The following is a 57,671-nucleotide window of genomic DNA, read 5'->3' as shown; positions in this document are numbered from 1 at the left end:
AGATACAGCAGTGGGGTGACAGGGCGTCCCGTATCTTGAGTGTTAGTAGTGGCAACGGCATTATTGGCTAACAACTGGCTCACTACTAACGCTATGGCTGCCGATGTCTGCGATCCTGTGCCAAAAAATGCTAGGTGCGAGTGCAGTTGGGGTTGCCAGTGTAAGGACTCGAGCGACTGGCTTTGGGGAACATCGATCACGCCCAACTTCACGGAACACTCGGTGGTGTTTGCGCCCTGTTCGGTGGGGTGGTCACCTGCAATGTGGTCAACTGCAGTGAGGTCTCCCGCAGTGAGGTCAACTACCGCTGGTAGCTCGGCAGCAACGATGGCAGGGGCCGCGAGCAACGTCACCTCTGATGCGCAGAGTTGCTGCCAAGCGCGAGTCAAAAGTGCACCAACGGCGCCTGCATCGCTTGACGGAGTTTCTGAACCAGGTGATGAGCTCGGAACAGCGCGGAGCCGGTCCTCGGAGCACTGCACCAGTGGTAGCGTGCAGGTTCCTGTGACCGGGAGATACAAAGTAGCGCTTTGAAACTCCTCAGGGGTTGACGCAGCCCGGCTGATGTAGGCCCGGCCGGGGGTATTGACGCTGATGCTGGCGGCTACGCCGCTGCCAAGAACGTCGGAGGAATCGAAGGTAGATTGCACTCGAAGGCAAATGGAGCTGGTGATGTTCGCTCGAATGTCGGCATTGATTGCACCTTGGGGCCGCTGTGTTGCCAAGACCAAATGAATTCCTAGCGACCTTCCCAAGGCGGCAATGCGCATCAGCTCGATCATGGCGTCGGGGAACTGATCGACCAGGACTCTGAACTCATCAACAACTATCACAAGATGGGTCATGGCATGATGACCCGGTTCACCCGCAAGAACAGGTGGAATATGGTGGCGCACCATGGACCGGTACTGATCACTCTCTGAAGCCTCGACAGCGGCCAGCGCGGCTTCACGGTGGCTCAGCTCGGCACCCAAAGATGCCAATGTTCGGTCCATTCCCTGACCGCTCAAGTCAGTAATAAGTGAACTTGTGTGCGGCAGTTTCGTCAAAACACCCAAACCAGCCCCGCCCTTGAAATCGATAAAGATAAATTGCAGATCAGCAGGGGAGTGGGCTGCTGCCAAGCTGCCCACTAAAGTCCTCAGGAATTCTGACTTTCCTGAGCCAGTGGTCCCGGCGACCAGTAGGTGTGGGCCGTCGTGTTGGAAGTCAAACAGGGTGGGGCCGGTTCTGGACTGGCCCACGGCAATGGGGCGCAGTGGTGCAGCTGCCGAGAGCTTCCACTGCTGCTGCAAAGCTGCAATTGTGCTGTCCTCTGGCAGAGGCAGGGAGTTTGTGGATAGAGATTTCCGCACTCGTGACTCGCTCACACTGCAGGGGGTACAGCGACAGCGTGCATAGCTGTCAAAGACGGCTTCAGGAACTCCGTCAGGCACAAAATTCCGGCCAGCAAATGTTCCTATCATGGACGTTCCCTCAACCCGAAGCTGCACCAATGTGGAGGGGGAACACAGACCTGGATCAAGCCCGGCAAAGTGCAGGATACACAGCCCGGGGATAGAGAAGGCCAGTGGGTCAATCGTTTCATTGACAATGATCAGGACACCCAACAGATACTCAGTGTCATGGCTGTCATGGATGTCATCGCGGTGGAGGTCATTTTGACCCAGATCATCCAGCGCTTTGACGGTGGACTGCGCTGAGGTTGTAAGCACGGTGTTGGGCAGGAACCGTGCGGCCAAGGGAAGAGTGTGGGCGGGACCAACAAGCACTACGGAAATGGCGGCCGCATCCAATTGCATCAACGCGAAGCGCAGAAGAGCCATCAAGGGGGAGGGCGGGCCGCAGACGGTCACTAGCTGGTCCCCCAGCAACACACTGAATGGCAGCCCGGGAATTAGCGGGGCTGAAAATAACGGGTCTGTGGGTGACAGGGCTACAGCCGCGGGTTCGTTCGCCGTGCCAACACGCAGCGCAGCTGCCATGCAAGGTGGCCTGGCTCGTGGATGGCCGGAACCTGCCTGCACAGCAATGGTTAAAGTGCCGGCATCAGGGAAGATCTGAGAACGCCTGTCGGCATCTTGTCGGGCCGCTTGGAGCACGGCATCTTGAAGGGCTTTTCGGTGTTTTGTCCCGCTAAAGAGCGGGACTAGAACAGTTATTGCACCCATGGCGGAAAACGCGAGAAACATCCATGAGCCAGTCAACAGAGCCAGCACAATACCGATCACCAACGGTAGGCACCCGGCAATCAGCAGCGGCATTCTTCCTCGGGAGGCTCCTGAAGGGTTCTGCACAAAAATAGTTTCCAATGCCGCGGGATTCAACGGCCACGTGGTGCCTGTTGCACTCTTGGTTCTTGTGCGGCTTTGGGCAGGGACTGAAGCGGAACCAAAAAGACCTCCGTCCCGGAATCTGAGTTCTAGGCAGCTGTTGCCACAGAGAATGGAGTGACCCACTTGCAGAATCATGGTGTCTTTGAGTGGCGTTCCCTCCGCTGTGGGGGAACCGGCAAGGCAACGAATCATAAATCCTGCTGACCCATGTGCCGTTGTCAGAGTGATGTTGTGGGCGCCAACAATCAAGGTGCCGTGATGCCGAGAAATGGCTGGATCTGCGATCCTGATCTGGCAGTGGCCACGGCCCAGGGTGTAGCTGCCACGGTGCAAGGCAAAGACAGCCCCTGCATTGGGCCCCGAACTCACCGCCAAGACAGCAGCCAGTCCCTGACCTGCAGTGAGCTTCTCTGGAGCGGCCGCGGAATCACCAGGCTTTTTTGCCTCAGCGTTGTCATTGGCGTCGCTGCAGCTGGAACCACCGGCGGTTACCACGCCGGGTGATTTAGTCCGAGAGGCTACGACAATGGCGCCGTTCACCAGCGGGGCAATTCCGGCCATTAAAGTACTTAGGAGTATGCCGTCGACGGTGAAGGAGTTGCCTGCCCAGCGTTTCGCCAAGGCCTGCTGCAGAGATAGCCCGGAACAGTCCCCCTCTTGTATGCCAGGAGGCCATGTGATGGTCAGCTCTGTAGGCGAAAAAAGTGCATTATCACTGAGGCGATCAGTTGTTTCAGCCGCGGGCACTCCGGCCACCAAGGTGAGCTCAAGCAACATGACATTTCCCTTCCCGCAGCGAACTAAAGCCGCGAACTCCTCCCGTAACCCATACGCAAGTGGGCCTTATTCACTTTGCTATTTTTGAGCCTAGGTGGGATGCCAGCGATGGCAAGATCCGGCGTCGTACAGTGTGAATAGGCAAGCTTCCGGCAGAGCCTGTGGAAGAATTAACGTGCTGGCATTCTTGGCTGAAGCTGTGAGTAAGACCACCTGAGCAGAAGCAATGGGTAACGTTCAGGTAACCTAGGGTGTTAGACCTTGGCATTGTTATGCCCATAATTTTCACCACGCTATACAGGAGAGTTTGTGAACGCTGACTTAGTCGTCGTTGGTTCGGGTTTCTTTGGCCTGACTATTGCAGAACGTGCCGCCACAGAGTTGGGACTGAAGGTGGTCGTTTTGGACCGCCGCCACCACATCGGCGGCAATGCCTACAGCGAGAACGAGGCCCAGACAGGCATTGAGGTGCACCGTTACGGTGCGCATCTGTTCCACACTTCCAATGAGCGTGTGTGGGAGTATGTGAACCGTTTTACCCAGTTCACCAACTACCAGCACAAGGTTTATACCTCCCATAAGGGTGAGGTTTACCAAATGCCCATTAACCTGGGCACGATTAACCAATTCTTCCGTTCCTCAATGGGCCCGGGTGAGGCGCGGGCGCTGATCCAGGAGCAGGCCGGGGAACTTGCCGGAACAGACCCGAGCAACTTGAATGACAAGGGCATCCAGCTGATCGGGCGCCCCTTGTATGAGGCGTTCATCAAGCATTACACCGGCAAGCAGTGGCAGACGGATCCCAAGGATCTGCCGGCGGAGATCATTTCCCGACTGCCTGTTCGTTACAACTATGACAACCGGTACTTCAGCGACACCCATGAGGGATTGCCGGTTGACGGCTACACCGCGTGGATTGAGCGGATGGCGGACCACCCGAACATTGAAGTTGTGCTGAATACTGACTTCTTTGACGACGGTCAGTACGGTCGTAAGGCTGTTACCGGCCAGGTCCCTGTCATTTACACGGGTGCAGTGGACCGTTACTTTGATTATGCCGAGGGTGATCTGTCTTGGCGGACCATTGATTTGGAGCAGGAAGTTCTCCCAATCGAGGACTTCCAGGGCTGTTCAGTCATGAATTACCCGGATGAGAACGTGCCTTACACGCGTATCCACGAGTTCCGTCACTTCCACCCAGAGCGTGCCTACACCAAGGACGCCACTGTCATCATGCGTGAGTTCTCGCGTTTCGCCGAGAAGGGCGACGAGCCTTATTACCCGGTCAACACAACAGATGACCGCAACAAACTGCTGGCCTACCGCGACCTTGCTCGCGGAGAGTCCAACGTGCTGTTTGGTGGCCGCCTCGGCACGTACAAGTACCTGGATATGCACATGGCCATCGGATCGGCCCTGAACATGTATGACAACAAGATCAAGCCACACTTCACCGGTGGTGCGAAGCTGCAAAGCGGAGGAGTTGACGCGTGAGCGTAACTGAAACGATGGAAGAAACGACGCCGACACCAGAGACTCAGCAGTGGCGCACACTTCAGCGCGTCATTCTGCCGGAGCAGAGCCAGATGGACACGGCTCCGTTGTATATGGACACAGGCACCGCAATGGGTGTGCAATTGCCCACTGTCGGCGACAACAACAACATGCGAGACGCAAAGAAGTCTCAAACTGTTAGCTCACCTGGCAAAGAAGTCCATGTAGAGGACTTCCTGTCTCGATATTCGACATCCGTTCGTTCTGGCGAACGCGTTTCTTTTGGAACGTATTTCAATGCCTTTCCTGCCAGCTACTGGCGACGTTGGACGACCGTGGAAAATGTACGCCTGACAGTGTCGACAAGAGGTGTTGGGGCGATCATTGTCTACAAATCGAATGCCCGTGGCGCGTTACAACGAGTGGATTCCGTCCGTGTGGAAAACAACGAGGTCACGAATTTCGATCTGACTTTGAAGCCCTTTGGTGATGGAGGCTGGTACTGGTTTGACCTCGTTGCCGGTTCTACGCCGCTTATCCTCAAGGAGGCTGAATGGAAGTCCGAAGGCGAAGCCAAGAAGCCAGGTAGCATCACGCTAGAAATCACGACCCTAAATAAGACTGAATTTTGCATCGACAACCTGCGCTTGCTTTCCGAAAACCCTCAGGCACTAGAACACGTCAAAGAACTGATCATTGTTGATCAAGGAACAGAGAAAGTGGCTCTGGCGGCGGGCTTCGCAGAAGTTGCAGAAGCACTGTCGGGAAAACTACGCATTATTGACCAAGACAACCTCGGCGGTTCAGGCGGTTTTGCTCGCGGCATGTATGAGGCTGTGGAGAATGACAGCGACTACGCGCTGCTCATGGACGATGACGTTGTGATTGAACCCGAAAGCATCATCCGCCTGCTAACGTTCGCGGATCTGTGTAAGACGCCAACCATTGTTGGTGGGCACATGTTTGACCTGTATAACCGCACTGTGCTTCACACCTTTGGTGAGGTCGTCAATCCGTATTCTTTCCAGCCTGACTTGCCCAGTGGTGACATGACACTGGGACATGATTTTGTAGGCTCGAACTTGCGCCACACAGGCTGGATGCACCGACGAGTCGACGTGGATTACAACGGTTGGTGGATGTGCCTGATACCCACTGCAGTTATCCGCGAAATTGGACTGTCGCTCCCGGTTTTCATCAAGTGGGACGATGTTGAATATGGATTGCGGGCCAAAGCCGCCGGCTTCCCGACAGTTTCAATGCCAGGATCCGCGGTATGGCATGTATCTTGGATCGATAAGGATGACTTGGTGGGCTGGCAGGCCTACTTCCACGCGCGCAACCGTTTTATCGCTGCTCTGATACATAGCCCCTATGAATTCGGTGGCAAGGTGGTTAGGCAGTCGTATGCTTTCGACGTCAAACATTTGGTGTCCATGCAATACGCAACGGCACAAGGACGTATTATGGCTCTGCGCGACCTCTTGGCCGGTCCAGACCAGTTGCACAGCATGTTGCCCGGGAAGTTGCCTGAAATCCGTGCCATGATGAGCGGACATTCGGACTCGCAGTTCTCATCGGATCCAGATTCATATCCTGCGCCGAAGATGGACAAGCCTCCCAAGCACGGTCACGGGGTCACTCCTCCCTCTTATGTGGGTCTTTTGCCATGGGCTGCTAAGACCGTTGTCCGGCAGCTCTCGTTGCCAGTTTCTGATTCCAGCAAAAACAGGCCCCAAGCAAATGTGGCACACCAGGACAATCGTTGGTGGCGCATGTCGCAGTTTGACTCGGCTGTTGTGTCCAATGCTGAAGGCACAGGAGCATCTTGGTACAAGCGTGATCCGAGGCAATTACGGAAGATGATGGCCGAGAGCGCCAAGCTCCACGCTGCTCTGCTTAGAGATTGGCAGAAACTCAGCGCTCGTTACAAGGCTGCACTGACCGAAGCCACCTCAATTGCAGCATGGGAAAAGACTTTTGCCGCGCACAGTAAAAAGAACGAGAACTAGTCACCTATGACGCAAACTAACGGTGAGCTGGTTCGCCCGGGTGTGAGTGGGGGACTGACAGACGTGGTGCGGGCCCGGTTCCTGCTAAAACTCTTGGTGCGCAAAGAACTGAAGGTTCGCTACCGTGGCTCTGCATTAGGCCTGCTGTGGTCCTACGTTAAGCCTGGTGTTCAGTTTGTGGTGTTCTACATCGCGCTTGGTGTTTTTCTGGGTTTGGAACAAAGTCCTACAAATAAGTCCGGACTTCCGAACTATGCGATCTATTTGTTTTCAGGCATTGTTCTGATTAACTTCTTCACTGAGGCCCTAGGCAATGCTTCAAGATCGATAGTTGGCAATGGTGGTCTGATCAAAAAAATCTACCTGCCACGCCAACTTTTTCCTGTGGCTTCAGTGTGGGTTTCAGCTGTCCACTTCTTTCCGCAAATAATTATCTTGATCACAGCGTGTCTGTTTAGCGGATGGCACCCGTCAGTCCTGCAACTTGCAGCAGCCGTGGCCGGGTTTATCATAGTGGCGTTGCTAGCTACTGGCTTGGGACTTCTATTTGGTGCGGCCAACGTGTATTTCAGGGACTCGGAAAACTTTGTCGATATGTTACTGATGATTGCCACGTGGGCATCGCCAGTCATGTACGCATGGACGATGGTGCAGGACAAAATAGGTCAAGCGTGGTTCTTCGTGTATCAGTTGAATCCCATCACCGTAGCAGTCGAGACTTTCCACTACGCTTTCTGGCTCCCGACCACGGACGAAAGTGCGGGTATTCCACCCAACCTGTTGTCTTTCTGGATCCCGGTGGCTTTACTGATCTCGGCAGCCGTCCTGGTCTGGGGTCAGCTGACTTTCCGTAGGCTTGAAGGCCGCTTCGCGCAGGAGCTTTAGAATGACTATCGCCATTGAAGTAAAAAACATTGACAAGCAGTTTGTGCTGCGTCGGTCACGATCAATCAAAGAAGTTTTTGTTTGGTTGATCAAAGGCCGCAAGAGTGAGCTCTCTGAGAAGTTTCATGCGCTGAAAGGCGTGGACCTGGAAGTGAAGCAGGGCGAGACTGTTGCCTTGCTTGGATTTAATGGATCCGGGAAGTCCACTTTACTCAAGCACATATCTGGGGTCATGATTCCGGATAGTGGCACCGTGCGCACCCGCGGACGGGTCGCTGGCCTGATCGAGGTGGGAGCTGGCTTCCACCACGATCTCTCTGGACGCGACAATGTCTACCTCAACGGCGCTATTTTGGGCATGACTGAGGAGCAAATCAATGAGCGGTTCCAATCGATTGTTGATTTTGCGGAGATCGGCCAGTTCATTGATACCGAAGTAAAGTTCTATTCTTCCGGCATGTACCTGCGGTTGGCATTTTCAGTTGCGGTGCATACCGACCCGGAGGTCTTCCTCGTGGATGAAATCCTTGCTGTGGGGGATGAGCCTTTCCAGAAGAAGTGCATCGCCAAGATTCAGGAGCTGGCGTCAGATGGCAAGACTCTTGTTGTGGTCAGCCATGACCTGGATCTTGTCTCGCGGATCTGTGACAGGGGGGTGCTTCTGGATCATGGTGAAGTACGTTTTGACGGCCCCATCCATGAAGCTGTTGCGAAAATGCGCGGGCAGTGAGCCGGCCGGCTCCATCCACGTCGCAAGAACTGCGCCTTGACCTACAGGGGCTACGCACACTTGCAGTGGGCCTTGTCATCATTTATCACCTTTTCCCCGGTAGGTTATCGGGAGGATTTGTTGGCGTCGACATATTCCTCGTCGTCTCTGGCTATCTTATTGTGGGCTCGCTTATCCGGAACCTGACGAAGACCGGGACCGTGGACCTCCCGACATTTTATGCCCGGCGGATTCGAAGGCTTCTCCCTGCCAGTACAGTTGTGCTGCTGACTGTCGTCCTAGCCACAGTGATAGTTCTGCCCCAAAGCAGATGGCAAGATGTGGCCCGTGATGTAGCCGCCTCTGCACTGCAGGTCCAAAACTGGAACCAGGCTTTCGGGTCCGCCAGTTATGAGTCTGCAGGGGCCCTGGTCTCGCCTGTTCAGCACTTTTGGTCGCTCGCTGTGGAGGAACAGTTCTATTTAGTAGTCCCGTTACTGCTGCTCTTGGCGGTATTGTGTGGACGAGGCCTGAAATTAGATGCTAAAAAAGCTTCCCTCGGGTTTCTGGTTGTCTTGGCGGCTGCCTCATTTGTGCACTCGGCCATCTTCTCGACGCAGAGCCACGACATCGCCTACTTTGCCACAAGCACTCGCATATGGGAATTAGCCTTGGGCGGCATCACCGCTTTGGTTATTGGCTCCATGCGTCTCACACCTCTGTCACAGCTGGCTGCAGGATGGTTGGGTTTGGCCACTGTTCTGGCCAGCGCCATGTACTTTCAGACATCAATGGCCTTTCCAGGCTTCGTTGCCCTAGCGCCCGTGGTGGGAACGATTTTGATCATCGTTGCAGGGGTGCCAGTAAAGGATGGTTCTGTTCTAAACCCGTTGGGCTTCTCGAATGTGCTGAGCCTGCGACCAATGACATATATCGGCGACATCTCCTACTCTCTGTATCTGTGGCATTGGCCCGTCATTGTTTTCTACATTCTAATCAAGGGGCATGTACCCGGTGTGCTCGGCGGGGCTGGCATCCTGGTGCTCAGCCTCCTTCTGGCATCGTTATCCTTCCATCAGGTGGAACAACGCTTCCGGTTTGGGAAACAAGCGGTCCAACGTGGGGGCCGCCGGTTCAGGCCGCGAGTATGCAATGGAACGGCCTATACCTTAGGCGTCAGCCTGGTGGTCATGAGCCTAATCGCCGCAGCAGGCCCTTGGGTAACTGTGCAAGTCAAAGCCCTGCAAGGCTTCGCACAATCACAGATGGCATTGCCTGCCTATCCTGGAGCTATGGCCTTTGACTCGACGAGGCCAGCTGCGGTACCGGCAGACATGCCGATCATCCCGGATCCAGCCATCGCAATCAAAGATGTTCCATTAACGAACAAGAACGGTTGCGCAGTCTATGACCCCACTAAGATTGCAGATTCCCAGTGTCGCTATGGAAACCCCTCAGGGTCCAAAAAGATTGTACTGATTGGGGACTCCCATGCATCCCAATACGCTGACCCGCTGGCAGCAGCGGCAGCCAAGAACGGCTGGCAGGTTCGTGCAATGGTGCGGAACGGATGCCCATTCTCCGCATCTCCTCCAGCAAGCGCCACAACTACGTACAGCAACTGCTCGAGTCAGAATAAAGTTTCACTGAAGAAGATCCTCAAGCTTAAGCCTGAGCGTGTGGTCGTCGCCGGGATGACCCCGTACGGTTATAAAAAGGCATTGCAATGGGGCTGGTCAAGTAATGAAAGCCTTACAGACGGATACATCCAGATGCTCTCACCGCTGATGGACGCAGGCATACAAGTAAGTGTCATTGCAGACACACCATATCCAGAAACTTCCATCCCCGATTGCGTCGATAAAAATGGGAGTGGCTCAGCAAAATGTTCCACCGCACTGAAACCCGTAAATGACCCCTTGGTCAGAGCAGCACAGAAAATTGAAGGGGTCCAGATTATCGATCTGAATACTTACATTTGTAGGAATGGCGTATGCCCCCCTGTCATCGGTAACGTATTGGTATTCAGAGACAACCACCTGACCGCCACTTTCGCGCGGACCTTGGAGTATCCACTGGCCAAGGCTCTCAACCTTCGTTGAGCCATGAAAGGTGCATTGTGCCCCTGTTGCCTCATAGCTATACCGCCGGGCAGCTGAGTCGTTGCCTTATTTAGAAACCTCCGCTAGGGAGTCGTATTACATTTGGTATTGACAGGTGATTTCGCTGGCGCAGGCTTCTTGGCTAGGACGAGTTTTTCTAGCTCGCCCGGTGAGGTGGAGGATGTCTCGTTGGAGTTGCGCTGGTTCGATACGTTTGAAGTCGGCGTTCGTGGAGATGATTGGCCGCTTGCGGACCGTCGTGTCTCTGATGACCCGCTGGTGTGGGGTGGCCGGGATGTCGTAGTGTTTGATGACTTTGCCCCCGTTACCTTTTTAGTAGCCCCTTAAAGAGTAAGAATTGGGGTTGTTGGCCTGTCGGTCCCGGTATGGTTTTTGCCCCCAGTCATTGATGATCCGGGGGGTGTTGTCACCGGGATTCGATAGGCGCCAGGGGATCGCTAATGGGGACCGGACCAGCACAAGGAATCAGCGTGTAGGTCAGCCGTAACGTGGATGCCGAGCCTTGCCGCCGCAGGACAAGCCAACACAAGTTCACAGGACTATTTCTGGGAGGTTTACGTTGATCAAGAACCATGACCAGGTCGATATCTTCATTGGTGTTGACGTTGGCAAGAGCAATCATCACGCGGTCGCCATCGACCGCAACGGCAAGAAAGTTCTCGACCGGGCCCTACCCCAAGACGAGGCTAAACTCCGTGCCATCATCCAGGCTGTGGCTGGCAAAGGCACCGTGCTGCTGGTCGTGGATCAGCCATCGACCATTGGTGCTCTGCCGGTTGCTGTGGCCCAGGCCGAGGGCGTCATGGTCGGCTATCTGCCCGGTCTGGCGATGCGCCGCATTGCCGATCTGCACCCGGGAGAGGCCAAGACCGACGCCAGAGACGCTGCGATCATTGCCGAAGCAGCACGGTCTCTGCCGCACACGCTGCGTTCGGTCGTCCTCGCCGATGAACAAGCCGCTGAACTCTCCATGCTGTGCGGTTTTGATGACGATCTGGCTAAGCAGGCCACCGCGACCTCGAACCGGATCCGGGGTCTACTCACTCAAGTTCACCCAGCCCTAGAACGCGTCATCGGCACGCACCTGAATCACCCTGCCATGGCCGAGTTACTGATCAAATACCCATCCCCGGACAAGCTTCGCAAGGCAGGGCAAATCCGCGTGGCAACACTGCTATCGAAGTACGCGCCACGTGCAGGGAAGGGGTGGGCTGCCGATGTGTTTGCCGCTCTGGGCGAGCAGACCGTCGTCGTCGCCGGAACCGGTGCCGCAGGCATTGTTCTGCCCCAACTCGCCGCAATGCTCAAGCAACTGCGCACCGCCCGCGATGAGCTCCTGACCCAAGTTGAAGCGCTCGTGGAGGCCCACCCTCAACACCAGCGTCCAGTCCTCCATGCCGGTAGTCGGGGTCAGGACGGAAGCACGCATCATCACCGAGGTTGCTGGCAAGGAATTCAAGACTGCCGGCCACCTCGCCTCCTACGCCGGACTGGCCCCGGTAACGTGGCGATCGGGCACCTCGATCCGCAGCGACCACCCCTCCAAGAAGGGCAACAAGTCCCTGAAGCGGGCGTTCTTCCTCTCCGCGTTCGCAGCCCTGAAAGACCCACTCTCCCGGGCCTACTACGAAGGGAAACGAGCCGAGGTCAAACGACACAACCAAGCCCTAATCGCCCTCGCCCGGCGCCGCTGCGACGTGCTCTTCGCGATGCTCCGCGACGGTGCCCTCTACGACGCCCCGACCACCAAAACTACATAACCACTCAAAGAAAGCAGCTGCCAGACACGCCCCTGCAGCCACTACTCCCTGCCCAAAAATAGTTCAACAATATTTTTGAAGAAAAACCATCAAACCCCTTGACGAAAAACATAGGGACACCCCCCGTAGCGCTGCTTCGAAACTAATTTTTTGCTGGGGTAGGAGGTAGCTCGTGAAGAGCCGGTCAAGTTCCCAAATTTCGTCGAGTTTGGCCAGCTCCGCCGGAGTGTCATAGCGAAGGTAGCGGACGAGTTAACCAACTCTAACCCAGTTCTTTTGCTCCACATGAGCCCCGTCATTTTTGTTGTAGGGCCGAGACCTGGTGAACGTGATCTTGTGGTCCTTGCAGTAGTTGAACAAGTGCTGATGGATGAACCCGCTTCCATTGTCCGAGTCAATTCCTTTGATCGGGAACGTAAATACGACCATCACGTATTGCAGGGCCTCGAAGACCCATTTGGCAGCCCTGTTCTGCACCGACCGATTGACTGTCCAGCCTGTGGAAACGTCAGTCACTGTCAGGGGAAAGCAGGACTCGCTGGACAAATTTCCGCCCTCGTGGGCGACCAAGTCGATCTCCATAAAACAAAGCACCGCATCGTGAGTATTTGGCGCATTGGGGACCACCCATTATTGCCATTGGGGACCATTGATATTGCCGTTGGGGGCCAGTGCCTGCCGGGGTGGGAGCCACCCCGTTACCTTTTTAGCAGCCCCTTAAAGAGTAAGAATTGGGTGTTAGCGGCCATGAAAAACTGCCCATAGGCGGCCACGTAACTGCCCACTGACTTGAATTCTAGGGGTCGTTGCAACACCCGCGGTTAGCGGGGTATTAGTAGATCGCGAAGTTGCTCGGCTGGAGTATTCCAGTTGAGTGTCTTTCGTGGGAGGGCGTTAAGTTCTTGTGCGACGTGTTCGAGGTCTTCGGGTCCGTAGGCGTTGAGGTCGCTTCCCTTGGGAAAGTGTTGGCGCAGGGCGGTGGAGGGTTTAATGCGTGTAGCAATGCCGCCCGTGCATAGTCCCGGTTCCGAACGGCAGCTCGACCAGTTCATCCAGAATCCGTGTCTTCACAGCCCTCGGCGACTTCTTGTAGGTCAGTGCCCGCTTCTTCACCACTGCCTGTCGTTGAATCATTGTCAGCTCCATAGAAACTGGCGTACCCGATACCGAAAACCCAGATTTGACACCACTCCGAAGCGGAGGAAATCAAATGAGGCAACGTATATGGCTACGCAGAGGTTTTCTATGAGTCAACGGCGCCTTGCCGCGAGTGCGGGAGCAGTCTAAACTCGCCTGACTGGCCGGCTACCAGGGGTATTGCGCGAGCCTCTTATTCATGTCCTGGGTTATGACGCCGTTACTGCCGAGCACCACGATCTTTTGGGGTTTGAGGCGTTTGAGTTCATTGATGGTCGCTGTTGGCAAGGCATTTGCCTTTGTCAGGAGTACGGGGCTGTTTTGTGTGCCTGCTGCGGCTGCGCCGGCGAGTGCATCCGGGAAGGTTGTGCCGTTGGCGATGTAGGCGACTTTGACCCCGGGTGCGTAAGTATCACGGGAAACGGCTGCTGTGGTTTCATAGCGGTCCAGTCCTGATAAGCGGATAACGCTCGGGGAGTAGGTTTTCAAGCTTGCTTCCACGGGGATGTTGATGACGCCGTTACTGCCGAGCACCACGATCTTTTGGGGTTTGAGGCGTTGGAGTTCATTGATGGTCGCTGTTGGCAAGGCATTTGCCTTTGTCAGGAGTACGGGGCTGTTTTGTGTGCCTGCTGCGGCTGCGCCGGCGAGTGCATCCGGGAAGGTTGTGCCGTTGGCGATGTAGGCGACTTTGACCCCGGGTGCGTAAGTATCACGGGAAACGGCTGCTGTGGTTTCATAGCGGTCCAGTCCTGATAAGCGGATAACGCTCGGGGAGTAGGTTTTCAAGCTTGCTTCCACGGGGATGTTGATGACGCCGTTACTGCCGAGCACCACGATCTTTTGGGGTTTGAGGCGTTTGAGTTCATTGATGGTCGCTGTTGGCAAGGCATTTGCCTTTGTCAGGAGTACGGGGCTGTTTTGTGTGCCTGCTGCGGCTGCGCCGGCGAGTGCATCGGGGAAGGTTGTGCCGTTGGCGATGTAGACGACTTTGACCCCGGGTGCGTAAGTATCACGGGAAACGGCTGCTGCGGTTTCATACCTGTCAGACCCTGACAGGCGTTCAACGGGATGGGTCGGAATTACTTCCTGACTCCAGCCAGAACTAGGGGAGGATCCAGCGGCGTTATGTGCAGTTGCCTGGAAAGTATAGGCCGTACCGTTTGTTAGACCACTAATAGTGCATGACCCAGACCCTGCGGCAACAGTGCATCGGCCATTCGAGGGTTTTGCGATAATTGTCAATGATGTAGCCGCATCGCCTGAGTTACTCTTGGGAACGGTTGCCATGGCTTTTCCACTACCACCAGTGATCTGTGGTACTGCTGGTTGAAGTGGAGGCCGGACAAGATTGATGTGTTCAGCGCCAGCAATAAGATATGAGTTCCAACCGCTTCCAATCACTTTACTCGCGCCGAATTTGCCCGTTTCTGCAACGTCAATGTAGTCGAGCACCCCGGTAGCCGAGCGTCTAATCAGGCCGCGGGCAGTTGAGCTTGTGAAGCCTTTTGCTGTCGAAAGGCTGGTGTATTTGCTCCATCCGGTAGCTACATTTTTTCGAGCCTCGTAGACGAAAGCTCCATTACCGTTCGACCGATAGACAATCATGCTCCCTGACGCATCCTGAGCCAGGAGGTCTTGTTTGCCGTCGCCATCAAAATCAATCATCTTAACGTCAAGTTTTCCCCAACCCTGACCGATCTGCTTCGGGGACCCCAAGAAATTCCCAGACGTGTTTGGCCATTGTTGCAACACACCTGTTTCAGACTTCGAGACTATCTGCGGATAGTTGCTGGAGTTCAGCCATAGGCCAATCGCGATTTGGTGACTGCCCCATCCCTCTCCAGCTAATGTATTCGGTGAGGCAAAGCCACCGGTGGGCAGCCCCTTATAGACTCTGAGGGTTCCTGAGAACCATTGCCCTACGATATCGAGCACGCCATCAGCGTTCCAGTCGATGACGTGGATTGAACGTAGCCCGATCCAGCCTGAACCGATTTTTTGCCGTAGGCCTAGGGATCCGGAATCTGTCGCCGGATAGTTCCAAAGAGTTCCTGAATCGTCCGCTGCTACGACATCTGCCGTGGACTGGATTGACGGTGTTTCGACTGATGAAGTTGAACTCTTCGCAAATAATTTCAGTTCGTTAAGGGTGCCATTAAAGACATTTGAGTCACCCGAAAAGGGGCCCGAATCGCTGAATTGCCAAAAGTCATAGTCTTTCCACCCGCCCGGTATCCACGGACTCGATGCTCCGTAAGCGGCTATGTGAAGGTTTTGGTTTGCGAACTCTTTGGAGTTCCCGGTGCACTCTTGCCACCAATAATAATTGGTGTAGATCATTGGAAGCCGCCCGGTAAGTGCCTTCACCCGGGACGAAAAGCTCTTGATCCACGAGACCATGGCAGATTGGGTCATGTTGTAGCAGCTATTCCCCAGCCATGAATATTGATTGTTCTCGATGTCGAGCAGTGGGGGCAGTGTCGATCCGTTTGAAGTCCACCCTCCACCATTCTGGACGAAGAAGTCGGCCTGTTGAATAGCAGAGGATTGGTTGGGGAGGGCAAAGTGGTAGCCGCCAGTCAGCATTCCAACGGCTTTTGCGCCTTTGAGATGCGAAGTCCTGGAGGCATCAACAAAGTAGTCACCTTCGGTGGCCTTGGTGTAGACAAAGCGGGCACCCATCTGCCAATGCTGGGCCCAGTTAACTTGACTGACTGAGTAAGTATCCGGATCTGCTTGCCACCCGCTGACGTCCATGCCTTGTGTTCCTGAGGGAATAGCGCTGGAAAAGGGCATAGCTGGGTGCACAGTATCTGGTGAGACAGATTCGAGTACTGAACGTTGGTCTGAAGCAAGTCCTTGGCCCATGCGAGCTCCTGGGTCTGCGCCAGGTTTAAAGCTCGGGGTAACTGACGTTGGCTTGGCCGATTCTTGTGAATTTATGATGGGTGGTGCCGTTACAGGATATGTGCCTGATTCCACGTCATTTCTGACCGGGTTTGACTCGCCATTATCAATTTTAACTTCCGGCGAACCCATGTTGTCTGGACTAGACCCATTTAGATTTTGTTGGTCTATTTGTGAGGTTTGAATTTCCCCCAAGGTTTCTGGTGATGCCTGAACGACGACGACACCAACGCTCGATAACATTGTCACGGCTAAGGCGCCCGAAAGTACCGTTCTTGACAGCTTCTGCAGAGGGTGACGCGTTGACTGAGCAGACCAAAAGGTCGGTCTTGAATACGTAATTAGAGACTCCGGGCGCTTGGTATGTGGATGATATGTATGACGCCGCCAGGGGCGTCAGTTGCTTACCTGTAACGCCAGACTACTAGTACGTGGTGGAAAATCTAGATCGCAGTTGCCGAGGTACCTCATAGGCTGTCGTGGTTGTGTCACGCTTTGGATCTAGCTGTACCGTGGTGCCCGACTCGCTCCGCTGGCAACGGTTTCAGGGGCCTTGACCTTCACCGAGTGCAGCGGTTCGCGTAGAACAAACGCTGATTTCGTAGAGTTTGGCGGTACCTTCGCGGTCGACGAGTGTGACATATGACAGGTTGCCTATATTGACGAATCCGGGGTACAGCAGCGAAGCCTGGTAGCTGCGCAGGTAGGTCGGCCCAAAGTCGAGAATGAAACGTATGTTCGTCTTCTCCGCTAAAACGCAAAGGTCCTTTATTGGCGCGCGGTTGGCAATGGCCTGGGACAGCAGGTCCACATCACCACGGGGCCCGCTTGAGAGGCTGTACTGCGAGACCTGGCGACCTGAAATCGCATAGGCCAATGCCCCACCATTAAAGGGGTTGACGGCGATAACCGCATCGGTTGGCACATACTGGCCCAAGCGGTGCATGAGTGTTTTCTGGTCAGGAGATACCCATGTATCACCATGCGGATTACCCCAACTCTGGGAAATGCGCGGGGTGATGAATGTATTTTGCGACCGGCTTAAGTCAGAGGTGGCAGGTACCAGCAATGCAGTCGCTAGTACCAAGGTAGTGGATATCGCGGGCACGCTGGTTTGGGCAAAGGCTGGCATCTCAAATACGTTGAGGTTCTTCAAGGAACTGCCAGCTGCTTGGACCCCAAACGCTACCAATTTTTGGAGCGCAATGACTCCAGCAGTGGCTAATGGGAGCATGACGATCGGCACTAGGGCCGCAAGCCGTGGGGAGTCTTCATACCAACTGCCCACGAGAGTGTGCCTGAGTGGTCCGCTTGGAAGTGCGGCCGCGGCTATGTAAAGGAAAGAAACAATGGCGAGGGCGCCAATCATCCACTGGCCGCGCCGCTGGACTATGATTGCGACGATCCCCGAGGCAACCAGAATTGAAGCGATCCAAGTGGGCGAGCCGCCCAGAAGCCCGCCTGAAACAATGTCTCCCGCCGCCTGTGGCAGGGTTCGAGAAGGCTGCCACTTCTGAAAGGGAATTAACAGTGCTGTCCAAGTCACAGCGAATACTGCTGCGCCCGCCAACCCGCCCAACCCTAACCACATGATCTTGGAGCGGCTTGACCGGGATCTCAGCAAATTCACCGTGAGTCCAGACCATCGGAACGCCAACATCGGGAAACTGATTGCCAACAAAGCGGTAAATCCATTCGGCTGAGCTGTAAATAGTGCTGCTATCGCGACCAGCAGGAAGCCGCTTAGTGCCAACTTGTCCACCGACCGTTCCTGCCACATGCCTAGCAGCCCCGCCACAATGACGATTGCTGCCGGGAGGATGGCGTAGGACAGCACATTGGGGAACAGTGGGCCACGTTGGACCAGCTGAAATGGAAAAGCCCAAAAACTCGCGGCGAGTACACCTGCTGCAATAACAGGCAGAGCCTGGCGGGCAACAAGGGTCCTGACCAAGACTATGCAAGACAAGGGCCAAACTAAGGCGCAAACCGTCACTGTCACCACGTTCTCAGCAACGAAAACGGATACGCCCGTCAGTTGAACCACCAACGCACAAAAAGAATGCCAGGCTGACGGATAGATTGCGATTGCCTTATCAGGGCTGATCATTTGTCCCAAGGTTAGCGTTGATGCATTGCCAGTCTGGACAATGTGTTGAATGGCGTTCAGATGGAAAACATTATCGTAGGCCTGGGAAAAGCTCTCAGGATTGCCGATGCTTTCAAGAAGCCACTTGGCAATCAGGAAACACGAGATCGCCATGGCTGCGACTACGGGCAGGGCACGTGGCCAAATGGGCCCCGAAATTTGTGCCACGGGGAGAAGCCTGCGTTTGAAAACTGAATGTAGTGTAGTTGCCATCAGGCTCGCGACACCCGTGACGACAAGGAGCAGTGGCAAACCCCACGCCACCTGCAGCACGCCGCCAGCAATGCCGCTGATTCCAACAAGGGCAGTGGAGCAGAGGGGTGCGAATGCAACCATGGGAAATCTGCGTGCTCCCATGGAAAATGAAAGCAGCATGCCCGGCAGCAGTAAGAGCGCAGCCGCGGTCATCAACGAAGGTGCAGTCGCCCACCAACTCATAAATTTGGTATCCAATTTCGCTCTAGTCGAAGGGGATAGTCTACCCGCTTTGAGTTTTCATGGAATCGGATGGCGCTGTGATCTTCGTCCCCCGGGATTGTTGTTTTGGCGGACTGAGCAGAGGAGCGACAACGGCCTACTTGCCTTGGCTTACTTGCCTTGCACCGTAGGACTCATGCAAGCAGGGTGAAACCCTGCGTGATACGTTGGTTTGACCTTTGCCGAAAGTGTTCTGGGTCGCTTTGCGCCAAGAATCCATTGAAATCCGGTATTCTACTAGCTGGGTATGGGCAAAATATGCAGCCCTCCTAGTTGAAGAATGCTCTCAAGATAAGGCTACAAAAGTGAAGATTGCTGTCATCGCACTCGGTAAAATCGGCCTCCCGTTGGCTGTTCAGTTTGCCTCCAAGGGCCACGAAGTCGTCGGCGTCGACGTCAACAAGACTGTTGTCGACCTGATCAATGCTGGAACCGAGCCCTTCCCCGGCGAAGCCCATCTGCAGGAAAAGCTAAGCGAGTTGGTTCCTGCCGGAAAGCTCCGTGCGACGACTAACTACGCCGACGCTGTTCCCGGTGCCGACGCTGTGGTGTTGGTCGTACCGTTGTTCGTTGACAAGGACGCCAACCCGGACTTTGGCTGGATGGACACGGCGACTGCCGAACTCGCCCGCCACCTCACGCCCAACACCTTGGTTGCCTACGAAACAACTCTGCCCGTTGGGACTACACGTAGCCGATGGAAGCCTGCATTGGAATCAGGATCAGGCTTGGTAGAGGGCAAGGACTTCCACCTCGTGTTCTCTCCCGAACGCGTCCTGACCGGTCGCGTGTTTGAGGATCTGCGCAAATATCCCAAACTAGTTGGTGGACTCTCCGAAGCGGGTGCAGCCAAGGCAGTGGAATTCTATGAGTCAGTTTTGGACTTTGATGACCGTCCTGATTTGAACCGGGCCAATGGCGTCTGGGACTTAGGCTCTGCCGAAGCGTCGGAACTGGCCAAGCTCGCCGAGACAACTTACCGAGATGTGAACATTGGCTTGGCCAATCAGTTTGCCCGCTTTGCGGCAAAGACCGGTATTGATATCTACCAGGTCATTGCAGCCTCGAACTCTCAGCCCTTCAGCCACATCCACCAGCCGGGCATAGCTGTAGGTGGGCATTGCATCCCTGTATACCCTCGCCTTTACCTGTGGAATGATCCGGAGGCTACTGTTGTCCGCGCAGCACGTGCCGCCAACGCCGACATGCCGGAGTACACTATCGGGCTGCTGGAAGGGGCCTACGGTGAACTTACAGGAGCGCGAGTTGTTGTTCTGGGTGCGGCGTATCGGGGAGGAGTGAAGGAGACTGCGTTCTCCGGTGTATTCGACGCCGTTGAAGCTATCAATCGACGTGGTGCAACCGCTCTAGTCCACGACCCCATGTACACCGACGAAGAGCTGACCAAGCTCGGGTTTATCCCCTACCACTTGGGCGAGCCAGTAGACGCAGCCGTTGTTCAAGCGGACCACGCAGAATACCGCGAGCTCGTCCCCGCGAGCCTGCCCGGCATCAAGACGTTTATCGACGGCCGCCGTGTGAGCTCCGCCGACAAGTGGGATGGCATAACGTACCGAGTCATTGGTATGGCATAAGAATTGACAAATTTGCGTAAAGTGGCTATCGTAGCTTGTCACAATGAAGTCGCGGCTATCGGCAAAGTGGTCGCGGAACTTCGTTCCGCAGTTCCGGATCTTGAGATTTACGTCTATGACAACGCCAGCACGGACGGCACTGATGAGGTGGCGCGCGCTGCCGGAGCGCATGTGAGGTATGAATCCCTCAAGGGCAAAGGCAATGTGGTGCGCCGTGCAATGGCTGATCTGGACACAGACGTATACCTCTTGATTGACGGCGATGACACCTATGATGCGGCTTTGGCTCCTGTCATGATTCAGGCGCTCATGGATGGGCCATATGACCAGGTGACTGGTGTTCGCACCCAACAAACCGAGTCTGCTTACAGGCCCGGCCACGAACTTGGCAATCGAGCGTTTAACGAGGTAGTGAGCAGGATATTCGGCTACCCGGTCAGTGACATGCTTAGTGGGTACAGGGTATTCACCCGCAGGTTCGTCAAATCTTTTCCTGCCGTTTCGCGGGCTTTCGAGATTGAGACTGAACTCACTGTTCATGCCATCAATGCACGGCTTCCGCAGCTTGAAATTCCAGTTGGGTTTCGAGACCGGGCGGCTGGAACCGAAAGCAAGCTTCGCACCTACCATGATGGGCTTAGGATACTAGGGATGATCGGCAGACTTGCGCAATCGGAAAGGCCCTTGTTCCTCAACGGCATTCTGGCGTCCATTCTTTTTCTTGCCGGGGTCTCGTTCGGTATTCCCGTGATTATTGACTTCGCGCAGACCGGCCTCGTGCCGCGATTGCCCACCGCCCTGTTGGCATCGTCCTTGATCTTACTGTCAGTGCTGACTTATATGATCGGAATTATCTTGGATGGTTTAGGAAAAGTTAGACAAGAAGGTATCCGAACTGCTTATCTAGCCTTTCCTGCACCAGGACTATAGTGAAAACGTCCACTGATCTCAAAACTGGAAATGTCAACTCGATTTTCACATGGAAAGATGTTAGGCGCACTGCAGTCACATTCATTGCTGCTGCTGCAGCGCTCCAAATAATTTTCTTTGGACTTCTGATTGTCGGCCAAGCTGTACCCGACAAGCCGATCATCGATAATCTTGCCCAAGCGGCGGAAAAGGGTACCTATGGGTATTCAGGAGCCGCAGACAGAATGGGCGGGACTTCAGATACCTTTACCGAATGCGTAGTTGCGGGCACAGGGCTAGGTTCAATCGATAAGAATGCCTTCCAGCGCGCAATCGTTATGCCTCGAATAGGAAGCTGCCAGCAAGGCAAAAAACAAATTTTGGAGTTGGCCGCCACTGGGAGGATTGATCCTGCTCAGGTCGGTGAGTACTACAGGTACTGGGCAGGCTATACAGTTATTACCCGCCCGATCATTGCCACCGTTGGGCTGTCAGGGATGAGAGTAGTTGCCGGGGCCCTGCTGGTGGCTGGACTTCTTGTTTCCTTCGCCACCCTTGCAAGACGGACCAGCAAGTGGGCAGCGGTGGGACTATTAGGTCCACTGATCCTAGCCACAAATTTGATGTCCACACCATCGACTTCGTTCAGTCAGTCTCTTTCGATTTCAGTAATTCTTTTCGGCACAGCGATCACGGCATGGGCCGCTTCAAAATCAATCAAAGCCATGGTATTCGGGGTTGGTCTTTCAGCTGCCCTGTTTTGCTACATGGATTTGCTGACTACACCTGCCATTCCGTGGGCCTTCTGCACTGCAGTCGTTGTTGCAATTGCATATCTAAAGACTCGAAGAGTGAAATATGTTTTGCTAAGTGGTGCGCTTGCTACTGGTGCTTGGATTATAGCTTTTGCAGGTACTTGGGCATCTAGGTGGGCGTTTGCGGCGTTGTTCCTGGGTATGCGAACTACATATAAGAATGTCAGAAAAACAGTGGACTTTCGAACAGAAGGGGAATACAAAACTGTGGACAAGTCAATTTTTGCGCCGTCTGCAGCGAATTGGAATTATTGGGTAAATTTCATGCCTACTGCAATTCTCATACTTGCTATTTGCGCCTTGACGATCATCATATTTCTTGGGGTGGCTAGTAAGCGGAATGGATGGCAAACATTGCTTTTCTGGTTAGTGCTGAGTTTGCCTGCCTTGATCATTTTTGTTTGGTACGAGGTTCTGAGCAACCATTCGCAGATCCATGCCTTTTTCACGTATCGCGGAATTCCGTCGGCCATAGGAGTGCTGACGTTTGCGGCAGTTGTGCTGGCCTTAAGGAAGGTACCTGAGACTGCACCTGAATTTGTCGAGCAGGATAAGCTTGTTAGGACAGCCTTGACCAAAGCTGCTGCGGATGAGCTGGGCCACACCACGAGACTTGAAGCAACGAGGAACTAGAACTCGATGGCATCAACACCAGCCATCCGACACTCCCCTGGAAGGAACCGGGCATGAATTTTGTTGCAACCAGTGCTGACGTATCGGCTGAGGCCGTATTCGGAGAAGGCACCAAGATCTGGCACCTCGCCCAGGTGCGCGAAGACGCTGTTCTTGGCAAGAACTGCATCGTTGGCCGTGGCGCCTATGTTGGCAGTGGCGTCAAAATTGGCGACAATACCAAGATTCAAAACTACGCCCTAGTCTATGAGCCGGCAGTACTGGGCAAGGGAGTTTTCATTGGCCCTGCCGTGGTTCTGACGAACGACACATACCCGCGATCTATCAGTCCGGATGGTTCCCTGAAGAGCACGCAGGACTGGACACCTGTCGGCGTAACGATTGAGGACGGTGCCTCCATTGGCGCCCGTGCCGTGTGCATCGCTCCTATCACGATTGGGCGATGGGCCACCGTTGCGGCCGGTGCTGTAGTAGCCAAGGATGTCCCAGCCTTCGCCTTGATGGTAGGCGTCCCCGCCAGACGAGTGGGTTGGGTTGGCAAGGCAGGTTTCCCGTTGAAGGAAGAACAAGGATTCTGGGTATGTCCCGAAACCGGAGCAAAGTACATTGAGAATTTAAACATCCTGAAAGAGGCAGAGGACAACGCATGAGCCAGGACTTCATCCCCGCAGCAAAACCCATCATTGGTGACCAGGAGCGTGCCGCGGTCGATGCCGTCATGGCCTCAGGCATGTTGGCACAAGGCCAGCAGGTTGCCAGCTTCGAGACTGAGTTCTCCAATGTACTCCTTGATGGTCGAGCCAGCGTGGCAGTCAACTCGGGAACTTCGGGACTGCACCTCGGCCTTTTGGCTTCGGGTGTTGGGCCAGGAGACGAGGTAATCGTTCCATCGTTTACCTTTGCTGCTACGGGAAATTCAGTTGCCCTGACTGGAGCCACTCCCGTCTTCGCGGACATCGAGCTGGATTACTACGCCTTGGACGTAGCTCATGTTGAATCCTTGATCACAAACAAGACCAAGGGCATCATGCCTGTGCACCTGTATGGACACCCCTTCGCAGCCGATGCCTTCGCGGCCTTGGCAGACAAGTACGGCATTGACCTATACGAGGACGCAGCCCAAGCCCACGGTGCGGCTTTGAACGGCAAAAAAGTTGGCACCTTCGGCAAGTTTGGCATGTTCAGCTTGTACCCCACCAAGAACATGACTTCCGGTGAGGGCGGCATGGTCTCCACCTCGGACGCGACGGTGGAACGGAACCTGCGCCTTCTGCGCAACCAGGGCATGGAAAAGCAGTATCAGAACGAATTGGTGGGCTTCAACAACCGCATGACGGATTTGCACGCCTCAATTGGCCGTGTGCAGTTGACCAAGGTCATGGGCTGGACCAAGCAGCGGCAGGACAACGCTGAGTTCCTGACCGCCAACCTTGAAGGTGTGGGAACACCCAAGGTTGCTGAAGGAGCGGAGCACGTATACCACCAGTACACGATCCGCGTGCCCGAAAGCCGCGACGAATTGCACACTCGCTTGCGCTCTGAGTTCCGCATCGGCTCCGGCGTGTACTATCCGGTACCGAACCACCGACTGCCGTCCTTTAACCGCACTGAGGATCTGCCCAACACCGAGATCGCGGCCAAGGAGGTCCTTTCCCTGCCAGTCCATCCGTCATTGACGCAGGACGATCTCGAGCGCATCGTCACAGCCGTCAACACAATCGTGAAGGCTGGTGCATAAGGGTGGCTAATCTCCGAGTAGGCCTAATCGGCCTGGGAATGATGGGGCGCCACCATGCCCGGGTCATCCGTGAAGTTGAGGGCATTGATCTGGTGGCAGTCGCTGACGCCTACGGTGATCCTCACGGTGTTGCAAAGGAACTGCCTGTTCTGGGAAGCGTTGAGGAACTCATTGCCGCCGGTATCGACATGGCTATTGCTGCCGTGCCCACCGGCATGCATGAGGAAGTTGGTTTGGCATTGGCCGCGGCCGGAGTTCACACTCTTGTCGAGAAACCCATTGCAGCGAGTGTCCCAGCCGGACAGCGCCTCGTTGAAGCCTTTGCTACGAAGGGCTTGGTCGGCGCTGTCGGCCATATCGAACGATTCAATCCTGCTCTGCAGTCCCTTCGCAAACGCATTGCTGACGGTGAATTGGGTGAGGTCTACCAGATTGTAACCCGCCGCCAGGGGCCATTCCCCGCCCGTATCGCCGATGTAGGCGTTGTTAAAGACCTTGGCACCCACGATATTGACCTGACAGCTTGGCTGGCAAACAGTCGCTTCGAGTCAATTTTTGCCCAGACCACAACACGAAGCGGGCGTCCCCACGAAGATATGGTGGCGGCCACGGGACAACTGGAGAACGGCATCATCACCAACCACCTCGTCAACTGGCTCTCACCCATGAAAGAGCGCCTGACGATCGTCACCGGTGAAAAGGGTGCATTTGTGGCCGACACGGTCACGGCCGACCTAACCTTCTTCGAGAACGGGACGGTGGCCACTGAATGGGACTCCATTGGGGCCTTCCGTGGCGTGTCAGAAGGCAACGTAACACGGCCGGCGATTGCCAAACCGGAGCCACTTCGTACGGAACACGAAGCTTTTAGGGATGCAGTCCTTGGATTGCGAAATGATGTTGTGACCATGGCAGAGGGCCAAGACACACTCGTTGTTGCTGAAGCAGTGCTTGAGTCTGCACGCTTGGGACAGAATGTGAGAATTGCTGTTCCGTGAGTGCATCAAAGACCCCGCGGGTAATCATTGTGTCGAGGCTGTTTGCTCCTGAAGTAGGCGCGGCTGCATATCGTTTGAAGGCCCTAGCCGAGGCATTGTCAGCTGCTGGTGCGGACGTGGAGGTTTTCTCAACCAAGCCTCCTAAAGGGACAGAGGTTCAGGCCAGCCGCTACCCGGTTCGTCGCTGGCCTGTCCTGCGAGATGCCGGGGGTAACGTTCGTGGCTACATCCAGTACATGAGTTTCGACATCCCAGTATTTTTTAGACTCCTATTCAGCGTGAAGTCTGATGTATTTGTGGTCGAACCCCCGCCCACCACGGGGCTGATGGTTTCCCTAGTAGCTGCACTGAAGAGGACCCCGTTTGTGTACTTCTCAGCTGATGTCTCTTCATCAGCTGCTAAGGGCATCGGCATTGGAGGGCCGGTACTGAAAGTCCTAACCGGGCTGGAACGGTATGTACTCAAACGGGCAAAAAGTATCCTGGCAGTCTCGGAAGGCGTTAAGCAGGAAGTTGCTGCCTTGACAGGCAGGATCGGCAACATCGTCAATGTGGGCACAGGCGTAGATACAGAAACCTTCGCCTTACAAGGGGACAACAAATCTTCGGAAGGTAAGTACTTCGTCTACGCCGGTACTATGTCTGAGATTCAAGGCGCGGGCATCTTTGTCGATGCTTTCCTATCCATCATGGATTTGCACCCTGAAGTACGCTTGATGATGTTCGGCCAAGGCGTTGAACTTGATGCTCTAAAGGCAAAAGTCAAGGACAGTAACCGTCAGATCGTATTCAACGAACCCGTTGCCGGGGCAGTCGTGGCCCAATGGTCACGCAGTTCACTGGCCAATCTGGCCTCAGTCAGGCCGGGCAAGGGATACGACTTTGCATTTGCAACCAAAGCACTGGCCGGACTCTCAACTGGCGCACCCTCTATTTACGCCGGAGTGGGCCCGCTGAATGAAATCATCACTTTGAACAACCTTGGCATAGGCTGTGACTGGAACGTGAAGCAAGTGGCCAAAGCAATGGTCCAGGCTATTGAGAATCCCGTTTCAGGTGAGCGTAGGGCAGAACTGTCTAAATGGGTTGAACAGAACCATTCATTGGCAGCTGTCGCGCAAACGGGCGCACAAGCTGTCATTCATGCAGCGCATACCTAAAAACATTGTTTCGCGCACCTGCGTGGACGCCGTTATTCGAACTAGTCACTATGGGATACTGATTTTGTGAGTCGCACTTGGATAGTTATACCGATGTATAACGAGGCAACAGTCGTTGGTAAAGTCATCGAAGGGCTCCTTCCTGATTTCCCCAACGTCGTATGCATCGACGATGGAAGTAATGATGGATCGCAGGAAGTTGCCAGAGCCGCCGGCGCTGTCGTTGTTCAGCACCCGGTAAATCTAGGGCAGGGTGCAGCTTTACAGACTGGTCTTGAATATGCACTTTCAGACCCAGAGGTCAACGCGATTGTGACCTTTGATGCGGATGGCCAGCATCGTGTCGAGGACGCAAAGGAAATGGTTGCAAGAATCTTGTCAGGCGAGGCACAAGTTGTCCTTGGCTCTAGGTTCCTCGACGACCGGACCATTGTTTCCAAACCAAAGCGTTTGGTACTCAAGGTCGCAGCCATACAATCACGGTGGTCCACAGGAATGCCATTGACCGACGCCCACAATGGCTTACGAGTCTTCAGCCCGGCACTTGCCAAGAAGATTCACCTGACCCAGAACCGGATGGCTCATGCCTCGGAACTGGTCAACCAGCTTTCGGTCATAAAGCCGGTCTGGGTTGAGCATCCCGTAGAGATCATCTATACGGACTACTCCCGGTCCAAGGGGCAGTCGCTGCTCAACTCCGTCAACATCCTCGCGGATCTCTTCCTTAGGTGAGCAAGTGCAGATAATTGTCCAGATAGTTCTTATCCTTGCCGTAGTACTGGTGTCCCTTGCGTTGATGCGCGGTGGTTCAAACGCCCGTCACCTCGCGATTCGACGCATCATGCTGATGCTTTTTGCCCTCGTTGCTGCTTTTTCCGTATTCTTCCCAGCGATATTAACCAGCATTGCCAATTTTTTTGGCATCGGACGTGGAACGGACCTCGTACTCTATGCGCTGATCGTCAGTTTTTTGGTGTTCATGGCAACGACCTACCAGCGATTCCGAGTTTTGGAGACTTCCCTGACGTTGCTTTCTAGGAGAATCGCCCTCGATGAGGCACACCGGCCGTGGGAAGAGTCGGCCCAATCCCGCGAAGACGGCCATCCGAAGTCTTAGATGTGTTCGAGTAAAGTACAAGCTTATTTTGTCCGCCTTAGCTTGAATCAACAAGTAAACGCATGAAGAGGCGGTTGGCGGTGTCCCAGTTTTTTGGTCGAACCGATGTTACACGAGATCAGCCCTACAGCATTAAGATTCGCGGAATGGCGGGGTTGGCTGGAAGCCTCTCCCAAGGTTTGGTGCGGTTTCTGTATAACGTACTGATGGGCCGCATCCTCGGCGTGGCTGCATTGGGAGCGGTCAACTCAGCTATGTCCCTAGCCTTGCTGCTCAGCCTGCTGTGGCCCACCTCAGCAGGCCAGGCAGCCACGCGTTTTGTGGCGCAGATGCGGGGTGAAGGAAGCCCGGAAAGAGCGCAAGCAGTCGCCACATACCTCGGACGGCGGATGCTTGCTGCAGCAGCAGTCCTCGGACTCGCTACCGTGGGTGTTTCCCTGACCCTACTCCGCACGGATCTCGGCACTGCGTTGAGTGCCGGGGCTCTACTGATCGGGTATGCCTGCTGGTCCTTTAGCCGTGGCGTGCAGTATGGTGCCGGCCAAATTGTCCGCGCGGCGACATGGGATGTTGTCGGCGCAGTTTTGGCAGTGGTGATGCTAGTCCTAGTGCTTGCCATGAGATGGGACGCGGTACTTCTGCTCCCTCTGGCGCTGTCATACGGGCTCTACGGTGTGATTTGCTGGCCGCGGAAATCAAAGCATCCACTGGATCAGAAACTGCTGGCGGACATGAACAAGTTCGTCAGCTATGGGGTATTAGGAACACTTTCTAGCACCGGCCTACTGCAGCTTTCCATGATCGGTGCCAAGCTGGCTGGAACAGAGCATGAAGCCGGTTTGTATGCCGCTGCACTGAGCCTTGCGACGCCCGCAACGATGCTGGCTAGGACTTTGAGCCAAGTACTTTTCCCAGCGATGGCCGAGGCCGGGGGCCGTGGAGACAACGAATCGCTCAGACGCCAAACCGATTTGGTTACTCGGGGCCTTGCAATATCCATGGTTGCAGTATTCGGCTGCCTGGCACTTGGCAGCCCGCTGCTCCTAAAAGTGCTCTATGGCAATGCATTTGCCGGGGCCGCAAATCTTTTGCCGGTCATGTTGGTGGCAGTCATGATGACGACTTTGCCGGTGGCGTGTGTCAACAGACTCAATTCTTCGGGAATCACGGGTGCAAGGCGGGTGTCGTTCACAGCTGCGGGAGGATTAGCCGTGGCAGCATTGCTTTGGGTACTTTTCGCCCCTACCTACAGTGTGGCAGGAATCGCGGGTGGCTACCTCGTAGCTACCACGGGCACTGCTGTCGGGATCATGGCAATGGCCTGGAAACTGGATTCGCAGTCTTGGAAGTACCTTGTTGGGCGGATGCTGATGGGGATTGCACTAATGTCGGCTGGAATTCTTTATAACTTCTTGTTCACACCGCCGCTTTGGACCGGAGTGGCAATGGCCGTGGCATTCCTCGGTCTGTGGCTGCTGATCTGCCGATCAGACATCATTTTTCTGAGAGTAGGTAGGAAGGCATCGTGACGGTCCTTGCTGGGTTGCCACGCAGGCGTTATGCATTGGTGAGCAGTTCACGGAGGATAGTGCGTTCGACCTGCTCGTCTTCCTCGGATGACAGTGCGCCAGCTGACTTGTGGGAATTGTTCTTGAACCGCTGGACATCCTCACGTGTCATGGAACGTACGGCCGCCACGAGTGCCTCAGGGGAATAGTCATTCGCGATTCTTCCGAGGTCGAACTTTTCGATGAGAGAGGAAGTCTCGGGTGAGGGGCTGAAAACTATTGCTAGCCGGGCCTGTACAAAGTCAAAGAACTTATTTGGCAGCATAAGTCTGTGGTTGGTTGTCTGTGGAGGCAAGCTAAAGACTCCAATGTCATAGTGGTTCAGCGTTTGTGCAAGTTCGGTTGGAGCAACAGCTTCATGGAAGGTTATTCGGCTGTTTCCCGATGTGATTTCACGGAGGTGATTCCAATACTTGCCGCCATCGCGAGCCTTGACCAAGTACAAATCCAAGGTGTAGCCATCGCCAAGGGCAATGGCCGCTTGGATCATTCCTTCAAGGTTTCGCCCTGGTACAGCAGCGCCACTGTGCGCGAGTCGGATCACACCATCTTTCATAGCTGAGGGCTCAAGCGGCTGGTGTGCGGCTGCGTTTCGAACAGTTCTAGCCGTTCCGCCAAATTCTCGATCATAGAGGGCGCCGATGGAACCGTTTACTGCCGTGAGCGCGTCTGTCTGGGGCACATATACTTTGCAGACATGAGTCATGAATGGCTTGACTAGCAATTTCCATGACAAGACGTGGGCTCGTTCCTCGGGAGCCCACTCATGCATGTCGCCCCAAACTGGGGTCTTGGGTGTGGACTCTGCAGCCAGTGCGTGGGCAAGTGGCAGGGCCCGAGCCTCGTTGGCGACAATAAGGTCAAAGCGTTTACCCGTGGCCAATTCTTGGGCCTGTTGAACAGCCGGTGCCGCAAGTATCACTGATCCGAAACGTCTAAGTGCGAGATTCATTACACCCAATGGAGTTTGAGGTAAAGAAGGCCGTGAAGAATCAACCTCAAGATGACGCGTGGCGTTGGCAGGTATTGAGCCATACGACAGAGTAGTCACTTCACCGAACTCGGCAAGGATTCCCAGTTGACGCAGAACACGGGAATCAGCGTTGATGTCTGAAAACGAAATGCACAGGATCTGTGGCTGCATCGGAGTCCTTCAGGATGTGATTGACTGGCATGGCGAGTAGGTTCATGCTGGCGTTATTTTGGAACTGGCCATGTCGGGCGATTGTCTCGCTACAGCTTACTTCAACTCACCCGGGCCCAGAGTCAATGTATTTTGCTCCACCTAGAGCCATGAATGAATTCAGAACGTTGCCGAGGGGCTGGGCTTGCTTTTGCGGATCATAGGGTGCCTTCTGTTAAGTGCACTTGATCACTAGTACCGAAAGTAGAATGATCCTTTGAAAATTGCCATTGCCAAGGGCAACCTGCAAGTCCCGCCGACATATTTTGCCATCACGCATGCTGAACGTATGAAGGACAAGCACGATTTCCAATTCTTTACCTTGAACGCGAATGTTGCGACTGGTGTAACTGAGCTTGTGATTAGGCAGGCAACCCCGGGTGGTAATCTGCTGGGATTTGATCGGAAGAATATGTTCATGCCCCTGTTTGAAAAGCGAATGGCGGCACAGATCAGACGTTTTGACCCCGACGTGATTCACCAGCATTTCGCCACGTGGTCTAATGCAGCGGTGTCAGCCAGCAGGGCCACGTCAGCCCCCCTGATCGTGACAGTTCATGGGGCTGATGTTCACCTGATGTCTAGTGGTCTTCAATCTCCGATGGCCGAGCGGAATAGACGCAGTGTTAGTAATGCACTGAAGCAGAGCAAGAGGGTTTTGGCTGTCAGTAAATATCTAGCGGATAAGGCAATGACGGCTGGAGCTGATCCTAAAAAGGTTGAGATTCATTATCAGGGCATCGATACGGACGTATTTTTTCCCGGATCGCTAGAGGTCTTCGATGCTGAACCTCAAGTGCTATTCGTAGGCAACCACAGTATTGCCAAAGGCGCCCGTGATGTTTTTTTAGCTTCTGTGCAAGCATATTCGCACGTCGCTCATAAGTTGATAATGGTTGGAGGCGGCCCACTTGTTGAAGAACTTCGCAGTGAAGCTCTCAGTTACCAGCACATTGAAGTGCTGGGGAGCAAGGACCGCAGTCAGATTAGGCAGCTTTTGCAGAGTTCCACTGTTTTTATGTCTGCTAGTCAACTGCATAATGGGTGGACCGAGGCGGCAGGGTTGGTTAACCTAGAGGCTCAGGCCTGTGGTCTCCCAGTAGTGGGCTACGCAAATGGTGGTATTCCTGAGATGGTTTCTTCTGAAGCCAGCACGCTTGTTGAAGAGGGCGATATAACCAATTTGGGACACGCCCTCACCGAAGCTCTGCAACTTTCACGTAGTGAACAAATCAGGACTCGGGAGGCTGCACGCAGATTCGCCGTTGATGAGCGTTCGCTTCAGCTGAGCTGCCAACAATTGGACGGTTTCTACAACGACGTGTTGGCAGACTAGAAGCTTGGCTGTGCCGGTACGATGAGTAGAAAAGTGATTGCTGCCAAGGAAAAGTCTTTCATTTGACCATGAATAAGTCCTCTTTGCCACCATCAGTCAAATAAGCTTTGACGATGATGTCTTGACCAAATTTTTGACGAACCAAAGCCGCCTTGCTGTCCGAATAATCCACGACCGATACCCAGATGATGTTGTGCCTAATGTCTGGGTCCCATTCCATCAATTTCACCCGCTCTGAAACGAGGCAGATTACCTGCCGGGAGATCCCGTCGCGGCGGGTCTGTAGTTTCTTATAGGAAAACGCAACGGGCAGTATCATATATTGACCGGAAAAGTTTTCTTCTAAAAGAATATTGATGTCGTCGACATATCCAGTTTGTACTGCTAAATGGGTCAAGCCGACGTCATGCACCCACGCGCCACCAAAGCCAGACTCGTCGCTCAGGAGCTCGTAGATGCGCTCAGCTGTTGCAGGTACGCCGCTAGCGCGTGCAATGGTACCGGTAGCAGTTGGAGCGGAGTATGAATCGGGCTACGTTTCGGACACACGGCTGAAAAACAAGAGCGCTGCATGCCGATATACTGGCTCTCCGCGGTTCGTGGTGAAATCCACTATTGTCATGGATGATTCACCGCTGTTCTGGCGGCGCTCCTGAGCATAATACGAGTCGTGTAGTTGGCGCTATTGACGAAGCCCCGGCCGGTCCGCTTGATGTGTTTGATGCTGGTGTTGTTGGCTTCTACTTTTCCCGTGGTGGCGCCGGTGACGATGAGGACTTCGATCTCTTTCCACCACCTGCAAATGGTCCGCCAAAGCCTAGTCGTCTCAGGTTGGTTGGATTCCTTGACGAGGCGTTCAAGGTGGTCTTTAGCGATCTCGGCGTCCTCCAACGACCCCGTGCGCAGCAGTGTTCGCACTTGTTCTTTTACGTCCCACGCGGTCTTGAGTTTCCCTGTCGGATCGTCGGTGGCGAAGACCTTCTCCAACCGCACCCGGGCTGGCTCGGAAAGTGAATCACCGGCTCGTAGGAGCAGCATTCGGTGTGCCCAGGCTGGGTCCACGGCTCGGCCACGACGCCCACGCACCTGATGGGAAAGCTGCTGCCTGACTTCTGTCAACGCCTGGTTGGCGAGCTGGATGAGGTGGAAATGATCCACGGAAACGGCGGTGCGGGGCAGCCACATCCGCAGCGCTTTTCTAAAAGCTGCTGAGGGATCGATCGCGACAACTTGAACGCCGAGGCGCCACTCCAGGGGCCGCTGGATGAGCCATGCACCGACCCCGGTGTGGTCTCGGCCGTCAACAACACCAAGGATCTGCCCGGTATCCAGGTCAACAATCGTCGTCATCCACGGTTCAATCCGCTGCCACGCGTTGGTCTCTGTGTTCTTGAAGAAGCGGACGGATCGGAAGCGGTGTTCATCAATGCCGAGCATCCTTGGCCGCAGCAGATCGACGTTGGGAAGTTTGGTTGCTGCCACACTCAACGCCTTCTGAACCAACCACCACGACACCCCGTGGGCAGTGGCGGTTTCTGTTGCGGCGCGGCCAGAGTCAATGACTGCTCGCACGAGAGCACTACGGAGTCGGCTCGTGGTGCGTGCCCTGGCCGGGACCTCGATCGTGGCTTCAAAGAACGTTTTGCGAGGGCACAATGTTTCGTCGCAGAACAGTCGCCGCTTGGCCCAAACAACCTCCACCGGACCGGCGATGGGGATGTCCTTGACTCGTTGCTGCCGGCCAGAATGGCGACGGGTGCCAATGACCCCGCAGCCAGGACACCCGGATTCGGCGGTGCTTGCTATCTGAATTCTTCGTTGGCCAAAACTCAGGATCTGGGTTTCAAGTACACGGTAATCGTCCAGATTGAAGATCGTGGTGGCAGCATCAAGGTGCACCAAAGTAAGCTCGTTCAAGGCTCGTAGTCCTGTCAAAGATGAATGCGTCAGAACATCCATCACAACAGGGCTACGCGCCACCTCTGTTCAAGGACACGAAACCAGAATTCGCCACGAACCACGGAGAGCCGATATACTCAAAACCGCCACTTTACTAGTCAACATGAGCTGATCGTATCTATTTTTCACATTGCAATATACGGGATGGGCCTGCCCAATGTTCCTAAGCCAGTGAGAGGTGGCCGCTGCGTGACGGAGACCCAGCCTAAGTTGCCTGTGCATTCATGGCTATCCATATAAGCTAGAGTCCATGAAAGTTTTGGTTACCGGCGGTGCCGGATACATCGGGTCACACACAGTCCTCTGCTTGCTGGAGGCTGGGCACGACGTCGTCGTCTTGGACAATCTGGCAAACTCCTCTGTTGAGTCGCTGAAGCGCGTCGAGGAGCTTTCCGGCAAACACCCAGTGTTCCAAGAGCTGGACCTGCTGGATGCGGGGGGAGTTGATTCTCTGTTTGCCGTAGGTAGCTTTGATGCTGTTATCCATTTTGCCGGTCTCAAAGCCGTGGGTGAATCAGTGGCAGAGCCTTTGCGGTACTACCAGAACAATATTGTCGGCACCTTGAACCTCCTGGCATCTATGGATAAACACGGTGTGCGGACCATCGTTTTTAGCTCTTCTGCAACCGTGTACGGGGCTAGCGAAGAAGTTCCCCTGATCGAAAAGATGCCATTGGACGCGACCAATCCTTATGGGCGTACTAAGGAACAGATCGAAGATATTTTGACCGATCTAGGCGCGGCCGACCCCACCTGGCGCGTTGCACTCCTGCGGTACTTCAACCCGGTGGGTGCGCATGAGTCGGGCCGGATTGGTGAAGACCCCGCAGGCGTACCGAACAACCTCCTACCCTTTGTTGCACAGGTTGCCGTGGGACGCAGAGCAAAGGTCATGGTGTTTGGTAACGACTACCAAACGCCTGACGGCACGGGGGTGCGGGACTACATCCACGTCATGGACCTAGCCGCAGGGCACCTAGCGGCGCTTGACTACTTGCCTTCGCACCAAGGCGTTTTCCGCTGGAACCTCGGAACCGGCACCGGATCGTCAGTGCTGGAGGTCATCAAGGCGTTCGGAGATGCAGCAGGCAAGCCTGTACCATTTGAATTCGCACCCCGCCGCCCGGGAGACTCTGCAGTGAGTTATGCCGATCCATCGGCGGCCTTGGCCGACTTGGGCTGGTCTGCGCATCGCAGTCTTACACGGATGTGCGAAGATCACTGGCGCTGGCAGTTCGACAATCCTCAAGGATACTCTGAATCCTAGAACGATTGCCGGCATCCAATCGTCGTAGTTCGGTGGCTAAATGGTTCCGGACACTTCGTGGTGTCTGGGACCATTGCATAGAGAAACGGCCGATGCGTATTCACGATTTAGGGGGCTTGGACGCTGTCCCTCAGTTCCGTAGCTTTTGATGTACAGCCATTTGCGTAAGGACGCTGGGAGCCCAATCACGGAATCCATTAGTAGCGCCGGTAGGTAGTTTGGTAAAGATGGCATTGTTTTGCTGGGCACGCTGACACCAACGATTTGTATTCCATTATTCGTAGACAGCCAGCCTCACACCGAGCATTTCGTTGCCATAGAATCATTCAGATCCTATGGCAACGAAAAATAGTTTGTTAGTCCAATGACAAGCTGGATACACGGAATAGAATAGTAGGGCCAGACTTAGCGCACTATTGGGGCTGATACCTGAGACTGCTTGTGGCAGGGTCCCTGCCCAAGGTCTCGATTCAAACGAAGATAACTGGGGCCCGCTCTCTAATGGCTGTTAGCAGCCATCAATTCGGTACAGTTTTGCCGGACCTTCTTGATCGATCAGGGTGAGGCCTGGCGTCGCCGCCAACTCTTCTGATGTTGGAAATGGTTTTTTCATGTTGTTGATCTGCTTGTTGCCGAAATCTAGGATGTAGTAAGAATCAAGGTTCCGTACTGCGGCACAGACTTCAGGATTTTTCTTAAGATCAGACAGGTGATTGATCAGGACGGAAACTTCCGGGCTAGGGGTAGAGCTAACGGCCGGCAGAAGCACTCGGCGATCCTCCAACGCGTAGACCAGCGACGCCCCTGTACTTGGATTAACGATTACTGTAGCGCCGGTTGGGATCGTACGGTCAGCTCGTTCAATGAGGGCAGCTTCATCCGTGGACAGCAGACGAGCGTTCGCTGTGATGTTGTAGCTGCTGCGGGCCTTACTGACGGCGTTGTCCACCGAGTTATCTTGGGTGACTAAGCTCAGACCGACCACCCCAATGGTTCCCGCGGTCATTGCGGCCAACCATGGCCGTGTTCTGCCGTGCAGAGGCGGATCCTGCAGCTTGCTGCACAGCAAGTCGAAAATCCAGACAGATCCGTAGACGGTAACCGCGATTCCTGCAACAGGCAACAACGCAGCAAGCCGGTAGCTATCGTTGTAGAAGACTCCAGTTATCGAAGACCTAAAGTCTCCCTTGGCGAAGCCGGAAACTACTACAAACAAGGCGATTCCGACGGCGAGCAGCCCTATAAGCCAAATGTCCTGATTGCCGCGGAGCATGCCATAGACTCCCAGCAAAGTCAATGCGACGAGCACCCATGAAATTGGGCTGCCCATGGGGGCATTGATAAAGCCTTCGCCCAGCGCCTGTGCGATTGTCTGCCTAGGTGGCCAGAAAGAAGCCTTTTCGCTTGGACGGAACCTTTCCCACACATACTGGAGCGCAACTATGTAAATGATGAGGCCCGAAATTGCTGTCAGGAACCAGATAAAGGGAAGCTCACCGTCGCGATAGGCCCGGAATCGTTTGTAAAGCCAGTACCCAAGAACAGGGAGGACGAAAGCTCCCAATACGATGGCGATGCTCGGGTGGCTCAGCGCAACTCCTGGAAGGATCGCCAAGAGCAGGATACTGCTTCGAATCCAGCCGTGATGCGAATGCTTGGAAACTCGGAGGACATCCGCGACCAGACCGATAGTTACAGGGAATAGTGTGATCGCTAGGAAGTTTGGGTAGAGAACACCGAATTCCAATAACAGATATGGAAATGCGCTAAAAGCTCCGGCAAGGGCTCCAGTCGCCAGATAGACCGCGGGACGACTGCCAAGTACGCGAGATGAGAGGAACATTGCCGAGATTGTCCATACAACGGCAGCCAAGAGCATGTTCGTCGCGTTGAGACTTACCGGAATTGACGCTCCGGAGAGTTGAGAGACCAATGCGACCAAGTCATGCCAAACGGCTGGATAGAACGATCCCGTACCTGAGGGGTCTAGGCTGGCCAGATGGAGCGATGACCCGTTACCGGTGTCTATGATGAACCGCACGGCATTCAAGTGGAAAACGTTGTCGTACGTTTGAGAAATATTCTCCGGACTAATGAATGCTCGACTAAGGCGCCAGCTTAAGATGCCCGCAGCCATTGACAAGCCGCCGATTAGTCCTGCGATAGTTGCATTCGGGGACCGAACCCACAATGGTGCGCGTGATTGCCGTTGCCGAATTTCCATGAAGTAGCGGATGAGCCAGGACCCGGCCGATGTCAGTAACGACAGTACCAAAAAGATGACGGGAGTCCACCGTACATGCGCAAGTTGCGCTACGATCGCACCAACACCCACCAATGTCATGCTGAGCGGCGCAGAGACTGCCAACCACGTGATTCCGCGTGCGCCTAGGATCCGGGCGAGAATGGCTCCGGGAAGAAAAATGAGGGCCGCCGCGGCCAGAAGGGTTGGTAGGGTGTCAAACCAAGTCATGATTTTTTAGTGCTCTCCTGTGGGGGCGCACGCCCGTTGATGCCCCGAGACAAATCGCAGGCCGCTATGAGTCTAACAAGCCAGATTACGGTTATTTGGCTAGTTCGATGAAAGCAACGTCCATAAGCTCCGCCGTACGAAGGTTAAGTCCGCGGGATTCATCCAGATCACGGTCAAGGTCTCCACTGTTCCACGCAAATCCCTTAGCTCCCCTCAACCTAGTAGAGGCGCTAGCGTAGGGATTCGTTTTCCTCGGGCTCATGTGCCCGGCTGCGGATAGTGTCAGTACAAGTAGGGCTTACCTAAGGTGGATCCGTCTCATATTTTATGGCACTGAATTCTTACAAACGACTTTGCCATCACCCTGGCCCTATAAACAGCGATCGGGGATCTCAATTCCAGTCTAAGAAGTTAAGCCACCTGATCAGCTCAGCTGGCCTGCAAGGCTCCATGGGCAGGGTTGGGGCATGCACAGACAATACCGCCATGGAAAGTTTCTTTTGGCTGCTACAAAAGAACGTGCTGAACCAAAAACGGTGGGAAACCCGGGAAGAACTATGCCTGGCCATCGTCGCTTGGAGCGTTGTGTGGATCGAGAAAACCTACCACCGCCGACGCACGCCAACGACGCCTAGGCAAGCTCACGCCTGCCGGCGACGGGTGAAAAGTGAGCCACCTAGCCTGAATGATTGGATAGGTGATCACAGTGGAAGATTGGGCGCTGATTCGGCGGTTGCATTTGGCTGAAGGCGAGTCGATGAGGTCGATAGAGGAGCGGTTAGGGATTTCGAGGAACACTGTCGCGAAGCCGGTGAGATCCGAGGGCCCGCCGAAATATGAGCGAGCCTGTAGCTTCGGCGATCAAGGAGGTGGAGCCTAGGATCCGGGTCCTGTTGAAGAAGAATCCCAGGATGCCGGCGACGGTGATCGCCGAGCGGATCCACTGGTCAAGTTCCCCGGCCTGGTTACGGGAGAATGTGGCCAGGATCCGACCCGAGTACGCGCCGGCGGATCCAGCGGACCGGATCAGCTATGAACCCGAGGATCAGATCCAGTGTGACTCGGCCTTTCCCGCGGTGAAGATTCCCTGCGGTACCGGCCCGGAGCAGGTGTTCCCGGTGCTGGCAATGGTGTGCTCGCATTCACGCTTCATCATGGCGAGGATGATTCCTTCCAGGACCACCGGGGACTTGCTGGCGGGTATGTGGGACTTGCTGAGCGGGTTGGGTGCTGTTCCGGGGCGGCTGATTTGGGATAACGAGGTCGGTATCGGCCGACGCAACCACCACGCCGCCGGAGTGGCAGCGGTCCCTGGGGTGTTGGCGAGCCGGATGGTGCAGGTCAAACCCTAAGATTCAGAGATCAAGGGCATCGTGGAACGCGCCAACGGTTACCTGGAGGGTTCCGTTTTACCGGGTCGGACGTTTACCTCACCAGCGGATTTCAATGACCAGCTTGCCGTGTGGTTGGGCAAAGCCAAGACGCGCCTGGTTCGGAGCACCGCGGCACGGCCCGCGGAACTGTTAGCAACGGATCGGGCAGCAATGCTCGGGTTGCCGCCGGTAGCACCGGTGACAGAATTTCATGCAAGAGTTCGTCTGCCACGAGACTACTACGTACGGGTAGTCTCCAATGATTACTCGGTAGATCCACAGGCATCAGACAATGGGCAGACCCTTCCATCAGACCCCTTCTGGGTTCCCACCGGCCATGGCATGAGAGTGATCCATGAAGCATGAGAGACCACAGTAGCGGAAGTCACGCTCTGTTTGAATACGGCGCCACTGGACAATATCGCGCTTCGCGCCTCAGGCCAAAGTGCCAAGCTGTAGATACTTCTGGGACCAAGTTATCTGGCTGTGGGCACGCTTACTCCTGCCGTAACCGAAAATTGCCCGGTCACTCTAGAACCAACTCTAGGGACCGGGCAATTTTTGTTTGGTGAACATAGACGCCGACAAGTCAGACAGCCTGGGTTATCTCTTGGACTTCCGATAGCCGGCCTTGACCGCTGCAGCTTCTGTGCTGAAGCATGTTTCCGGAGTCGTATTCGAGTAGAGTGATTGCCACGGCATGTGGTAGATCATGCTAGAATCATTGCCCTTAATCGGAGCCCAAGCGGGGCAGTTCCACTTGTCGATCGGGTTGGTTATTGTCGGATTTGAGACAGTGACTTTCACGGTCTTCGCGGCAGAGACCGAGGATTTGTAGCTGCCTTGGGCGGGAACTTGGATAGTCCACTTGCCGGAAACTGTCGCCGGCGCGCCGGCTTTGAATGAGCCAGTTGCACCGGTCTTCAGGGTGCGGACCAGCTTGTTGGGGGCCGAGCCGTCCGGGTCAAAGTAAACGTTGATTGTCACTGAGCCGGTGTTGGCCCATGAAGTGCCTGAAGCGCGCTGAATAGTGCCGGTGTAGACAACGTCTTTGCCCTTCCCCACGGTTGCAGGACCAGCAGTGAAGTTGCCTACGCGAGTAGCGCTGGTAGCGGCGACAACTTTCACTGTCTTGGCAGGAGTTAGAGATGCGCTGTAGCTGCCTTGGGCGGGAACTTGGATAGTCCACTTGCCGGAAACTGTCGCCGGCGCGCCGGCTTTGAATGAGCCAGTTGCACCGGTCTTCAGGGTGCGGACCAGCTTGTTGGGGGCCGAGCCGTCCGGGTCAAAGTAGACGTTGATTGTCACTGAGCCGGTGTTGGCCCATGAAGTGCCTGAAGCGCTCTGAATAGTGCCGGTGTAGACAACGTCTTTGCCCTTCCCCACGGTTGCAGGACCAGCAGTGAAGTTGGCTACGCGAGTAGCGCTGGTAGCGGCGACAACTTTCACTGTCTTGGCAGGAGTTAGAGATGCGCTGTAGCTGCCTTGGGCGGGAACTTGGATAGTCCACTTGCCGGAAACTGTCGCCGGCGCGCCGGCTTTGAATGAGCCAGTTACACCGGTCTTCAGGGTGCGGACCAGCTTGTTGGGGGCCGAGCCGTCCGGGTCAAAGTAAACGTTGATTGTCACTGAGCCGGTGTTGGCCCATGAAGTGCCTGAAGCGCGCTGAATAGTGCCGGTGTAGACAACGTCTTTGCCCTTCCCCACGGTTGCAGGACCAGCCACAAAATTAGCTACCCTCGTAGAAGTGGCCGGAGCTGATTCAACAACTTGCACTGCCTTCGATTCAGAAACCGAACCAGCATAGCTACCCTGAGCCGGTACCTCAACAGTCCATGAGCCCGAAACTGTCGCAGGGGCGCCAGCCTTAAATGAACCAGTTGCACCGGTCGTCAGTGTTCGAACCAACGCGCTGGGCTCAGCACCGTCCGGGTCAAAATAGACGTTGATTGTCACTGAGCCGGTGTTGGCCCATGAAGTGCCTGAAGCGCTCTGAACAGTGCCGGTGTAGACAACGTCTTTGCCCTTCCCCACGGTTGCAGGACCAGCCACAAAATTAGCTACACGCGTAGCATTTAGCTCTGAAGCAAAAGAGCTGGTCGGAGCCACAAGTATTGGCACTATTACTGCTAATGCTGCCAGAGCTAGCAATAGAAAGCGGCGCAGGCTACGCGAGCCGTAGCGCATCAAAACATCCAAGCGATCCCCCAAAATAGGTAGCGGCAACCGGAGTTCTCCGGAAGCAATTTCGTCATGAATCCTAAACCTACAGCTCCCCGGTGACATTCCCGCATCGCGAGTTACTAAGGACGCCAATTTATTGCTACAGACTGCGGTGCAGAAACCGACCAATGTCGAGTTTACTCTGATCTTAAACGAACCGTAATGTGAAGACAGTATTTGATGAACTGGTGATTAGTACTTCCACTCTGAAGGCGATCGGGAGTCTATACGCGTCCTGCAACGATGTGCCCAGCCCGGGTGGCAGGAGGCTCTGGGCTTCCCTAGCCCCAAACTGCAACTATCGATGTATTGAAGGCAGGGAAGCACTCGCCCTTAAGATCCCTGGAAAACCAACGGCACATTCTGACAGGCACCACTAGTCATAGTCCACGGGACCATCTGACGATGTGACCCCAATAGACATATTGACTACGGTAGAATCCTCGGGGGTAAGCTCAACGTGCAATGTTTTGCGCGCCAACAATCTAGAGGTCCAGAAGCAACATGTCGTTGATCGCCGAGTCGGCCCCCAAAATACGGGACCGCCGCAGTGCCGCGTCTGATCCTAACCCCTAGCAGAACGGCTGAGACCGGAAGTTCCTGCCGGAAGTGCAGGGGCTCCGCGCAGTTGCTTTACTTATGGTGGTGGCATATCAGGTTTCGTTCGGCCGGATCTCCGACGGTGTGGATGGTTTTCTCCGCCTTTCATCGTTACTTTTGACGGGGCAGTTCACACGCAGGCTTAAAAGTGGCAAAGCTCTAGAGCTGTTCAAATACTGGGCGCACTTGTTAAAGCGGCTCTTGCCGCTCTTTGCGCTTACCTTGTTAAGGACTCTGCTAGGTGTCTACATACTCCTACCGGAAACTGTCTGGTCCAGCATGTTCGGACAGACTTGTACATCCGTCTTCTATTATCAGAACTGGTTCTTAGCCTCGGCAGCAGTCGACTATAACGCCACCGACCACAGCATTTCTAGTCTTTGTCCATTCAGGGACAGGTTTTCATTTTTTGGCCGTTGGTATTCGCTACGGTGGCAATCATCTCCTGTGCTGCAAGACTCCGAATTTGGGCTTTGCTGATCTATATATTTGGTGCCATTTTTCACCATCTCGTTGCTGTTTTCCATCATCACGACTAATACCAATCAGGCTTTTGCCTACTTCGACACGCGGACAAGACTTTGGGAGTCTGCGTCAGGATCACTGCTTGCTCCTACCCTGCCCTACCTATCCTTCTAACGATCCACCCGAGTATTGCTGGGCTGGGTAGGCATCGGGACCATGCTGTGCTGCGGATTCATCTTGCAAGTGGGCAAGAAATTCCCCGGCTACATGGCGCTCTGGCCAACCCAAGCCGCTGCGCTCATCATCGTGGCGGGCTTCACTGACAGCAAACTTGGGGCGGACAGGTTCCTGAGTTGGAAGTCCCTAGTTAGGCTCGGTGACAGTTCCTACGCTCTGTATCTTTTCACTGGCTCCTCTTGGTGTTCTTCCTCGTCTTCACGGGCCGTGAACAAGCCGGACCCAAGGTTGGCGCTGCCATCATCCTTGCTTCAATTCTGGCTGCGATCATGGCCACGAAGCTTGTGGATTCACCTATCCGGCGAAGCAAATGGATCGAACAGAAGCGACGCCGCGCAGTCCTGACCATAGCGATTTGGATTGCGTTAGTCGCTTCTCCGTTGGGTGCATGGCAAGGAAAGCTGAAAATTCAGGAATTGCTTATAGCAGCACAGTACAAAGCCGATCAAGCAGAAGTTCTCCGAAACTATCTTGGCGCGCTTTCGCTTCAGGGGCCCTTCGTCCCTAAGCGTGGGTGAGTGATTTCTTCCGGTATGGGCGGTGGCCTCCGGCGGCGAGTAGGTTTCTGATTCTGTAGTTCTCAAAGTTGCGGAATCCGCGTGCTATCCGGCGGGTGGTTTCAATGACACCGTTGATTGATTCGGTGGGCCCGTTCGAGGCACCGTTGGTGTCGAAGTAGGCAAGGATCGCAGCCTTCCAGGCGCGTAGGCTGCGTCCGAGCCGGGCAACTTCGCAGGATCGGGCAGCTCGGGAAACTGGCGATGATTTCGGTGGCTATTTCTCGGCCTTTCTCGAGACGTGCGTGATAGATACTCCGGAGCTTTTGATAGCACTGCCACGCGATGCTGACTTCGTGGTTCGGATCCCCGGCTTTGAGCTTGATCTCCAGTCTGGCGACTTGTTTCTCCGAGAGCGATTCGATGCCCTGCTGCAATGTGCGGCGAATGTTGAAGAGCGGGTCCTCCTTGTTGCCGCGGTGCCCGAGCGTGTCTTGCTGCACTCGGCGGCGGACGTCATCGAGCATGGCCATTCCCAGACGGACAATGTGGAAAGCGTCAACGACGGTGATGGCTTCGGGTAGTTCGTCCCGGATCGCGTTGGCGTAGCCGCGGAACGGGTCCAAGGTGGCGACCTTGATGCCCTTGGGGAACTCGTTGCCTTGTTCCTTGAGCCAGTCAGCGTAGGCTTTCCCCGATCAGCCCGGGACGAGATCCAGCAAGCGTGCATGGACGTTTCCGTGTTCATCACGGGTGTGGTCAATGATGCCAGTGACCATGCCCGAACCGGGGAATCCTGCGTGGGTCCAGACGTGCTCATCCACGCCGAGCGCATCAATGCCGACAAGCCGTTCGGGCTTGCCGATACGGCGCAGCGCTTCCGCTTCAATGCCTTTCCACAGGGCCCGCCAGGACACGCCGAGCTGGTGGGCAAGGGCGGAGACGGAAGTATCAAATTTCTCCAGAGCGTCAGTGGCCCACCGGATAGCACGGCGGGTCAAGATCGCCCGGCTCCCGGCCAAGGGGTGTTGCTCGCTGAAGACCTTTCTGGGGCAGTGTTCATCTTGGCATCGCCATAATCGCTTGGCCCAGATCAGCCTCACAGGCCGGCCAAAACAAGGGATGTCGTTCAAGCGGATCCGTCGCCGGCCATGACCAACGGCAACAACGCCGCAGTCAGGGCAGCCGGCCAGTGTTTGGTCGGTTTAAACATGAACGATCAGGCCGCTGGCGGCTTCGGAAACAGCCGTGATGTGAATGCCAGTGACGCCGAACAAGGCATCGGAGAGCGCACACCACTTGCCGTCCCCACAAGAAGTAGAGTTAGACATATCAGGGTTTCTTATGAAGTTGGAAGTTTAGTCACTACCAATTCAAAGAGACCCTGACTTCTCTCATTACACGCCACGCCGGCCGCTCCCAAAACCCGAAACTCAGCTGGCCCTAACCACGCTTAGAGACGAAGGGCCCCTTCAGGATGGGTTTGTTGATACCGCCGATCCAGATTTGCCTATGCCGGCTGCGTTGACCGAACTAAATAGACAGTGGGTGAACCTCGGAAATAAATGTACGGTGAAATTCCGTCCAATGGAGCAGATTTTGACCGATAAATACGGTCAAACCGTACCTGTGAAGCCTCCTAGAAAGACCATCGCGATTGTCGACGATTCGTACGCGGAGCAAATTACTGGGGCACTCATGCCCGTGGCTAAGAGTAATGATTGGCAGCTAGTTTCTCTGCTTTTGGGCGGTTGTGATTTTGGAAGCGAGTCCGTCCCATCTGCTAGGAACGAGAAATGCCAAGCGTTCAATAAGGCCGCAAAGAATTACGTGCTAAAGCTGAAGCCGGATGGTGTTTTTACGATTTCCACGGACACCGTCCCGGATCCACCGAATGAGAGTGTCATTCCCGGATATGAGGCTGCGGTGCAGACGTTCACCGTTGCAGCCATCGACGTTATCGGAGTTCGTGACAACGCCCGATCAGCGGAAAATATTGCAAGTTGTGTGTCCTCACATGGAGCTGACGACTGCGCCCTACAGCAGTCCGAGCACCTCGCCCCCGAGAACCCGTCAGCTTTCTTGAATGAAATTGATGGCGCACACATGATCGACCTCACTGATCAATATTGCAAAGATGGAATTTGTCATGCTGTGACAGGAAATATTTTGGTTTATATGGACGACCATCACTTGACCGCAGATTTTGTGCAAACCATGGCCCCTGCGCTCGGGACGCGTATTGCCGCCGCGACTGGGTGGCAAGTGAAGTAGAGCATTCAGCACAAACTTATCCACAGAATAACTTTTGCCTGTGGTGCACAGATCATATGGGGTCTAGGCTCCAGAGAACAGGGTGGGTTCTTACCGCAAAGGGGCGGGCGTGGTCTGAGTGGATGCAGTGGCATTGCTGGAGGATGAAGTTAGAGAGCTCATCCGTCGAAGAGGTCTTGACCCGCTGAGGCAGGGTCCAGAAGTTCATGCACTGATTGATGCAGCGTTCAATGACTATGGTGAAAGAGCCCTTCTCGGAGCAGTGCCAGCACCTAACTCAACCGAAGATACCAAGCGGCACGTGTTCAACGCCGTCGCTGGTTTTGGTGCTCTGCAGCCCTTCCTTGACGATCCGGACATCGAAGAAGTATGGCTTAATGCTCCTGACAAGGTGTTTGTGGCCCGGCATGGCGAGTCCGAACTGACCGGCATGGTTTTTACTGCTCAACAAGTGCGGGACCTTGTTGAGCGCATGCTGAAAAGTTCCGGTAGGCGTTTGGATCTGAGCTCACCTTTCGTGGACGCCGCACTGCCGGATGGAAGCCGTCTGCATGTTGTCATTCCGGATATCACCCAAAACCACTGGGCGCTAAATATAAGGAAATTCACCGCCCGGGCCAGCCGACTTGATCACCTGGTGGAGTTGGGATCGCTCACCCCACAAGCCGCCCGCTTTCTGGGTGCAGCGGTCAGTAGTGGGTTAAACATCCTTGTCTCCGGTGCCACCCAAGCAGGAAAAACCACCATGCTGAACTGTTTAGCTGCGGGAATCGGCTCACGCGAACGCGTAGTAACGGTAGAGGAGATCTTTGAACTGAAGATCCCCTTGCGCGATGTTGTGGGCCTGCAGTGCCGCCAGCCAAACCTTGAAGGCATGGGCGAGATCCCGTTGCGGCGTCTGGTTAAGGAAGCCCTCAGGATGCGCCCCGACAGGCTCATAGTTGGCGAAGTTCGTGAAGCCGAAAGCCTTGACATGCTAATAGCCCTAAATAGTGGTTTGCCTGGGATGGCGAGTGTGCACGCCAACTCGGCCCATGACGCCGTCGTGAAGATCTGCACGCTCCCGCTGCTTGCGGGCGAAAATATCACCGCAGCATTCGTAGTTCCCACGGTGGCGGCATGCATAGATTTGGTGGTGCACTGTGTCAGGGCGCCCAACGGAAAACGTTCTGTGGGGGAAATTTTGGCGCTAGGGCGCCGCGTGGAGAACGGCATCATTGAGTCTGGGCTCGTTTTCAGCACGGTTAACGGCAAGCTGCAGGCATCGCCAACAGCAATGCCGCCGCCGGAAAAATTCGCTGCGGCTGGTTTTAACGTGGCTACACTTCTGGGCGATTCCTGATGTCGGCTGTCATTGGACTGCTTGGTGGCATGGGGCTCCTGTTGATCTGGACCGCGTGCTGGGACGTGCCAGCGCGTCTGACTCGGCCCGGGCGCCGCAGCAGGCTCGAGGTCCTGCTCCAACGTGCAGGCGTCTCTCACGTCACCCCGGCATCCCTGTCTTTTAGTGCAGCTGGCCTGGCGCTGTTGATGGCGCTCCTTATCTTTGCATTCAGCGGGGTCCCTGCCATAGCACTGTGTTTTGGCCTGTTCAGCGGTTATGTTCCGTTTGCTTTCCTGAATATGAGGGCACGACGCCGAAGCGCAGTCATGCGTGAACTCTGGCCTGACGTCGTGGACCACTTGCGCTCAGCCATTAGGGCGGGGCTATCCCTTCCAGAGGCGCTCGCCCAGCTAGGCAGCAAGGGCCCCATTCAGCTGCGCACGGAGTTCACGGCCTTTGGCGCCGATTACAGGGCAACTGGCCATTTTGAGGGTGCCTTGCAAAAACTTAAGGCCACGTTGGCGGATCCAGTCTCAGACAGGATTATTGAGGCGCTTCGGCTCACTCGCGATGTTGGCGGATCAGATTTAGGCAAGCTTTTGGGTACCCTCTCGGAGTTTTTACGCGACCATGCCCGCACACGCAGCGAACTTGAAGCAAGGCAGTCCTGGACGGTCAATGCCGCCCGCCTGGCCGTCGCCGCGCCGTGGATCGTGCTGATGCTCATGGCAACCAGACCCGAAGCTGTTGGAGCCTATAATTCCCCGGCAGGTGTGGCAGTTCTGGGTGGAGGGCTGCTGATCTCGGTTCTCTGCTACCGCGTCATGCTACGTATTGGTGCGCTACCGGAAGAACAGCGAGTCCTGCAATGAACACACAGGCGGTGGTGGTTCTTTGCGTTGGTCTAGCCTTGGGCACAGGATTGTGGCTGACCTTGGTCAGGCTGCCTGTCATGCGAAAAACGAGTTTTGCCCAACGTGTTGAACCTCAGCTGCGCTCCGTGGCTACCCGATCCAAGCTTCTGGACACCGATGACTCCACCGCACTGTTTGGGCCGTTGGAGAGAATCTTCCGCCTTGTGATCTCCGACGCTGTCCACCGCCTTGGAAAGTTCAACGTCAGTGTTCAGGGGCTCAATGATCGCCTTGAACAGGCAGGCCGCAGCGAGACCGCCCTTGAGTTCAGGGCCGTGCAGCTTCTTTGCGCCGGAGCAGCGCTGTTAGCTGGTGCGCTGCTTTCGCTCTTTTTGCTCTGGCAGGGAAGCATCAACCTCATGGGTGCCTTTGCACTGGCCTTGGGTCCCATGCTGTGCGGGTACCTGCTTTACGACTACCTTCTGGTCGTCAGGATTAAAAACAGGCAAGCCCACATGCTTACCGAATTTCCGGCGCTTGCAGAACTTATGGCTCTGGCTGTCAGTGCGGGAGAGAGCGCCACAAGTGCGCTTGATAGGGTGGCGCGCTCATCTAACGGCGTACTGTCCACCGAATTTAGCAAGGTCTTGGCACAGACGCGGGCGGGGACGCCGCTGGTGGAGGCTTTGAACCAGTTCTCGGCGCGCGTAAATGTCCCGGCCCTGGCACGATTCGTTGACGGCATCAGTGTTGCTGTCAATAGGGGCACACCTCTGGCGGAAGTCCTTCGGGCCCAAGCCCAGGATGTTCGGGACGTGGCGAAACGGGAGCTGATGGAGTCAGCGGGGCGCAAAGAAATTGCCATGATGGTCCCGCTCATTTTTGGCGTCTTGCCCTTGACAGTAGTCTTCGCAGTTTTCCCGGGCATCGCCTTACTACAGTTTGGCTTTTAAATGGCGTCTCCCCAAGGTTGCAACACATCGCAGGAACCCATGCATCATCACTGGAAATCACTCGAAGGAAAAAATCATGCAAGGAAAAAAAGAAGTTATTTGGCTCGGACTGGCTGTGTTTGTTGCAGCACAACGGTGGCTGGACACCTTTCGCCAGTTACTGACCAGCCGAAGCCATGGCAGATTCATGCGCCCGGCCACGGGCCGATCGCGCGGCGACGTGCCCGGGTGGGTGCTGATCACCTTGATGAGTGCCGTGCTTGTGGCCGGACTTTTGGCCATCGCTGGACCCGCACTGGAAAGACTCTTCAACCAGGCAATGGAACAAGTTCAGCCATAGCGCCCGTCACTCGGGGCAGGGCAGGACGCCCACGCCCCAGCCGGTTGGATTCCCGGTTCGGGCTAAGCCGCACCGATCAGCCCGCGCGTACATGGGAGGCAGGTGCTGCCGTGGTGGACTTCGTTTTGGTGGGGGCGTTGGTGACAGTGATCTTTGTGGCCTTGATTCAGTTGGCCTTGGTACTGCATGTACGCAACACAGTGGCAGATGCTGCCTCTTCAGCGGCCCGCTATGGTGCATTGGGTGACAGGACGGCCGCCGACGCGCAGGAACGGGCTGCCCTGTTGGTTGGTTCGGCACTGGGGCCTAACTATGTTCAAGACGTCTCTGCCTCTGTGCAATCAATCAATGGGCTGAACGTGCTGAGTGTTTCTATCAGCGCGCCTTTACCGGTGTTGGGCCTCTTTGGCCCATCGCGCACCCTGGAGATGACAGGTCATGCAGTCATTATCAAGTGAAGGGCCAAGGCACGCACCTTGGATAAACCACGGGGCACCGGCTCAGGGAGAAACACACCAGAAACCGGACACCGAATCGGGCAGTGCCCTTGTCGAGTTCATTTTCCTTGCCGTCCTGCTGATGGTGCCGGTGGCATACCTGATCCTCACTGTAGGCCAGGTCCAGGGAGGCGCCTACGCCGTGGTGGGAGCCGCCGATCAAGCCGCCAAAGTCTATGTTCTGCACACCGGGGAACCAGCTGCCCGCCAGGCGGCCGAACAAGCCGTGCAAATGGCCATTGAGGACATGGGCTTTGATCCGGCAACTGCGGAACTAACAATCAGTTGCGACGGCGGTTGCCTGACATCAGGAACAACTGTCAGCGCCCACGTGGTGTTGCACATTGAGCTGCCAGTGGTTGGTTCATTGCCCGGGGTCAACGCCACAGCGGCCACAGTAGATTCAATCTCCACTCAAAAAGTGGGCAGATTCAAATGAGATTGCGCCGTACCCATAAAGTACCTGCCGCAGCAACCCACTGTGGCGGCGACGGCGAGCCATTACCCGAGCAAAATAGCAGTCGGGAAAATGGGCATGTCATGGTCCTGCTGATCGGTTACGTGCTGCTTACCTTGCTGCTAGTGACAGTGGTGGCGGCAGCCGGCAGTCTCTACATTGGTCACAAAAAGCTGCTGTCCATTGCTGATAGTGCCGCGCTCGCGGCTGCCGATACTTTTGAACTAAGCGGTGGTGATGCAGGGCGTGATCCAGGCACGCTGCTCACTGACCATGGTGTTCTTGCGGCTGCCCAGAACTACCTTTCAGGCCTGGAAACACCGCAAGGACTGGGCGGTATTGTGTTGGATTCGGATACCGGGGCAGGGGACGGGCACAGTGCGCACGTGGGGATGAGCGCCGTGGTGCATCCACTGTTCATTAACTTTTTGGTGCCTGAAGGCATCAGTATCAGTGTCACTAGCACCGCTCGCGCTCACCTTGTTCTGTAGGTGAGGAGCAGGACTTCGCGGGAACCATCGCTGGACATGCCGTAGGCTTGAATATCATGGCAGAGATCGACTTTCCCGCAGAACTCCGGGCACTACGCGCAACCTACACCTCAATTGAGCAAGTCTCCGAGGTGGAGAAGCTCATGGAGGATATTGAGGACTTATCCGATCAGGCAGGCTCGCCCAACTTGTGGGATGACCCGGCCGCCGCTCAAAAGGTGACCTCCAAGCTCAGCCACGCCCAGTCAAAGCTGGAAAAGCTCCGCAAACTGGAGTCCCGGATTGATGATCTTGAAGTTCTGGTAGAGCTGGCTCAGGAAGAGGGCGACGCCGATTCCCTCGCCGAAGCGGCCAAGGAGCTCCCGGCGTTACAGAAATCGTTGGAAGACTTAGAAATCGTGACATTGCTGGCCGGTGAATACGACGAGCGCGAAGCCGTGGTCACGATCCGCTCCGGCGCTGGGGGAGTAGATGCCGCCGATTTTGCCCAAATGCTGCTGCGGATGTACCTGCGCTGGGCCGAACGCCACGGGTATCCAACGGCGGTACTGGACACCTCCTACGCCGAAGAAGCCGGGTTAAAGTCAGCCACCTTCGAGGTCAAGGCCCCCTACGCCTTCGGTACGCTGAGCGTTGAAGCCGGCACACACCGCCTTGTGCGGATCAGTCCCTTCGATAACCAGGGCCGGCGCCAGACCTCGTTCGCGGCGGTTGAAGTTATCCCGCTTATTGAATCCACTGACAGCATTGAAATACCGGATAATGACATGCGCGTTGACGTTTTCCGCTCGTCAGGTCCAGGCGGACAATCTGTGAACACCACAGATTCCGCCGTGCGCTTGACGCATATTCCCACCGGCACTGTGGTGTCAATGCAGAACGAGAAGTCGCAGATCCAGAACCGTGCGGCAGCTCTGCGTGTGCTCCAGTCGCGTTTGCTACTGCTGAAAAAGGCAGAAGAGGATGCCACGAAGAAGGCCATGGCCGGGGATATCAAGGCATCGTGGGGAGACCAAATGCGCTCTTACGTGCTGAACCCATACCAAATGGTTAAGGACCTGCGCACCGAGCATGAAGTGGGTAACGCCGCTTCAGTGCTGGACGGTGAGATCGATGATTTCATTGACGCCGGTATTCGCTGGCGCGCGGACAACCGGAATGCAGCCAAAGACTCATAGTTTGGCAATGTGAGTGCGGTTCCAGCACGGAATCGATCAGATGGTTCCTGTATTAAGGCCAAAGCACGGTCAGAATAATGCTGAATTACCGAAAATGCTCAAGCCTCGACACACCGGTAAGGAACCAGCAATCGCACCATCCGGCGCCTATAGTCATTATGCTGGCGGTTTCTTCCCCCAATCCACTGCCCGGCCGTCAGCATGCCAGCAATCTTCGCTGGACGGGCAATGAAAAAGTCATGATTCGTTTTGAAAATGTGAGCATTGCCTACGACCGCAAATCCAAACCTGCGCTCGATGATGTTTCCTTTGATGTCCAACGCGGCGAGTTCGTGTTCCTGGTGGGTTCCTCCGGATCCGGTAAGTCAACCTTGCTGCGTCTTGTTCTGCGCGAGCAAAAGACTGCGCACGGACAGATTTATGTCGCCGGACAAAATGTGGCCACTGTACCCAGCTGGCGCGTGCCCAAGTTCCGGCGTGGCATTGGGGTAGTTTTTCAGGATTTCCGGCTGATTCAAACCAAGACCGTTTTCGCCAACGTCGCCTACGCCATGCAGGTCCTGGGCAGGTCCCGCTCGGCAATCCGCTCTGAGGTGCCGCGCGTCCTGGAACTCGTTGGGTTGGAGGACAAAGGTCACCGCAAGCCCACCGAACTTTCCGGTGGTGAACAGCAACGCGTTGCCATTGCCCGGGCAATTGTCAATCAACCCGGCATCTTGTTGGCCGATGAGCCTACGGGAAACCTTGACCCCGTTACCAGCGCCGGCATTATGGATATATTGGACAAAATTAATCAAAATGGCACCACAGTGGTCATGGCCACCCACGACGATGACATCGTGAACTCCATGCGCAGACGAGTCATTGAGCTGCGCCATGGCAAGGTCCTGCGCGATGAGAACAAGGCCCAGTACACGTCGATGATCCCGATCGTTATGACTGCCGATGGTGGCTACGCTGCCGCCCCTGCTGTGAAGCACGACGCCGAACCTCAGACCCGCCGCCAGCGTGCAGTCAGTGCCGCGGCAGCAAGTAACGGAGGCGATGGTGGCCAGTCAATGCCACCGCGGCTGGAACGAAGGCGCGGGCTGTCCCCGGACGGTGAACCGGGAGCAGATAACGAAAAGACCCGCAACGGGGCAAACGGTACCGAGAATTTGATGAATGAGGACCAACAGTGAGACTTGCTTTCATTATGAGTGAGTTGGGAAGCGGCCTGCGCCGCAACCTGACGATGGTCATTTCCGTAATCCTTGTGACCTTTGTGTCGTTGACATTTGTGGGCGCGGCTGGCTTGCTGCAGATGCAGATTGGCCAACTCAAGGGGTTTTGGTATGACAAGGTGCAGGTCACGATCTACCTCTGCATGGACGTGCCAGCGAACAGTAACTGTGTTTCCGGACCGGTCACTGATGATCAGAAAACAACCATAGAGGGCCTGCTGGAATCAGAGGCTGTCAAGCCCTACATTGAGAAATGGTCCTTCGAAAGCCAGGAAGAGGCACTTTCGCATTTCCAGGAACAGTTCGCGAACTCTCCCATGGTTGATTCGGTCGAGGCAGCCAACCTGCCGTCATCGTTTCGGATCAAGCTGACGGATCCGGAAAAATACCAGATCATCAACGAAACCTTCTCTGCAACCCCCGGGGTGGACTCCGTGGTTGATCAGCGCAAGGTGCTTGAGAAACTCTTTTCATGGATGAATATTGCCACATACGTTGCGATAGGCGTTGCCGGGTTGATGACGGTTTGTGCAGCCTTGCTCATAGCCACAACCATCAGACTCTCGGCGCAGTCCCGAACCCGTGAGATTGAAATCATGCGCTTAGTAGGCGCATCCAGAACAGTAATTCAATTGCCATTTGTGCTAGAAGGCGTGATTGCGGCAACCATTGGTGCTGTTTTGGCCTCGGGGGCGGTGTGGTCCATTGTGCAGTTCTTCATGGGTGGCTATCTGGCCGAATCAAACTCCGGGACACCGTTCATTTCTACCAGCGAAGCGTTCAAGATCTACCCTGTGTTGATCTTGCTTGGCGTGGTCCTGGCCGGTGTCGCTTCGGCAGTGTCCTTGCGTAAAAATCTTAAAGTGTAAGGTGGGTGGGGGTGCTGTTACTCATGGTGCCTCTGTTACTGGTGTTATCAATGTGTTTAGGTAGCGATTCTTGAAGGAGCCACAAGGCATGATTTCCACATCAAACGGGGGAAAAGGATCGCTGCGTTCCCCCCGCCTTGGGCGCACCACGCCTAGCTCCCGATTCTCGCACCCGGTCTCCCGAGGCGTCGCGGGCGCAGTAACAGCTCTTTTAGCTGTGGGGTTGCTGGGCCTGGTGGCACCGGCTCAGGCCGATGACCTCAACGACAAGGCCGCTGCCTTGGACCAGCAAGCTCATGACGTGCAGTCATCGTTGGAGTTTGTAGATGCCGGCATTGCCAAATCCGCCTCAGATCTTGTGAGCTACCAGGGACAGCTTCCTGGTGCACAAGCAGCCTTGAGTGAAGCTCAAACTCGCGTCAGTGTTGCCACCGGAACGGTCAGCTCACTCACTGCCCGGATCGATCTGGCGCAGCAAAGCAAAGACAAGATCACCGCCCAAATTGCCAACGACGCGCAGAAAGCAACTGAAACTAAGGCAATGATTGGGCAGATTGCGGCCCAGTCCTATAAAGCCGGCGGATTACCGGCGAACCTGACGTTGATTTTGGGTGCGGGCTCCACCAGCGATCTGGCGAACTCCATTGACCTGGCCGAACAGGCACTGCGGAGCCAAACCGCAGCACTTGAGGCACTGACAGCACAAAAGGCCACCAATCAAAACGCGCAAGCGCGTTTGGTCGCTGTTGAGAGTGAAATTAAGGATTTGAAGCAACAGGCTGAAGCCGCATTGGCTGCCGAACAGGTCGCCAGGGATCAGGCAGCCACGCAAAAAGCCACGGTGGATAAGCTCATCACCGATTCAGCCGCATTGAACGCCAAACTTGAGGCAGAGAAGCCTCGAATTCAGGCGCAGCTAAAAGAAGTTCAGGTACAAAAAGATGCGGTGGCAGCTCAGATCGCAGAGATACAGCGCCAAGAACGCGAAGCCGCTGCTGCGGCTGCAAAAGCAGAAGCTGAGCGTCTAGCGCGCGAACAGGCAGCGGCGGCGGCGGCCGCTGCCAAAGCTGCTGCCGAGGCAGCGAACAATAATGGTGGAGGATACGTACCTCCGGCTTTTGTTCCCCCGCCCTACGTACCGCCGGCTCCGGGCAATGTCTCGGCCTTTGGCCTCAGGCATCCCTTTGCCGCCAACATCCCGATTACCTCAGGGTTTGGCTGGCGTCAGACTCCTGCCGGAACCATTGACTTCAATGGCACCGGCTCGTATCTACACTCGGGTATTGATTTTGGCGCCCAGTGCGGCACCCCTGTTTATGCCCCCGCTGATGGAACAGTGAAGATCGCAGGTCAGACAAATGTTGTTTATGGTGGCGGCAACGTGCTCTACATCAGCCATGGCGTTATGCAAGGCAATGCTTTGATGACAGTTTTCTACCACAACTCCGCTGTGGTTGTCTCTGCCGGACAGTCTGTCAGAGCGGGCCAGCTGGTGGCGTACTCGGGAAATACCGGAAACTCCACAGGCTGCCACGCGCACTTTGAAACATGGGTCAATGGAGCCCCGGTAGACCCCATGGGTTTGCTGTAAGCACCCACCGCACGTGAGTTGCTAAACTAAGGGTTCGTGCCGGAAAAGCAGCAATGCTGGCCGGCACGGACCCGCTCTCATTTCATAAAACTAAGGAGTCAGCTGTGCCTAAGGAAAGTGGCCGTAAGGTGGTGGCCACCAATCGCAAGGCCCGGCATGATTACCACATCATGGATACCTACGAGGCCGGCATGGTCTTGATGGGCACTGAGGTGAAGTCGCTGCGTGAGGGCCGCGCCTCACTGGTAGACGGCTTCGCCACGTTCTATAACGATGAGCTGTGGCTAGAGGCTGTTTACATTCCGGAGTACCTGAACGGAAGCTGGACAAACCACACTGCCCGGCGCCGGCGCAAACTGCTTTTGCACCGCGAAGAACTGGAAAAGATTTCCGCAAAAACGCGTGAATCCGGTTTCACCATTGTGCCGTTGCAGCTGTACTTTTTGGATAGCCGGGTCAAAGTTGAAATCGCCATTGCACGCGGTAAGAAGGACTACGACAAGCGTCACTCATTGCGTGAAAAGCAGGACAATCGTGAGGCGCTGCGTGCCATGCGGGCCAAAAACCGCGGTGGTACGGGAGAGTAACTTTCCGTGCAGGCAAAGCGGCGCAAGCCAGTACTTTGACCTACGCTGGCAAGAACAGCATCTGTAGCAGAAAGGCAGATCATGTTTGCAGCTGGAGGTAGAAGAGGCTGGATCATCGGTACGGCCCTAGTGGCTGCGGCCCTGGTGGCAACCTTCATTTTGCTGGCCGTCAATTCTCAGGGTTCTGGACGGAATAATGCTGCAAGTAGCACATCCTCCCAATCATCTATGGCAAGCCGCAGTCCCACGCCGTCACTGCCCACACCCATAACTGCACCCAGCTCAACCCCTGCCAACCCCAGCCCAGCAAGTCCGAGCTCGGCTCGCCCAACCCAGGCACCGGCGTCGTCCTCCCCGGCACAGGTACTAGCGAGCAAAAAGCTGGCCGCAATGTCACTGGAGCAAAAAGTGGGGCAGCTGCTGATGGTGTCCACACCGGTAACAGGAGCAGACGCCAACTCGCTCTACGCAGTGGACACTTTATATGTTGGCAATGTGTTCATGAAGGGCCGCAGCGAGGCAGGACAAGCTGGGATCGGCGCGCAGGTCGCCGCCATTTCGGGTCATGTATCCGGCGCCCGCACACAGGGTGTGCGGGCATTCGTGGCAACTGACCAGGAAGGCGGCTTTGTGCAAATCATGCGCGGGGCCGGGTTTGCCCAAATACCCCAAGCCATTGAACAGGGCCATTTGCCGGCCAAGACACTGTTGGCTGATGCCACCTTGTGGGGCCAGCAACTGGCATCTGTGGGCGTCAATGTGAACCTGGCACCCGTTATGGACACCGTCCCCAGCGCAGCTTTTGCACCGCAGAACGCCCCCATAGGAGCTTTTGGCCGAGAATACGGCTTCACGCCGGGCGCTGTTTCAAGCTCCGGACTTGCGTTTGCCAAAGGGATGCTGGCTGCCGGCGTCGATCCCACAATCAAACATTTTCCTGGACTGGGCCGAGTAACCCTCAACACTGACGTTTCCGCCGGTGTGGTGGATAACAGCACAACCCGCAATGACGCATTTATAGGCCCGTTTCAAGACGCCGTGAATGCAGGAGTGCCGTGGCTGATGATCTCCAACGCCTCATACCCGCTGATTGACCCTGACGCCATGGCACCTTTCTCCTCGGTCATTATTCATGACATGGTCCGTGGAGACCTCGGGTTTAAGGGCATCATAGTTAGCGATGATATTTGTGACGCTGCACAAGTGTCAGCTGTGCCGGTGCGCGCACGTGGGGTGGGGTTCATTCGCGCCGGCGGCACCATGGCGTTGTGCACAAACCAGACCTTGTTGCCCCCAATGTACGCCGGAATGTTGGAAACTGCCCAAGCCGATCCGGGATTTGCCAAGCAGATCGATGCGGCTACGCTGCTGGTGCTCCAAGCCAAGGCTGCCAAAGGCCTGATCGACTAGTGCTACTGCCAGCCCCAAAGGAATAAATTCTCGTCACTATGCGCTAACATGGATAGACCACGAAGGGTTCTGATGGTCTTTACCTAAGGAACCAAGCGTGGGTTTGAAAAAACAATAGGGGATGATCGGTTTCGACGGTGTTAGTCGAGACAGGTGAAGCGGGTCGAGGATACAGGGTTATCTCGTTAACGATCTCTGTAAAACAATAAGTGCTGAATCAAATCGCACTGACTTCGCTCTTGCTGCCTAAGCAGTAAGACAGTCCGTCAGCCCGGGAATGCTCTCGTCCCGGATCCTGGCGTCATTTAGAGGGCCACTGCTCTAAGTTCTTGTTGTAGGCGCTTAGGGGACTCTTATACAACTGGGCCTGGCAGCTACTTGTTTGCGAGATAGCTGGGGCCGAGAAAAACCGTATGCAAACTGCACCCGGAGAAGACCTGACAACACAACATCGGACGGGAGTTCAATTCTCCCCATCTCCACATCCCTATTGGGACCTGTTTCCCACCCTTGCGGTGGGGGACAGGTCCTTTTTTGTTACCCCCAGGTTTGCTACCCCCAAGCTCGCGGGTGCTGTGGATTTTCGCGGGTGGTCTGCCACCCGCGAAAATCCACAGCACCCGCGAATGGCGGGGCAACGGGCAGAAAAACAATTGAGTGGTGGGTCGGTTAGTCAACCGATCCACCACTCACCCCCAAAGCGACGTC

Annotated in this window: 49 protein-coding genes, 1 other RNA gene and 4 pseudogenes (1 of these 54 only partly in view); 38 read left to right on the top strand and 16 right to left on the bottom strand. The window is 55.3% G+C overall.

Going from position 1 to position 57,671, the window contains the following annotated elements; all coding sequences use genetic code 11:
* Nucleotides 1–3,113: the 5' portion of an FtsK/SpoIIIE domain-containing protein gene (locus AAFM46_RS12100; RefSeq protein WP_343318022.1), read on the bottom strand. Its footprint begins 1,183 nt before the window's first position; only the first 3,113 of its 4,296 coding nucleotides appear in the window; it begins with the start codon at nucleotides 3,111–3,113; the stop codon falls past the left edge of the window.
* Between the two features lie 309 nt (nucleotides 3,114–3,422).
* On the opposite strand from AAFM46_RS12100, the gene glf reads away from it, so the two are divergent.
* From glf to AAFM46_RS12065, 7 genes and pseudogenes are all read left to right on the top strand, one after another.
* The gene (glf, locus tag AAFM46_RS12095; RefSeq protein WP_283528408.1) at nucleotides 3,423–4,607 is read left to right on the top strand and encodes a UDP-galactopyranose mutase; all 1,185 of its coding nucleotides are present in this window, start codon (nucleotides 3,423–3,425) and stop codon (nucleotides 4,605–4,607) included.
* Nucleotides 4,608–4,621: 14 nt separating this feature from the next.
* On the top strand, nucleotides 4,622–6,619 hold the full coding sequence (locus AAFM46_RS12090) for a glycosyltransferase (protein WP_343320444.1): 1,998 nt from the start codon (nucleotides 4,622–4,624) through the stop codon (nucleotides 6,617–6,619).
* A 6-nt stretch (nucleotides 6,620–6,625) separates the two neighbouring features.
* On the top strand, nucleotides 6,626–7,504 hold the full coding sequence (locus tag AAFM46_RS12085; RefSeq protein WP_343318019.1) for an ABC transporter permease: 879 nt from the start codon (nucleotides 6,626–6,628) through the stop codon (nucleotides 7,502–7,504).
* Nucleotide 7,505: 1 nt separating this feature from the next.
* Complete coding sequence (locus tag AAFM46_RS12080; RefSeq protein WP_343318018.1) at nucleotides 7,506–8,234, top strand: ABC transporter ATP-binding protein; 729 nt, start codon at nucleotides 7,506–7,508, stop codon at nucleotides 8,232–8,234.
* Nucleotides 8,231–10,315 (top strand): acyltransferase family protein, encoded by a 2,085-nt coding sequence (locus AAFM46_RS12075; protein ID WP_343318017.1) that lies wholly within the window; start codon nucleotides 8,231–8,233, stop codon nucleotides 10,313–10,315. The genes AAFM46_RS12080 and AAFM46_RS12075 overlap by 4 nt, the downstream gene beginning before the upstream one ends.
* 108 nt (nucleotides 10,316–10,423) lie before the next feature.
* The gene (locus AAFM46_RS12070; RefSeq protein ID WP_343318016.1) at nucleotides 10,424–10,663 is read left to right on the top strand and encodes a hypothetical protein; all 240 of its coding nucleotides are present in this window, start codon (nucleotides 10,424–10,426) and stop codon (nucleotides 10,661–10,663) included.
* Between the two features lie 165 nt (nucleotides 10,664–10,828).
* A pseudogene (locus AAFM46_RS12065) lies at nucleotides 10,829–12,096 on the top strand (IS110 family transposase).
* A gap of 252 nt (nucleotides 12,097–12,348) precedes the next feature.
* Here the strand turns inward: AAFM46_RS12065 and AAFM46_RS12060 are convergent.
* From AAFM46_RS12060 to AAFM46_RS12040, 5 genes and pseudogenes are all read right to left on the bottom strand, one after another.
* Nucleotides 12,349–12,666, bottom strand: coding sequence for a transposase family protein (locus AAFM46_RS12060; RefSeq protein ID WP_343318015.1), 318 nt, complete (start codon nucleotides 12,664–12,666; stop codon nucleotides 12,349–12,351).
* Between the two features lie 168 nt (nucleotides 12,667–12,834).
* Nucleotides 12,835–13,070 (bottom strand): annotated as a pseudogene (locus AAFM46_RS12055) (hypothetical protein); the annotation flags it as partial.
* A gap of 13 nt (nucleotides 13,071–13,083) precedes the next feature.
* On the bottom strand, nucleotides 13,084–13,230 hold the full coding sequence (locus AAFM46_RS12050; protein ID WP_343320486.1) for a hypothetical protein: 147 nt from the start codon (nucleotides 13,228–13,230) through the stop codon (nucleotides 13,084–13,086).
* 171 nt (nucleotides 13,231–13,401) lie between these two features.
* Nucleotides 13,402–16,104 carry a cell wall-binding repeat-containing protein gene (locus tag AAFM46_RS12045; RefSeq protein WP_343318014.1) on the bottom strand — a complete coding sequence of 901 codons (2,703 nt, stop codon included), beginning with the start codon at nucleotides 16,102–16,104 and terminating at the stop codon, nucleotides 13,402–13,404.
* Nucleotides 16,105–16,687: 583 nt separating this feature from the next.
* Complete coding sequence (locus AAFM46_RS12040) at nucleotides 16,688–18,730, bottom strand: DUF6541 family protein (protein ID WP_343318012.1); 2,043 nt, start codon at nucleotides 18,728–18,730, stop codon at nucleotides 16,688–16,690.
* A gap of 344 nt (nucleotides 18,731–19,074) precedes the next feature.
* On the opposite strand from AAFM46_RS12040, the gene AAFM46_RS12035 reads away from it, so the two are divergent.
* The 10 genes from AAFM46_RS12035 to AAFM46_RS11990 all read left to right on the top strand — a co-directional run bounded on the left by AAFM46_RS12035 (nucleotide 19,075) and on the right by AAFM46_RS11990 (nucleotide 29,263).
* On the top strand, nucleotides 19,075–20,364 hold the full coding sequence (locus AAFM46_RS12035) for a nucleotide sugar dehydrogenase (protein ID WP_343318010.1): 1,290 nt from the start codon (nucleotides 19,075–19,077) through the stop codon (nucleotides 20,362–20,364).
* A gap of 21 nt (nucleotides 20,365–20,385) precedes the next feature.
* Nucleotides 20,386–21,294 carry a glycosyltransferase family 2 protein gene (locus AAFM46_RS12030; RefSeq protein ID WP_343318008.1) on the top strand — a complete coding sequence of 303 codons (909 nt, stop codon included), beginning with the start codon at nucleotides 20,386–20,388 and terminating at the stop codon, nucleotides 21,292–21,294.
* A complete protein-coding gene (locus AAFM46_RS12025) occupies nucleotides 21,294–22,721 on the top strand; it encodes a hypothetical protein (RefSeq protein ID WP_343318006.1) in 1,428 nt (475 codons plus the stop codon). The genes AAFM46_RS12030 and AAFM46_RS12025 overlap by 1 nt, the downstream gene beginning before the upstream one ends.
* 53 nt (nucleotides 22,722–22,774) lie before the next feature.
* Nucleotides 22,775–23,371 (top strand): DapH/DapD/GlmU-related protein, encoded by a 597-nt coding sequence (locus AAFM46_RS12020; RefSeq protein ID WP_343318004.1) that lies wholly within the window; start codon nucleotides 22,775–22,777, stop codon nucleotides 23,369–23,371.
* On the top strand, nucleotides 23,368–24,459 hold the full coding sequence (locus AAFM46_RS12015; protein WP_343318002.1) for a DegT/DnrJ/EryC1/StrS aminotransferase family protein: 1,092 nt from the start codon (nucleotides 23,368–23,370) through the stop codon (nucleotides 24,457–24,459). The genes AAFM46_RS12020 and AAFM46_RS12015 overlap by 4 nt, the downstream gene beginning before the upstream one ends.
* A gap of 2 nt (nucleotides 24,460–24,461) precedes the next feature.
* Entirely contained in the window at nucleotides 24,462–25,457 is a 996-nt protein-coding gene (locus AAFM46_RS12010) for a Gfo/Idh/MocA family oxidoreductase (protein WP_343318000.1), read from the top strand.
* Nucleotides 25,454–26,617 (top strand): glycosyltransferase, encoded by a 1,164-nt coding sequence (locus tag AAFM46_RS12005; RefSeq protein ID WP_343317998.1) that lies wholly within the window; start codon nucleotides 25,454–25,456, stop codon nucleotides 26,615–26,617. Before AAFM46_RS12010 ends, AAFM46_RS12005 begins: the two co-directional genes overlap by 4 nt.
* Before the next feature lie 66 nt (nucleotides 26,618–26,683).
* Nucleotides 26,684–27,349, top strand: a complete 666-nt coding sequence (locus AAFM46_RS12000; protein WP_343317997.1) for a glycosyltransferase family 2 protein — start codon at nucleotides 26,684–26,686, stop codon at nucleotides 27,347–27,349.
* A gap of 4 nt (nucleotides 27,350–27,353) precedes the next feature.
* Nucleotides 27,354–27,734: a DUF2304 domain-containing protein gene (locus AAFM46_RS11995; protein ID WP_343317996.1), complete on the top strand. Its 381-nt coding sequence runs from the start codon at nucleotides 27,354–27,356 to the stop codon at nucleotides 27,732–27,734.
* An 80-nt stretch (nucleotides 27,735–27,814) separates the two neighbouring features.
* Entirely contained in the window at nucleotides 27,815–29,263 is a 1,449-nt protein-coding gene (locus tag AAFM46_RS11990; RefSeq protein ID WP_343317994.1) for a lipopolysaccharide biosynthesis protein, read from the top strand.
* Nucleotides 29,264–29,291: 28 nt separating this feature from the next.
* Here AAFM46_RS11990 and AAFM46_RS11985 read toward each other — a convergent pair whose 3' ends face one another.
* The gene (locus AAFM46_RS11985; protein WP_343317993.1) at nucleotides 29,292–30,254 is read right to left on the bottom strand and encodes a hypothetical protein; all 963 of its coding nucleotides are present in this window, start codon (nucleotides 30,252–30,254) and stop codon (nucleotides 29,292–29,294) included.
* A 448-nt stretch (nucleotides 30,255–30,702) separates the two neighbouring features.
* Here AAFM46_RS11985 and AAFM46_RS11980 point away from each other — a divergent pair, with 448 nt between their 5' ends.
* On the top strand, nucleotides 30,703–31,821 hold the full coding sequence (locus AAFM46_RS11980) for a glycosyltransferase (RefSeq protein WP_343317991.1): 1,119 nt from the start codon (nucleotides 30,703–30,705) through the stop codon (nucleotides 31,819–31,821).
* 58 nt (nucleotides 31,822–31,879) lie between these two features.
* On the opposite strand, the gene AAFM46_RS11975 is transcribed toward AAFM46_RS11980, so the two are convergent.
* The gene (locus AAFM46_RS11975) at nucleotides 31,880–32,218 is read right to left on the bottom strand and encodes a hypothetical protein (RefSeq protein WP_343317989.1); all 339 of its coding nucleotides are present in this window, start codon (nucleotides 32,216–32,218) and stop codon (nucleotides 31,880–31,882) included.
* 221 nt (nucleotides 32,219–32,439) lie between these two features.
* Nucleotides 32,440–33,738 (bottom strand): ISL3 family transposase, encoded by a 1,299-nt coding sequence (locus tag AAFM46_RS11970; protein WP_343317988.1) that lies wholly within the window; start codon nucleotides 33,736–33,738, stop codon nucleotides 32,440–32,442.
* A 292-nt stretch (nucleotides 33,739–34,030) separates the two neighbouring features.
* Between AAFM46_RS11970 and galE the strand changes: the two genes are divergently transcribed.
* Complete coding sequence (galE, locus tag AAFM46_RS11965; RefSeq protein WP_343317987.1) at nucleotides 34,031–35,047, top strand: UDP-glucose 4-epimerase GalE; 1,017 nt, start codon at nucleotides 34,031–34,033, stop codon at nucleotides 35,045–35,047.
* A gap of 508 nt (nucleotides 35,048–35,555) precedes the next feature.
* On the opposite strand, the gene AAFM46_RS11960 is transcribed toward galE, so the two are convergent.
* Nucleotides 35,556–37,520 carry a DUF6541 family protein gene (locus AAFM46_RS11960; RefSeq protein ID WP_343317986.1) on the bottom strand — a complete coding sequence of 655 codons (1,965 nt, stop codon included), beginning with the start codon at nucleotides 37,518–37,520 and terminating at the stop codon, nucleotides 35,556–35,558.
* Between the two features lie 372 nt (nucleotides 37,521–37,892).
* On the opposite strand from AAFM46_RS11960, the pseudogene AAFM46_RS11955 reads away from it, so the two are divergent.
* From AAFM46_RS11955 to AAFM46_RS11945, 3 genes and pseudogenes are all read left to right on the top strand, one after another.
* A pseudogene (locus AAFM46_RS11955) lies at nucleotides 37,893–38,184 on the top strand (IS3 family transposase); the annotation flags it as partial.
* A gap of 172 nt (nucleotides 38,185–38,356) precedes the next feature.
* Nucleotides 38,357–38,872, top strand: a complete 516-nt coding sequence (locus AAFM46_RS11950) for a hypothetical protein (RefSeq protein ID WP_343317984.1) — start codon at nucleotides 38,357–38,359, stop codon at nucleotides 38,870–38,872.
* Nucleotides 38,873–38,893: 21 nt separating this feature from the next.
* Complete coding sequence (locus AAFM46_RS11945) at nucleotides 38,894–39,259, top strand: hypothetical protein (RefSeq protein ID WP_343317983.1); 366 nt, start codon at nucleotides 38,894–38,896, stop codon at nucleotides 39,257–39,259.
* A gap of 237 nt (nucleotides 39,260–39,496) precedes the next feature.
* Here the strand turns inward: AAFM46_RS11945 and AAFM46_RS11940 are convergent, their stop codons facing one another.
* The gene (locus AAFM46_RS11940) at nucleotides 39,497–41,092 is read right to left on the bottom strand and encodes a hypothetical protein (protein WP_343317982.1); all 1,596 of its coding nucleotides are present in this window, start codon (nucleotides 41,090–41,092) and stop codon (nucleotides 39,497–39,499) included.
* A gap of 1,508 nt (nucleotides 41,093–42,600) precedes the next feature.
* On the opposite strand from AAFM46_RS11940, the gene AAFM46_RS11935 reads away from it, so the two are divergent.
* Nucleotides 42,601–42,936 (top strand): hypothetical protein, encoded by a 336-nt coding sequence (locus AAFM46_RS11935; protein ID WP_343317980.1) that lies wholly within the window; start codon nucleotides 42,601–42,603, stop codon nucleotides 42,934–42,936.
* On the opposite strand, the gene AAFM46_RS11930 is transcribed toward AAFM46_RS11935, so the two are convergent.
* From AAFM46_RS11930 to AAFM46_RS11915, 4 genes are all read right to left on the bottom strand, one after another.
* Nucleotides 42,923–43,105, bottom strand: a complete 183-nt coding sequence (locus AAFM46_RS11930; protein ID WP_343320442.1) for a transposase — start codon at nucleotides 43,103–43,105, stop codon at nucleotides 42,923–42,925. The genes AAFM46_RS11935 and AAFM46_RS11930 overlap by 14 nt on opposite strands.
* On the bottom strand, nucleotides 43,038–43,556 hold the full coding sequence (locus tag AAFM46_RS11925; RefSeq protein WP_343320441.1) for a transposase: 519 nt from the start codon (nucleotides 43,554–43,556) through the stop codon (nucleotides 43,038–43,040). Before AAFM46_RS11925 ends, AAFM46_RS11930 begins: the two co-directional genes overlap by 68 nt.
* A 57-nt stretch (nucleotides 43,557–43,613) precedes the next feature.
* The gene (locus tag AAFM46_RS11920; protein WP_343320485.1) at nucleotides 43,614–43,916 is read right to left on the bottom strand and encodes a hypothetical protein; all 303 of its coding nucleotides are present in this window, start codon (nucleotides 43,914–43,916) and stop codon (nucleotides 43,614–43,616) included.
* Nucleotides 43,917–44,120: 204 nt separating this feature from the next.
* Entirely contained in the window at nucleotides 44,121–44,246 is a 126-nt protein-coding gene (locus AAFM46_RS11915) for a hypothetical protein (protein WP_343317979.1), read from the bottom strand.
* A 256-nt stretch (nucleotides 44,247–44,502) separates the two neighbouring features.
* On the opposite strand from AAFM46_RS11915, the gene AAFM46_RS11910 reads away from it, so the two are divergent.
* The 13 genes and pseudogenes from AAFM46_RS11910 (at nucleotide 44,503) to smpB (ending at nucleotide 55,553) form a co-directional block, all read left to right on the top strand.
* Nucleotides 44,503–45,189, top strand: a complete 687-nt coding sequence (locus AAFM46_RS11910; RefSeq protein ID WP_343317977.1) for an SGNH hydrolase domain-containing protein — start codon at nucleotides 44,503–44,505, stop codon at nucleotides 45,187–45,189.
* Nucleotides 45,190–45,307: 118 nt separating this feature from the next.
* On the top strand, nucleotides 45,308–46,531 hold the full coding sequence (locus tag AAFM46_RS11905; RefSeq protein WP_283528352.1) for an ATPase, T2SS/T4P/T4SS family: 1,224 nt from the start codon (nucleotides 45,308–45,310) through the stop codon (nucleotides 46,529–46,531).
* The gene (locus tag AAFM46_RS11900; protein WP_343317975.1) at nucleotides 46,531–47,385 is read left to right on the top strand and encodes a type II secretion system F family protein; all 855 of its coding nucleotides are present in this window, start codon (nucleotides 46,531–46,533) and stop codon (nucleotides 47,383–47,385) included. The genes AAFM46_RS11905 and AAFM46_RS11900 overlap by 1 nt, the downstream gene beginning before the upstream one ends.
* Nucleotides 47,382–48,320, top strand: a complete 939-nt coding sequence (locus AAFM46_RS11895; protein WP_343317973.1) for a type II secretion system F family protein — start codon at nucleotides 47,382–47,384, stop codon at nucleotides 48,318–48,320. The genes AAFM46_RS11900 and AAFM46_RS11895 overlap by 4 nt, the downstream gene beginning before the upstream one ends.
* A 76-nt stretch (nucleotides 48,321–48,396) precedes the next feature.
* The gene (locus tag AAFM46_RS11890) at nucleotides 48,397–48,660 is read left to right on the top strand and encodes a hypothetical protein (RefSeq protein WP_343317972.1); all 264 of its coding nucleotides are present in this window, start codon (nucleotides 48,397–48,399) and stop codon (nucleotides 48,658–48,660) included.
* 110 nt (nucleotides 48,661–48,770) lie between these two features.
* Nucleotides 48,771–49,118 (top strand): TadE family protein, encoded by a 348-nt coding sequence (locus tag AAFM46_RS11885; RefSeq protein WP_343317971.1) that lies wholly within the window; start codon nucleotides 48,771–48,773, stop codon nucleotides 49,116–49,118.
* Nucleotides 49,099–49,596: a hypothetical protein gene (locus tag AAFM46_RS11880; protein WP_343317970.1), complete on the top strand. Its 498-nt coding sequence runs from the start codon at nucleotides 49,099–49,101 to the stop codon at nucleotides 49,594–49,596. Before AAFM46_RS11885 ends, AAFM46_RS11880 begins: the two co-directional genes overlap by 20 nt.
* The gene (locus AAFM46_RS11875) at nucleotides 49,593–50,105 is read left to right on the top strand and encodes a pilus assembly protein TadG-related protein (protein WP_343317969.1); all 513 of its coding nucleotides are present in this window, start codon (nucleotides 49,593–49,595) and stop codon (nucleotides 50,103–50,105) included. The genes AAFM46_RS11880 and AAFM46_RS11875 overlap by 4 nt, the downstream gene beginning before the upstream one ends.
* Nucleotides 50,106–50,161: 56 nt before the next feature.
* Nucleotides 50,162–51,283 (top strand): peptide chain release factor 2, encoded by a 1,122-nt coding sequence (gene prfB / locus AAFM46_RS11870; protein ID WP_283528339.1) that lies wholly within the window; start codon nucleotides 50,162–50,164, stop codon nucleotides 51,281–51,283.
* Nucleotides 51,284–51,522: 239 nt separating this feature from the next.
* Nucleotides 51,523–52,218, top strand: a pseudogene (ftsE, locus tag AAFM46_RS11865) (cell division ATP-binding protein FtsE); the annotation flags it as partial.
* A gap of 242 nt (nucleotides 52,219–52,460) precedes the next feature.
* Complete coding sequence (ftsX, locus tag AAFM46_RS11860; protein WP_343317967.1) at nucleotides 52,461–53,375, top strand: permease-like cell division protein FtsX; 915 nt, start codon at nucleotides 52,461–52,463, stop codon at nucleotides 53,373–53,375.
* Nucleotides 53,376–53,463: 88 nt separating this feature from the next.
* Nucleotides 53,464–54,966: a M23 family metallopeptidase gene (locus AAFM46_RS11855; protein ID WP_283528334.1), complete on the top strand. Its 1,503-nt coding sequence runs from the start codon at nucleotides 53,464–53,466 to the stop codon at nucleotides 54,964–54,966.
* 104 nt (nucleotides 54,967–55,070) lie between these two features.
* Nucleotides 55,071–55,553, top strand: a complete 483-nt coding sequence (gene smpB / locus AAFM46_RS11850) for an SsrA-binding protein SmpB (RefSeq protein ID WP_283528332.1) — start codon at nucleotides 55,071–55,073, stop codon at nucleotides 55,551–55,553.
* Nucleotides 55,554–55,729: 176 nt separating this feature from the next.
* Here the strand turns inward: smpB and AAFM46_RS11845 are convergent, their stop codons facing one another.
* The gene (locus AAFM46_RS11845; RefSeq protein WP_343317966.1) at nucleotides 55,730–55,930 is read right to left on the bottom strand and encodes a hypothetical protein; all 201 of its coding nucleotides are present in this window, start codon (nucleotides 55,928–55,930) and stop codon (nucleotides 55,730–55,732) included.
* Between the two features lie 13 nt (nucleotides 55,931–55,943).
* On the opposite strand from AAFM46_RS11845, the gene AAFM46_RS11840 reads away from it, so the two are divergent.
* Both AAFM46_RS11840 and ssrA read left to right on the top strand, forming a co-directional pair.
* Nucleotides 55,944–56,963: a glycoside hydrolase family 3 N-terminal domain-containing protein gene (locus AAFM46_RS11840; RefSeq protein WP_343317965.1), complete on the top strand. Its 1,020-nt coding sequence runs from the start codon at nucleotides 55,944–55,946 to the stop codon at nucleotides 56,961–56,963.
* Nucleotides 56,964–57,080: 117 nt separating this feature from the next.
* Nucleotides 57,081–57,448: a transfer-messenger RNA gene (gene ssrA / locus AAFM46_RS11835) on the top strand.
* Nucleotides 57,449–57,671 lie beyond the last annotated feature (223 nt).

Origin of the sequence: Arthrobacter sp. TMP15 (assembly GCF_039529835.1) — a bacterium.
In the GTDB taxonomy this organism is placed as follows: domain Bacteria; phylum Actinomycetota; class Actinomycetes; order Actinomycetales; family Micrococcaceae; genus Specibacter.
The sequence above is the reverse complement of the archived record's forward strand: the minus strand, read 5'-3'. Positions and strand labels throughout refer to the sequence as shown.

What these genes read in the sequence shown, in the direction of transcription:
- AAFM46_RS12090 (WP_343320444.1), top strand. Translation starts at nt 4,622, where the DNA reads ATGGAAGAAACGACGCCGACACCAGAGACTCAGCAGTGGCGCACACTT.
- AAFM46_RS12085 (WP_343318019.1), top strand. Translation starts at nt 6,626, where the DNA reads ATGACGCAAACTAACGGTGAGCTGGTTCGCCCGGGTGTGAGTGGGGGA.
- AAFM46_RS12080 (WP_343318018.1), top strand. Translation starts at nt 7,506, where the DNA reads ATGACTATCGCCATTGAAGTAAAAAACATTGACAAGCAGTTTGTGCTG.
- AAFM46_RS12050 (WP_343320486.1), bottom strand. Translation starts at nt 13,230, where the DNA reads ATGATTCAACGACAGGCAGTGGTGAAGAAGCGGGCACTGACCTACAAG.
- AAFM46_RS12045 (WP_343318014.1), bottom strand. Translation starts at nt 16,104, where the DNA reads ATGGGCCAAGGACTTGCTTCAGACCAACGTTCAGTACTCGAATCTGTC.
- AAFM46_RS12040 (WP_343318012.1), bottom strand. Translation starts at nt 18,730, where the DNA reads ATGAGTTGGTGGGCGACTGCACCTTCGTTGATGACCGCGGCTGCGCTC.
- AAFM46_RS12020 (WP_343318004.1), top strand. Translation starts at nt 22,775, where the DNA reads ATGAATTTTGTTGCAACCAGTGCTGACGTATCGGCTGAGGCCGTATTC.
- AAFM46_RS12015 (WP_343318002.1), top strand. Translation starts at nt 23,368, where the DNA reads ATGAGCCAGGACTTCATCCCCGCAGCAAAACCCATCATTGGTGACCAG.
- AAFM46_RS11985 (WP_343317993.1), bottom strand. Translation starts at nt 30,254, where the DNA reads ATGAATCTCGCACTTAGACGTTTCGGATCAGTGATACTTGCGGCACCG.
- galE (WP_343317987.1), top strand. Translation starts at nt 34,031, where the DNA reads ATGAAAGTTTTGGTTACCGGCGGTGCCGGATACATCGGGTCACACACA.
- AAFM46_RS11960 (WP_343317986.1), bottom strand. Translation starts at nt 37,520, where the DNA reads ATGACTTGGTTTGACACCCTACCAACCCTTCTGGCCGCGGCGGCCCTC.
- AAFM46_RS11950 (WP_343317984.1), top strand. Translation starts at nt 38,357, where the DNA reads ATGAGCGAGCCTGTAGCTTCGGCGATCAAGGAGGTGGAGCCTAGGATC.
- AAFM46_RS11915 (WP_343317979.1), bottom strand. Translation starts at nt 44,246, where the DNA reads ATGTCTAACTCTACTTCTTGTGGGGACGGCAAGTGGTGTGCGCTCTCC.
- AAFM46_RS11910 (WP_343317977.1), top strand. Translation starts at nt 44,503, where the DNA reads ATGGAGCAGATTTTGACCGATAAATACGGTCAAACCGTACCTGTGAAG.
- AAFM46_RS11900 (WP_343317975.1), top strand. Translation starts at nt 46,531, where the DNA reads ATGTCGGCTGTCATTGGACTGCTTGGTGGCATGGGGCTCCTGTTGATC.
- AAFM46_RS11895 (WP_343317973.1), top strand. Translation starts at nt 47,382, where the DNA reads ATGAACACACAGGCGGTGGTGGTTCTTTGCGTTGGTCTAGCCTTGGGC.
- AAFM46_RS11890 (WP_343317972.1), top strand. Translation starts at nt 48,397, where the DNA reads ATGCAAGGAAAAAAAGAAGTTATTTGGCTCGGACTGGCTGTGTTTGTT.
- AAFM46_RS11880 (WP_343317970.1), top strand. Translation starts at nt 49,099, where the DNA reads ATGCAGTCATTATCAAGTGAAGGGCCAAGGCACGCACCTTGGATAAAC.
- AAFM46_RS11875 (WP_343317969.1), top strand. Translation starts at nt 49,593, where the DNA reads ATGAGATTGCGCCGTACCCATAAAGTACCTGCCGCAGCAACCCACTGT.
- prfB (WP_283528339.1), top strand. Translation starts at nt 50,162, where the DNA reads ATGGCAGAGATCGACTTTCCCGCAGAACTCCGGGCACTACGCGCAACC.
- AAFM46_RS11855 (WP_283528334.1), top strand. Translation starts at nt 53,464, where the DNA reads ATGATTTCCACATCAAACGGGGGAAAAGGATCGCTGCGTTCCCCCCGC.
- AAFM46_RS11840 (WP_343317965.1), top strand. Translation starts at nt 55,944, where the DNA reads ATGTCACTGGAGCAAAAAGTGGGGCAGCTGCTGATGGTGTCCACACCG.